Raw genomic sequence first — 55,118 nt, forward strand, 5'->3', positions numbered from 1 at the left:
TCCCCCGACCCCTCCCGCAAGCGGGAGGGGAGGAAGAAGGGCGCGATACTGAAGTCTGGTTACAGCTTGACGACGTTCGAGGCGACCTCTTGGAACGTCTCGACGTACAGCGAAACCATCGGCTCGTCGGTGACGATCACCGTCTCGTCCGATCCGAACCCGTTGAACGCGGTCCGCATCGCCGAGCCATAGGCGCCGAGCATGCCGATCTCGATATAGTCGCCAGCCTGAATGTCGGCGGGCAGCAGGAACGGGCCGACCATGTAATCCATGTCGTCGCACGTCGGCCCGTAGAAGCTGAACTCCATGTCCTTCGCACGGCTGTCCGGCTCGCGGAGCAGCTCGACCGGGAAGCGCCAGCCGATATGCGCCGCATCGAACAGCGCGCCATACGCGCCGTCGTTGATGTACAGCTCGGTCCCGCGGCGCTTTTCGACGCGCACGATGATCGACGAATATTCCGCGCACAGCGCCCGGCCCGGCTCGCACCACAGCTCGGACGAATAGCTGACGGGCAGCGATTCGAACGCACGGTGGATCGTCTCGAAGAAATGCTCGAGCGGCGGGGGCTCCATGCCCGGATAGGACGACGGGAAGCCGCCGCCGACGTCGATCACGTCGACCGTGACCGCCGCCTCGACGATCGCCGCACGCACGCGCTCCATCGCGTTCGAATAGGCTTCCGGAGTCATCGCCTGCGATCCGACATGGAAGCAGATGCCCAGCGCGTCCGCCGCCTGGCGGGCCGCGAACAGCAGCTCCTTCGATTCGCCGGGGGCGACACCGAACTTCGATGCGAGCGACAGCTTCGAATGCTCCGACGACACGCGCAGCCGGACGCACAGCGTCAGGTCGGCGGCTTCGTTGGTGGCACGAACGACCTTGTCCAGCTCTTCCAGGCTGTCGAGGCTGAAGGTCCGTACGCCATGCGTGAAATACGCCTCGCGGATAGCTTCCTCGGCCTTAACCGGGTGCATGAAGCACAGGGTCGCCTGGGGCAGCGTACGGGCGACCAGGCGCACCTCCGCGATCGACGCCACGTCATAATGCGTGATGCCATTGTCCCACAGGATCAGCAGGAGTTCGGGGCTCGGGTTCGCCTTCACCGCGTACATCGAGCGGCCCGGAAACTTCTCTGCGAAGAATCGGGCGGCGCGCGCAGCGGCGTGCGGTCGAACGAGCGTGACCGGATCAACCGGGCGCCCCTTAGCGATGTCGATGCCGCGCCCCTGATTGGCGGAGACGGCGGTCGAATGGGCTTTCGCTAGCCCCAGCGCGTTATGATGCTTGTGCAATTCAAGGGACCTCCAATGTCCTGAGACAAATTACGAAAACACTGCCTTGCGGTTGGAAGTCCCATGGGGCAGCGGAAGGGCGATTTAGGGTCGCTTGCCCCCCATGTAAATAGGGTTGGCTGCAGAGGAGCCAGTGTGTGACGATTTTGCGACAGCCGACACGGGCGGGGGTCCGCGACGCGGCGGAGAAGATCGCGCGGATCCTCCCGCCGACGCCGCTATTCGTCTGCGAAATCAAGGGTGTACCGGTCGCTTTCAAGGCTGAATCGTTGCAACCAATCGGCGCGTTCAAGATTCGCGGCGCCTGGCATCGGCTGACCGCGCTCGACGAGGGGACGCGGAAAAAAGGCGTCGTTGCGTTTTCCTCGGGCAATCACGCGCAAGGCGTCGCCTGGGCGGCGAAGCGGCTGGGGATCGCGGCGACGATCGTGATGCCCTCGGACGCGCCGCGCCTGAAGCGCGAGTCGACCCTGGCGCTCGGCGCGGAGGTCGTGACCTACGACCGCGCGACCGAAAGCCGCGAGGCGATCGCCGCGCAGCTCGCGGAAGCGCGGGGGGCGACGTTGGTACCAAGCTTCGACGACCCGTGGATCATCGAGGGGCAGGGGAGCACCGGGATCGAAGCGGCCGCGCAGATGGCGGCATTCGGACTGGGCGCACCGACTCGCGTGATCGTTCCGTGCGGCGGCGGCGGTCTGTCGGCGGGTATCGCGCTGGCGTTGAAGGAAAGCGCGATCACCGTCGTCGAACCCGAGGGCTGGGACGACATGCGGCGGTCGCTCGAGGCGTCGTGGATCGAGCCCGTCGGTCCCAACCCGCCGCCGACCGCGTGCGATTCGCTCCAGACGTTGCGCGTCTCGCCGCTGACCTTCGACGTCCTCTCCCGCCGCGATGCGACCGGCGTCGCGGTCAGCGAATCAGAGATCGCCGCGGCGCAGCGCTGGGCGGCGGAAAAGTTGCGGCTGGTGATCGAACCCGGCGGCGCGGTCGGGTTGGCTGCCGTGCTCGCGGGCAAGGTGACGCTCGAACCGGGGCTGCTGGTGATCCTGTCGGGCGGCAACGTCGATCTTGCCGACTATGCAAAGGCGATGGCGGGCTGACTAGGCGGGCGGCAGCGTCTTGGTCGCGGGTTTCGCGCAGGCATAGGCGTGCTTGTACGGCCGGTTCCAGCATGCGACGAAGCCGTCGAGGATGTTGAGGTTCATAGGCCAGGCATAGGCACGCGGCTTCCCGTCTGCCCCGATCGGCGCATACCCCGCCGGGCGTGGCAGCGCGGCAAGCTTGGCCCGCGCGGTGTCGAGCCCGACAAGGTCGCGACGCAGGAACGCGACGCTGCCATCGACGTAGAGGTTCCAGCCAAACCCCGCATCCTCTTCCGCCGGCTTGCGCGCAGCCTCGAACAACATGATCGCCCGCGCCGTCTGCCCGGCGTTCGCGCGCAACTGCCCTTCGTGCCACTGCAAGAGCCCGGCGGTGCGCGGGTTGGCGGGATGGTTCGACCGCCAGTCCGCGATCAGGTCGGCCGCCTGCGCATCGCACCCGGCATCGGCGAGCGTCCGCCACCCGCCTGACATCGTCTGATCAAAGCCGCGTTCGTCGAGCGCCATCATCGCGGACGTGTCATGGCGACACTCGTTCTGGGGGGGAGCCTGCGCGGCGATCAGGGTAAGAATGGCCAGCATCAAGCCTCCGTCTGTTCCAGTACGGCGCCAAGCTATTGTCGCGCGTGGCACTAAGTCAACGCGCTTCAATCCGGGGCCGCACTGGCGTATCGAACGGCATGAACGCCGCCCTCACCAGCATCGCCGCCGCCGCGCCCGCCATCGCCATGCTCGGCATGTTCGCCTGCCTGATCGGCGGACTGATGCTCATCGTGAAGAGGCGTGACACGAAAAAGGGGGTGCTGATGCTGGTGATGGCCGCAGTGCTGCTGGCCAACGTCGCGATCTGGACTCTCTAACCCTCGCCCCTTGGGAGGGTGGGGGGCGTTGGGGAGGCCTGAGGTATCCCACAACGCCCCCTCATCCGGCGCTGCCGCGGCACCTTCTCCCCGAGGGGAGAAGGACAGAGTCACCGGATCGGCGAGTTCGGGTCCAGCCGCATATCCAGATACTTGTCCACGCTCCCCATCAGCTCGGGCATCTCGTGCTCGAAGAAGTGGTTCGCCTTCGGGATCGTGTCGTGATGGATCGTGATGTGCTTCTGCGTGCGCAGCTTGTCGACCAGCTTCTGCGTGGCCCCCGGCGTCGCGACCTCGTCGGCCTCGCCCTGGATGATGATCCCGCTCGACGGGCACGGCGCCAGGAAGGTGAAGTCGTACAGGTTCGCCGGCGGCGCGATCGAGATGAACCCGCGGATCTCGGGGCGACGCATCAGCAGCTGCATGCCGATCCAGGCGCCGAAGCTGACGCCCGCGATCCAGGTCGTCTGCGCCTCGGGATGGAAGCTCTGCACCCAGTCGAGCGCGCTCGCCGCGTCGGACAGCTCGCCGACGCCGTTGTCGAACACGCCCTGGCTCTTGCCGACGCCACGGAAATTGAACCGGAGCGTCGCGAAGCCGCGGCGCTGGAACGTCTTGTACAGCTGCTGCACGATCGCGTTGTTCATCGTGCCGCCTGCGGACGGATGCGGGTGCAGGATCATCGCAACGGGCGCGCGCGGGCGCGGACCCGGCGCAAAACGACCTTCGAGACGGCCTTCGGGACCGGGGAAAATGACTTCGGGCATGGACACTCGCGAGCTGGGATACGCACTCGGGTGGAGTGCGGGACTATGCGCGCTATATAGGCCAAACACCCATTCTCGCAATTGGAACCGATCCTGTCCCGCAACACGTCCCGCATCTATCTCGATCACGCCGCCACGACGCCGATGCGTCCGGAGGCCGTCGCGGCGGTGATGGAGGGCATGACGCGCTGGGCGAACCCGTCTTCGCCGCATGCCGAGGGGCGCGCGGCCCGCGCCGCGCTGGAGGACGCGCGGAACCGTATCGCCAAGGCGCTGGACTGGCCGCACCACGTGATCCTGACCAGCGGCGCGAGCGAGTCCGCGGCGCTGGCACTACGCGGTAGGCCGGGAGTCGGCGTTGCGTCTGTGGAGCACGACGCGATCCTGCGCGCTGCCGAAAGTCCGGTTATGCTGCCGGTCGACTACGATGGGCGCATCGGCACGGCAAACCTCCCCGCCGTCATTGCGGTCCAATCCGCGAACAGCGAAACCGGCGTCCTCCCTGGTATGCCGGAGCGCACGGCGACCGACGTATGGATCGCCGATTGCGCGCAGACCGCCGGCAAGCTTGCGCTCCCCAACGCGGACCTCGTGATCGTCTCGGCGCACAAGCTGGGTGGGCCGCCCGGCATCGGTGCATTGCTGGTCCGTGATCTGGGCCTCCTCGACCCGACCGGCGGACAGGAGCGCGGCTATCGCGGTGGGACGGAAAATCTTCCGGCCGCGCTCGGTTTCGCCGCCGCGCTGGAGGCACCCCGCGACTGGTTCGCCGCCATGGCAGACCTCCGCGCCACGCTCGATACCGCCATCCTCGCGGGCGGCGGCGAGATCGTCGCGCACCACGCGCCCCGAATCTCGACGATCGCCTCCTATCGCATGCCTGGCATAAGCTCCGCGGCGCAGCTGATCCGCCTCGACATGGCCGGCTTCGCGGTCTCCGCGGGTAGCGCCTGTTCGTCGGGCAGCATGCGCCCCAGCCACGTGCTCGCCGCGATGGGCTATACCCCCGACGTCGCCGCCGAGGTCGTCCGCGTCAGCTTCGGCTGGACGACCACCCCGGACGACGTGGCGCGGTTCGCCGAGGCATGGACCCGGATCGCACGCGACGTAAAGCGAGCCGCATGACCTATCTCGATTACCAGGCGACCACCCCGCTCGCGTCCGAAGCGCTCGCCGCGATGCTGCCGTGGCTCGAATCGCAGCACGCCAACCCACATTCCCCGCACCGCGAAGGCCGCCGCGCGAAAGCCGCGGTCGAGGTCGCGCGCGATCAGGTGGCCGCGTTGCTGCCCCCCGGTGGCCGAATCGCCTTCACCAGCGGCGCGACCGAGGCGCTCAACTGGGCGATCAAGGGCACGACCGGCTCTCTCGTCACGCTGGCGACCGAACACGCTGCCGTCCTCGATACGGTTGCAGCCGAGGCGGCGAGGGGGCGCCAGGTCACGGTCCTCCCGCTCGGCCCCGACGGCGTGGTCGATCTCGACGTGGCCCGCGCCGCAATTCTCCCCGGCATCGGCCTCGTCGCCGCGATGCTCGTCAACAACGAGATCGGTGTGATCCAGCCGATCGCGGCGCTCGTCGATCTTGCGCATTCAGCCGGCGCGTTGATGCTCTGCGACGCGGTTCAGGGTTATGGCCGCGTGCCGATCCCCGACACCGTCGACCTGATCGCGATCTCTGCGCACAAGATCCACGGTCCCAAGGGCATAGGCGCGCTATGGATCCGCGACGGCGTCGACCTCGCCCCGCTGTTGCATGGCGGCGGGCAGGAAGCACCCGGTCGATCGGGCACGCTCTCGCCGGCGCTGTGCGCAGGCTTCGGTGTCGCGGCAAAGCTGATGGCTGCACGGAGCACCGAGGACGCCGCGCATGTCGACCGCCTCAAGTCGCTCGCGCTCGACCGTCTCGGCCCCGACTGGATCGTCAACGGCTCGATCGAACACCGCTATAACGGCAACCTGAACGTCCGCCGCGACGGCCTCGACGTGAACCGGCTGATGTCGGACCTGCGCGACATCGCCTTCTCCGCAGGGTCAGCCTGTGCGAGCGGTTCGGGCCGGTCCAGCCACGTCCTCCGCGCGATCGGCCTCGCCGAGGCGCAGGCGCGCGCCAGCATTCGTCTCGGCTTCGGCCGCTACACCACCGAAACCGAACTGTGCGGTGCGATCGAGGCGATCATTGCCGCTGCCGAGGGACAATGGCCATGATCGTCCGCTTCATCGCCCGCGATGGCACTGCCACGATGGCTGCCGCCAGCCCGGGCGATCGGCTGCTTGATGCCGCGCAGGCGCATGGCCAGCCGCTCGAGGGCACCTGCGAAGGCCAGCTGTCCTGCGCGACCTGCCATGTCGTCGTCGATCCCGCCGACTTCGCGCGCCTCCCGCCGGCGACCGAGGATGAGGAGGACATGCTCGATCTCGCGCAGAACGCCACGCGGACGAGCCGGCTCGCCTGCCAGATCCGCCTCACCGACACGCTCGACGGACTGACGGTTCGAATTCCAGGTTAGGTCAGCAAAGCTTACAGGAAGACAACGGACGGTTCAGGGAACGTCCACGCGCTTAAGCGGATTATCCTCTCATCGCCTCAATGTACGAGGTCTTGAGAGGAGTACCGGACATGAAGATCATCGCAATGTTCGCCGCTGGCGCCTTGGCCGCGGGAACGCTGTTTGCTTCCGCCCCCGCCGATGCACAGCGCCATGGCTGGGACGGTCCACGCGGCCACCACGACTGGCGTGGGCCTCGCGGCGACCGGGGTTGGCATGGCCGCCGAGGCTGGGACGGCCCGCGTCACGGATATGGCGGTTATCGCGGCGGCTATCGTGGCGGTGGTTACGGGTATCGCGGCCCGCGTGGCTATGGCCGCTCGCGCGTCGTCTGCCGGATCGAGCGTGGCTATTACGGCCCGGTCCGTCGCTGCTTCCGGCGCTGATACGGAACCGTAACGACACCCGCTTTGTTTAACATAGGTTGCCAGTCCGTCAGGGCTCGCGTCACGTAGGAGACCCCCATGAAGTTCTTTACCATCGCCGCTGCAGGTCTCGTCGCGCTTACCGGTCTCGCGCCCGTCGGGATCGCTGCAGAGGCCTCCGCACAGCGCACCGTCGTCCATGAGCGTACGGTCGTCCGCCACACGGATCGCCGCCCCGGCTATCGTCGCCATGTCGTCCGCACGCGCCAGGTATGCCGCAACGTGTACCGCAACCATCATCGCCAGCGCGTCTGCCGCACGGTGCGCATCAACCGCTGATCGCGGCATTGATCTGGCCGCTGATGGCGAAGCAGCAAGCTAAGGCTTGATCATCCCGCCCGACCCCGCCATATGCGCCGCGGGAGTCGGGCGGACGTGGTCGTCGCCAACTTGGTCAGATCCGGAAGGAAGCAGCCACAACGATTTCGCCACGGGTCGTCCCGGCTCCCACCGCGAATGTTTGCAGGCAAACATGAGCGCGGCCAGCGGCGCAAAGCGCCGACTGACGATGCGGCTAAGCCGCAGCGCCCTTCCTAAACTTCTTCGTCCACCCACAGACACCGGCCCGGTGTGTGATGGCCTAGAGCGTTCCCGAAACGTTCCGAATCATTGTCCTACAGCGTCACACTGTGGCAAACCCGGTCCATGCCCCACACCCATCCCAAAGCCGGCCCGGCACGCTGCCCCGGCAACGCAAGTACAGACGCTTCGCAGCGTGTGAACTTTGTGAACTTCACTCCCCTTCGACAGCGCGCGTCACACCCGCTATGACGCCGGCAATGTCAGATTCCTTCGACCTGGGCGAACCCCCGCAGCCGGCCAAGACGCCAGCCCAAGCCGGGGATGTCGCCTACCGCGTGCTCGCGCGCAAATACCGTCCGCAGACCTTTTCCGAACTCATCGGGCAGGATGCGATGGTGCAGACGCTGGGCAACGCGATCAAGCGCGACCGGCTCGCGCACGCCTTCCTGATGACCGGCGTCCGCGGGGTCGGCAAGACGTCGACCGCGCGGCTGATCGCCAAGGCGCTCAACTGCATCGGTCCCGACGGGCAGGGCGGCCCGACGATCGACCCGTGCGGCGTCTGCGAACCCTGCCGCGCGATCGCCGAGGGCCGCCATATCGACGTGATCGAGATGGATGCCGCCAGCCACACCGGCGTCGACGACGTCCGCGAGATCATCGACGCGTCGCGCTATTCGGCGGTCACCGCGCGGTTCAAGATCTACATCATCGACGAAGTCCACATGCTGTCGAAGAACGCGTTCAACGCGTTGCTCAAGACGCTCGAGGAGCCGCCGCCGCATGTGAAGTTCCTGTTCGCGACCACGGAAGTGAACAAGGTGCCGGTGACGGTCCTGTCGCGCTGCCAGCGGTTCGACCTTCGCCGCATCTCCGCCGAACAGCTCGCCAAACATTTCGCCTGGGTCTCGACCGAAGAACGCGTCGTCGCGGACCCCGAGGCGCTGATGCTGATCGCGCGCGCCGCGGAAGGCTCGGCGCGCGACGGGCTGTCGATTCTCGACCAGGCGATCGCGCATGCCGGGCTCGAAGGCGGCGGCGTGACGGCGGAGGCGGTCCGCCAGATGCTCGGCCTGTCCGATCGCGGTGCGGTGCGCGATCTGCTCACGCTGATCCTCGCGGGCGACGGGGCAGGGGCGCTCGCCGCGATGCGCCGCCAATATGACTACGGCGTCGACCCTTTGTCGGTGCTCCGCTCGCTGCTCGAAACCGTCCACGGCATCACGCTGACCAAGGTCGGCACGCCGCCCGACGCCGCGCAGCCGGCCGAGGAACGCGCGGCGCGTGAAGAATGGGCGGCATCGCTCGGTTACCCCGCGCTGCACCGGTTGTGGCAGCTGTTCCTCAAGGGGCATGACGAGGTCGCCAAGGCTGCGCTGCCGATCGAGGCGGCGGAGATGGCGCTGTTGCGCGCGATCTACGCGTCGACTTTGCCCGATCCCGGCGAACTAGCCCGCCAGATCGCCAGCGGGGCAGCCCCCGCCGCCACACCGTCGCTGCCGACTCCGGCCAGCCAGCCAGCCCCCGTTGCGAAGGCACCTGAACCGATCGGCCCGATCCTGCCGCCGACGTTCGAGGCGCTGGTCGACCTGCTCGACGAGCAAGGCGGTCTCGCGATCGCCGCGCGGCTGCGACACGGCGCGCGGATCGTCAGCTATGCGCCGCCCGAACTCATCCTCAGCGGCAGCCGCCCGGTGTCGGCGGACACGCTGGCCGAACTCAACACGCTGTTGAAGACGGTGACGCGGACTGCGTGGAAAGTGTCGATCGTCGACGCGCCCGGCGAGCCGACGTTGAAGGAACAGGCCGACTCTGCTGAAGAGGCAAACCGTTTGAAATATTGGGACTCGCCATTGGTCCGGGCAGCGCGCGAAGCGTTCCCGGATACCAGAATGGAAAATTGGCCCGGCCAAAGGAGCAACGCATGAAGAATATCGATGAAATCCTCGCCATGGCGCAGAACGTCCAGAGCGAGCTCGAGAAGGCGCAGGCCAATCTCGACACGATCGAGGTCGAGGGCGTGTCGGGCGGCGGGCTCGTCAAGGTGAAGGCGTCGGCCAAGGGCCGGATCATCGGCATCGCGATCGACGATTCGCTGATCCAGGTGAGCGAGAAGCAGATGCTCGAGGACCTGCTGACCGCGGCGTTCAACGACGCGCGCGCGAAGGCGGACGCGGTATCGGGCACCGAGATGTCGAAGATGACGAGCGGCCTTCAGCTGCCCCCGGGCTTTAAGCTGCCATTCTAACGACTTTGGGTTCGTTTCGGGACGGGAACATTCGGTCTTCGGCTAGCGTTGCGCCTCTCAGTTATCAGGGAGAGTAACATGGCCGAAGAGCGTATCGTCGAGACCCCGACCACCCACACCACCGTCATCGAACGTCGCGGCGGCGGCGGCGCGATGATCGCGGTCGTCCTGCTGATCGCCGTGCTGATCGGCGGCTTCTATCTGTTCAGCCGCCAGGGCGCGCAGAACAACAAGGACGCAGCGATTACTTCGGCGGCCAAGAGCGTCGGCGGCGCTGCCGACAAGGCTGGCGACGCGGTCGAGAAGTCGACGCAGTAATCTAGGCTGCACCGCCCCGGCCAAGACCGGGGCGGCGGTTTCGCGGCGGGGACCGCCTCACCGCAGGCAGCTGTCCAGCCCGTCATTCCTCACCACCGAAACCCGCCGCGACAGCGTGTTTCCATGTTGGCGCACGAACCCATGCGGACTGATCGCCGCACGCTTCTTGGGCAGCGGCAGTACCGCCGCAATCCGCCCCGCCTCGGTCGGCGACAGCTTCGACGCATCATGGTTGAAATAGCGGATCGCGCCGGCATTGGCGCCGTACGTCCCGATCCCGGTCTCGGCGATATTGAGATATACCTCCATGATCCGCCGCTTCGGCCACAGCGCCTCGATCAGCACCGTAAAATACGCCTCGAACGCCTTGCGGACATAGCCGCCGCCCTGAAACAGAAACGCGTTCTTCGCGGTCTGCTGGCTGATCGTTGAGCCACCGCGGATCCGCCCGCCCTGCGCATTGCGCGCCGCCGCCCCCGCGATTGCCTTGAAATCAAAGCCATGATGCGAACAGAAGCGCGAATCCTCGCCCGCGATCGCCGCGCGCGCCATGTCCGGATCCATCTCCGATAACGGCATCCAGTCCTTCGTCACGCCATGGCCGTTGAGCACGTCGCCCATCATCGTCCAGGTGAACGGTACCGGCACGAACCGATAGATGCCGACCCACGCGACCGTGATCAGGATGAACCCGAAGACGATCTTGGCGATGATGCGAAAGAAGACCATCGCCGCTCCTTATGCGATCGGCGCGGCATCGCCAATGATCGCGCGCGCCGCCGCGATGCCCGTCTCATACGCGCCATGCGCGGTCGAGAAATCAAACGCATGGCAGGCCTCGCCGGCGAAGTGGATCCGACCATCGACCGGCGCCGCCAGGACGGTGCGTTGTGCAGCCTTGCCCACGAGCGCGTGGCTGTAGCTGCCGCCAATATAAGGTTCGTGGCGCCAGCGCGTGGCGGCGAGCGGAGTAAATCTGTCGCGCCAGCCGGTGCCGAGCAGCCCCACGAGCTCGTCGATCGCGAACTGCGCGGCGTCGCGGTCCTCGAGCATCTCCGCACAGTCGCCACCAAAGAAGCTCTCGACGATCGGCCAGCCAAAAGGCGACAGGCGATGGCTTGCGGTGCAGGCGCTGTACGGGTTGCCGATCAGATGCGCGTCGCTGGGCCATTCGGGGCGATCGACGTGGAGGAACACCTTGTCGGCGAGGCCGAGCGGCAGGTCTGCGGCGGCGGCATGCTTGTCAGCGAGGGGCGGGTCGAACACGATCTGCGCGGTGGCGAGGACCGTCGTGGGAACGCAGACGATGACGTGGTCCGCCTCGATCGTTCCCGCGGGGGTGTTAAGTTTGAGGCAATGGCCGGTGTGATCAATGCGTGTGACGGGCGTCGAGAGGCGGACGGCCACACCCGCAGCGTGGCTGGTAACGAGCGTGCCGTAGCCCTCCTTCACCGTCCAGTTGTCGTCGGACGCGGCATCTTCGTAGGCCGCCCAGTCGTGCAACGATACTTGGCCGAGGTTCGCGCCGTTTGCGTAACCAGACATCGCGTCGATCTTGGGACGCCATTTATCGTCTGCGTCGATAAAGTCGGATAGAGGGCGGTCCGGACCATTTTGTGCGGCCAGCGCCCGCGCGATCCAGGACTGGTATGCCTCCGAAGAAGCGTCCTGTTCTTCAGGCGGGAAGCCTAGGTCGCGCCATTGTATGCGCCAGTTCGCCTCGGAGCGATCAAGGGAAAAACCCGTCGCCGCCGCGATCGCAGTCCACGGATTGCGCTGCGCTGAGTGAAGCCAACCACAACCGGCGTCGACATGGTATCGCGACAAGGCGGAAGGCGGGCCATGCGTTAGACCTTGATGGGCGAGCAAATCGGCCAGGAGAAGGCTTCGGGCTCTGCCGCCCAGGCGATCGCTAGCCTCGACCACCATTACCTCGCGACCCGCATCATGCAGTGTTCGGGCTGCGGCAATGCCGGCTGCACCGCCGCCGATGACGACGGTGCGTGGCACGTTATGCCGCCAGCAGGCGTTTCTCGCCGGCGATCCGCATCATCGCCTTTTGCAGTTTCTCGAAGGCACGAACCTCAATCTGCCGCACGCGTTCGCGCGAGACGTTGTAGACCTGCGACAGCTCCTCGAGCGTCTTGGGATCGTCGGTCAGGCGCCGCTCGGTCAAGATATGCTGCTCGCGTTCGTTGAGGTCGTCCATTGCCGATACCAGCATCGAGTGGCGGACATCAGCTTCCTGCGCGTCGGCCACGATCTTGTCCTGCAACGGCGCATCGTCCTGCAGCCAATCCTGCCATTGCCCGTCGCCATCTTCGCGCATCGGGACATTGAGCGACGTGTCGCCGCCCATCGCCATGCGGCGGTTCATGCTGACGACGTCGGTTTCCGCGACGCCCAGATCGGTCGCGATCTTGGTAACATGCTCGGGGCGCAGATCGCCATCCTCGAACGCGTCGAGCCGGCTCTTCATCCGCCGCAGGTTGAAGAACAGCTTCTTCTGTGCCGCGGTGGTGCCCATTTTTACCAGGCTCCACGAGCGCAGGATATATTCCTGGATTGACGCGCGGATCCACCACATGGCGTAAGTGGCCAAACGGAAGCCGCGCTCGGGCTCGAACTTCTTCACACCCTGCATCAAGCCGATATTGCCCTCGGAAATGAGTTCCGACGTCGGCAGGCCATAACCGCGATAGCCCATCGCGATCTTCGCCACGAGACGGAGGTGCGAGGTCACGAGCTGCGCCGCCGCCTCGGTATCGCCATGCTCTTGGAAGCGCTTGGCGAGCATATATTCCTGCTCGGGTTTCAGCAGCGGAAATTTCTTGATCTCGGCGAGATAGCGATTGAGACCCGCCTCGCTGCCGAGCGCAGGAATCGTCGCTGGAACGTTGGAGCGGGCTGCCATGGTCGTAATCCCTTTCTGCTGACCCCGATTGCCGCACTGCGGCATGGTGTCGATTATCTATACGTCAAGCTGGGTGAACAGTTCCTGCATGTCTGCGGGCATTTCGCTTTCGAACGCCAAAGCGATGCTTTTCACCGGATGGATGAACCCAAGATGGGCCGCGTGCAACGCCTGGCGACGGAACCCGAGCGTATCGAGCAACGACTTCTGAGCTTGCTTTGTTCTACCATAGACCGGGTCGCCCAACAAGGCATGGCCGATCGACGCCATGTGCACTCGCACCTGGTGCGTGCGACCGGTTTCGAGCCGACATTCGATCAACGCTGCAGCGCGTAAGCTCTTTATAGTCGAAAAGTGCGTAACCGCGCGTTTGCCGCCCTCGACGATCGCGATCTTCTTGCGGTTCTGCGGACTGCGCGCGAGCGGCGCGTTGACGGTGCCGCTTGACGGGCGAGGAATGCCCCCGACGATGGCCTTGTAGCGGCGATCGATGCTGTGATCATGGAACTGCTTGGCTAGGCCCTCGTGCGCGCGGTCGGTTTTTGCCGCGATCATCAGCCCCGACGTGTCCTTGTCGATGCGGTGGACAATACCGGGCCGCGCGACGCCGCCGATCCCAGACAAATTGCCTGCGCAATGGTGGAGCAGCGCGTTGACGAGCGTCCCGTCGAAATTGCCAGCCGCCGGATGAACGACGAGCCCGGCCGGCTTGTCGATCACGATCAGGTCGTCGTCTTCATAGGCGATGACGAGCGGGATATCCTGCGCTTCGTTGTGCAGCGGGGTTGGCGGCGGGATCGCAATCGCGAACGTCTGGCAGGTCGCAACCTTCTTCGCCGAATCGCGCCATTCGCGGCCGTTGAGCGTCACCTGCCCTGCGGCGATCAGTGTCTTCAACCGCTCCCGAGACATGTCGGGTAGCAGTTCGGCGAGCGCGCGATCGAGCCTCCAGCCATCCGTGGCCGGCGTGATCGATGCTTCGACGATGGAAACCCCCCGGTCCATGTCGTAGCGATGTGGCGATGAGTGTGACGATTTCAAGCGAAGTGCTGCGGCGAATGTTGGCGCAGGCGGCCGCATCGCTCGAGGCTGAGATCTGTGGGCTGTTACTGGGGGCCGGAGATCGGATCGAGGCCGCGGAGCCGTGCGCGAACGTCGCGACGGATCCAGCGCGGGCGTTCGAGATCGATCCGACGGCTTTGTTCGCGGCGCATCGGCGGGCAAGGGCTGGTGGCGCCGCGGTTATTGGCCACTATCACTCGCACCCGTCTGGCTTGCCGATCCCTTCGCCGCGCGACGCCGTCCAGGCGATGGGGGATGGGGCCGTCTGGGTGATCCTGGGCGGAAACGTCGCCCGGGCCTGGCGCTCGGTTGAGCCGGGCGTTTTCGTCGCGGAGGCGATCTACGAGGCGTGACTGCCACCCGATTTTGCCATCCCGCGCTTTGTCCGCGACGCCCCAGCGGCGTATGCAAATGCCCACCCTTGCGTCGCCGCATCACGACCGTCAGAAGACGCCTCTAACTAGGGGATTTTCATGACGGTCAGCCCGGTCGATTTCGCGAGCCTGCTCTGTTCGCGCCTGTGTCACGACCTGCTGTCGCCGGTCGGCGCGCTCAACAACGGACTCGAGCTGCTGGCCGATGAAACCGATCCGGCGATGCGCGAGCGAGTCATGCAGTTGCTTGCCGACAGCGCACGCGCCTCCGCTAGCAAGCTAAAATTCTTCCGTCTCGCCTTTGGGGCCGCGGGCGGGTTCGGCGAACTGGTCGACACGCACGAGGCCCGGAACGCGATCGAGGGATTGGTCGCGGAGAACAAGCGGATCACGTTTGTCTGGGCGGTCGAAGCTTCGGCGATGCCCAAGTCTGCGATCAAGGTGCTGCTCAACCTCGTCCTGATCGCCACCGAGTCATTGGTGCGCGGTGGGACGATGGAAGTCGGCGGCGAGGACAATGAGGGGCAGCTCGAGATCGTTGTGAAGATCGAGGGGGCGCGGATCGTGCTGGATCCCGAAATTCGGCGGACGCTGGTTGAAGGGGATGGCCAGCATACCGTGACGCCGCGGGCGGCTGCGGCATACATGATCAACACGCTGGTCACCGAGGCGGGTGGGGCGGTGATCGTCTCCGAGCCTGCAGAGGGTATCATGATTTTCGGTGCGGTATTTGACGCACGGTAAGGGGGGGCGGCTTTGTAAGCCTCCCCCTCGCGGGGACGGATTGCGGGGACGGCGTCTTACCAAAGATAACGCGCCCTTAACCTCCGCCATGCATGACAGGCCTCGAACGCGGGGCTCGCATGGACGATTTGCTACAGGAATTCATTGCCGAGACGCGCGAAACGCTGGAGGCGATCTCCGGCGAGATCGTCGCTTGGGAAGCCGCGCCCGCGGATGACGGGCGTCTCGATGCGATCTTCCGCTTCGTCCACACCGTCAAGGGGAGCTGCGGGTTTCTCGACCTGCCCCGGCTCGCCCGACTCAGTCACGCCGCGGAAGACGTGCTAGCCGCGGTCCGCGACGGCAAGCGCACGCCCAACACCGCGCTCGTCAATGCGGTGCTGGGCATCGTCGACCGGATCGGCGCGATCGTCGAGGCGATCGACTCCGGCGCGCCGATCGACAACTCGGACGAGGATCTGCTGATCGAGGCACTCCAGCCCGACGCCCGACCGCGCGCGCAGGCGCCGACCGCGCTGCAGAACCGCGCCGCCAGCCGCAGCGTCCGCCTCAATGTCGAGCTGCTCGATCACATGATGAGCGGCATGTCGGAGATGGTGCTCGCGCGAAATGAACTTGCCCGACGGTTGCGCGACAGCGATGTCGATCCACAGGTCGAGGCGGCGCTGGAGCGGCTTTCGCTGACCGTCGCCGACATGCGCGACACCGTCACCCGCACCCGCATGCAGAAGGTCGACGCGCTGTTCTCGGCGCTGCCCCGGATGGTACGCGATACCAGCGCTGAACTCGGCAAGAGCGTCGATCTCGTCATCGAGGGCGCCGACGTCGAACTCGACCGCGAGATGATCGAGATGATGCGCGATCCGCTCGTCCACATCATCCGCAATTCGATCGATCACGGCATCGAGGCACCGACCGAACGGCGCCTGTTGGGCAAGCCGATGACCGGTCGTCTGATAGTGTCTGCGCGGCAGTCTGGTAACAAGATCCTCATCGAGATAGCCGACGACGGCAAGGGCATCGACGTCGCGCGCATCGTTGCCAAGGCGTCGGAGAAGGGCCTCTACAGCGTTACCGAACTCGCCGCGATGACCGACGCGGCCAAGCTCGACCTGATTTTCGCCGCCGGGTTGTCGAGCCGCGACGTGGTGACCGCAATCTCGGGGCGCGGCGTCGGCATGGACGTGGTGCGCGCCAATATCGAGCAGATCGGCGGGCGGATTGTGCTTACCAACGATCCGGGGCGTGGGTTGCGGATCGTCATCCATGTGCCGCTGACGCTGTCGATCCTGTCGACGATCATCGTCGGCATCGGCACGCAGCGGTTCGCGCTGCCCCGCCAGGCGATCGAGGAAATCGTCATGGTCCGCGGCGATGCGGTGCGGATCGACACGATCGGCGATGCAGCGGCGGTCACGGTGCGCGGACGACGGATGCCGCTGGTGTCGCTCGCCAAGCTGTTCCGCCTGGGTACCGATGCACCGCCGACGCTGGTGATCGTGGCGACTCGCGAGGGCGATTATGCGCTCGGCGTCGATGCCGTGCTCGATGCCGAGGAACTGGTCGTAAAGCCCGCTTCGCCCGCGGTGATGGCGACGGGCGTCTATGCGGGCAAGACGCTGCCCGATAACGGCCTGCCGATGCTGTTGCTCGATGCGTCGGGTATCGCTGCAGTCGCGGGGCTGCGCTTCACGCCCGTCGTCGCCGCGGCCTCGGCGATCGACGAGGCCATACCCGGGGTGCCCGCGTTGCTGTTTGACGATCTCGATGGCCAACGCCGCGCGATCGCGCTGGCAGTGATCGACCGGGTCGAGCCGGTGCCCACCGACGCGATCCGCTGGTCGGGGGGCGCGATGCGGCTGTCGGTCGGCGATGCGATCATCCCACTTCACGCGGTCGCGGACCTCGGCCCGCGCGCCGAAGTCGCGGTGCTGCGCCTGACCGATGGCGAAAGCGAGATGGCCTATGCGATCGCCGAAGCGATCGAGATTGTCACCTTGCCCGCCGAGATGGCACCTGCACGCGGTGGCGGACCGATCGCGGGCGTGGTTTCGATCGGGGGAGAGCAGATCGAGCTGGTCGATCCGCATGCGCTGTTCGCTGGGCAACCGGTGACGCTGACCTCGCTCCCGGTGTGCCTGCTGCAGGTCGATGGGTCGGGCTGGATGGAGACGTTCCTGAAACCCGCCCTCGAAGCTTCGGGCTATCGCTGCGTCACCGCGCTGGAAGCGGGCGAGACCGCGGCGGTGGCACTGGCGATGGACGATGCACCGGTTCCTAAGACGATCGCGCCGGTGGTGACGCTGCGCCGTGGCCGCACTGCGAAGCGCGACGATGATGCAAGCATCTATCGGTATGACCGGCCCGCGCTGATCGCGGCGCTGGCAGCACGGAGAGCGATGTGAGCGAATTGTTTTTGGTGGCGCATATCGCGGGACGCGGCGTCGCGATCGCTGCTGATCAGGTCGATTCGGTGGTCGATATCGGCGAGGTGATTGCCGTGCCGCGCGCGGAGGCGTTCGTGCGCGGATTGGCGGCGTTGCGCAGCCGCGTGGTCACGGTGATCGATACCGGCACCGCGCTCGGCTTCGCCCCGACCGAACACGACGTACGCCGCGCGGTGATCACGATCGTCGAGGGGCATCATTACGCGATCCTGGTCGATTCGGTCGAGGATGTCGCCTCGTTCGCGAGATTGCCGCTGTCGTCGGGCTTGGCGCTGCACCGGGGCTGGGCGGCGGCGGGGACGGGGATCGTCGAGCGCCATGGCGAGCCGTTACTGATACTCGACCTTGCCGCGATAATTCCCGCTGACTCGCTGGCCGCGTAACATTTTCATACGCTTAACCCGGTACTCACGCTTTGGCGCATAGACCGGCTCCACGATTTTCTCCGGAAGGCTTTCCATGAAGACCTGTCTCGTCGTCGATGATTCCAAAGTGATCCGCAAGGTCGCGCGGCATATCCTCGAGACGCTCGATTTCACCGTCACCGAGGCATGCGACGGCCGCGAGGCGCTCGCGTCGTGCATGGCGTCGATCCCGGACGTGATCCTGCTGGATTGGAACATGCCGGTGATGAGCGGCATGGATTTTTTGCGCGCGTTGCGCGAGGCTGATGTGCCGCGCCGCCCGAAAGTGGTGTTTTGCACGACCGAGAACGGCATGGCGTATATTCGTGCCGCGATCGAAGCCGGTGCCGACGAGTATGTCATGAAGCCGTTCGACCGCGATACGCTGGAATCGAAGCTCCAGATCGTCGGCATGGCCTGATCCGGCGCGAACGATGGCCAGTCGGTCTCCTCCTGCGACACGCTACGGCGAGCATCATGCGGCCGCGGCGTCGCGCGTCCTGATCGTCGACGATTCGGTCGTCGCGCGTGCGGTGATCGCGCGTCTAGTCGATGCGAGCGACCAGTTCTCGGTGGTTGGGGCGGTCGGCACCGCCAAGGCTGCGCTCGAATTCCTGGCCCGCGCAAAGGTCGAGTTCATCCTGCTCGATATCGAGATGCCAGGAGTGGACGGGCTGACGGCGCTGCCCGACCTGATCGCCGCGGGGCAGGGGGCCAGGGTGCTGATCGTTTCGTCCTCGACTGATGAGGGCGGCGCAGCGACCGTTCAGGCCCTTGCGCTCGGTGCTGCCGAGACGCTGGTCAAGCCGTCCGCGGGCGCATTGTCGGGGCGGTTCGGCGCGGCGCTCGTCGCCAAGCTGGAGCGGTTGTGCGAGCATCCCAAGCAGTTACCCCCGGCGGTCGCGGTCAATGCGGCGCGCGCGCCGTCTGCGCTGCCGCGGCCTGCGTCCCGCGCGCCATCGCCTGCGATCGCGCAGAGCGACGACTATGATATCGTCGCGATCGGCGCGTCGACCGGCGGCATTCATGCATTGAGCCACGTCTTCTTCGAGCTGCCTGCCGGGTTTCGCCTGCCGATCGTCATCACGCAGCATCTGCCGACGTCGTTCATGCCGTATTTTGCGGCACAGGTTGCGTTGCTCGCCGGGCGCCCGTGCGAGGTCGCGACCGACTGCGTGCGGATCAGGCCTGGGCGTATCGTGATTGCACCTGGCGATGCGCATCTGAGATGCGTTGCGTTGGGCGATGGCGGGGCGGCGTTCCGCCTCACGCATGATCCGGCCGCGAGCGGCTGCATGCCGTCGGTCGATCCGATGCTCGCCTCGATCGCCGAGGTCTATGGCGCAAGGATGCTCGCGATCATTCTTAGCGGCATGGGGCGTGACGGTGCGGAGGGCGCTCGGCGTGTCCGGGAACTTGGCGGCAGCGTCGTTGCGCAGGATCAGGCGAGCTCGGTCGTTTGGGGCATGCCGGGCGCGGTGGCAGCAGCGGGGGTGGCCGATGCCGTCCTGCCGCCCGACGCGATCGGTCGCCTTATCGCGACACGACGGCGACCATGACCGCCGCATCCTTATCGCCGCCGATCGCCTCGCAGACCGCGATCAACGTGCTGACTGCGTTGCTTGAAGCGCGCACCGGCCAGCAGATCGCCGCCTATCGCTCGTGGCGGCTCGACACCGCGCTCAAACCGCTGCTGCGCGATCGCAAACTCGAAACGCTCGATCAGCTCGTGACGCAGCTGCTCGAAGGCAGCGACCGGCTGATCGGCGACCGGATCGTCGATGCCCTCGTCAACCAGGAAACGTCGTTCTTCCGCGACGCGCCGGTGTTTGACACGCTGGTCGAGGCAGTCGCCGAGGCGGAGGCCGAGCGGCGCCGGGTTCGCATCTGGTGTGCGGGCTGTTCGACCGGGCAGGAGCCGCTGTCGCTGGCGATGCTGTTCGCCGAACGCAAGGAGACGAACGGGGCTGCGGTGCCCGAGATCGTCGCTACGGACGTCTCCGAAGCGGCGCTAGCGCGGGCCCGTGCGGGGCGCTTCTCGCAGTTTGAGATCCAGCGCGGATTGCCCGTCCGCCGGATGATCCGCTGGTTCGATACTACCGGTAGCGACTGGGTGGCGAAGCCCGAACTCGTCAAACTGATCGCGTTCCGGCGGATGAACCTCGTATCGGATCAGCCGCCGCTCGGCCGGTTCGACATCGTCCTGTGCCGCAACGTTCTGCTGTATCTTTCGACTGATACCAAGGGGCCGGTGTTCGCGAAGATCGCGGCGGCGCTCAATCCCGGCGGCAAGCTCGTGCTGGGCGCGGGCGAGACGGTGATCGGCCAGACCGGTGCGTTTGAGCCGAGCAAGCGATTCCGCGGTCTGTATCAGTCAATTGGCAGCGCCGCGCACGCGCCGCTCTGACGGGCAAGCGCGGTTTACTTCGCAGCGACGTAACGGCAAGTGATGCAGATGCCTGCCGCCACTGCTCCGCGAGAACCGCACCGCTTCGGGCTGCGCGACTTCACGGTCGTCATCGTGATGAACGTACTATGGGGGCTCAACATCATCGCCGTGAAAATGGCGGTGACCGACATCGCGCCGATGACCGCCGGCTTCCTCCGCCAAGCGATCGTGTTTCTGGTCTGCGCAACGTGGCTGCGCGTGATCCCTGGGCGCACCGCGACGCTCGCCTTGCTCGGGCTGCTGTCGGGCGGCGTGTTTTACCTGATCATCAACCTGTCGCTGGCGGTGTCTACCAATATCGGCGCGCTGGCGATCGCCGGACAGCTCGGCGTACCGTTCTCGCTTTTGCTGGCGATCGTCGTGTTTCGCGAACGGATCCATTGGCCGCGGATGCTCGGGATCGGATTGTCGATCCTCGGTGTACTGTTGCTGGTGTTCGATCCGTCCGCCGCACGGGAGGGCGCCGGGCTTGCGTTGACCGCACTCGCCAGCTTGGTATGGGCGATCACGTCGTTGATCCAGCGGCGGCTCGTCGGCGTCCCAGTGCTGACGATTTACGCCTGGGTCGGATTGATGGGGAGCCTCGTCATGGCGGCGGTCGCCGGGATCACCGAACCCGCGGCGATGCGCGCTATTCCCGACCTGCCGCTGCACACGATCGGCTGGGTCGCGTTCTCGGCGATCGGCTCGACCGTAATCGGGCAAGGCTCGATGTCATGGTTGCTTCAGCGCCATTCTGTCAGCATCGTCACGCCGATGACGCTCGCCGCGCCGATCATCTCGGTGTTCGCAGCGGCCTATTACTTCCACAACCCGTTGACGCTATTGATGCTGGCGGGTGGAGGCCTGGCGATGCTCGGTGTCGCGATCGTCACCATCCGCACCGCGCGTGTAGAACGGCTCGAAGGGAAGCTGGCTTGAAGTTCATCGAGACGCCGTCACCCAATTTCGACGATCGATCGCTGCCCATTACGATGATCGTGCTGCACTATACCGGCATGCAGGACGGTGCGTCGGCGATCGCACGATTGCGCGATCCCGCGGCGAAGGTCTCGTCGCATTACCTCGTCGAGGAGGACGGCACCGTGCTCCGGATGGTCGCCGAGGGCAAACGCGCCTGGCATGCTGGCAAGTCGCACTGGCGTGGGGTGGACGACGTCAACTCGGCGAGCATCGGCATCGAGATCGTCAATCCCGGTCACGAATTCGGCTATCGTCCGTTCCCGGGCGAGCAGATCGCCGCGGTCGTCGGGCTGGTCGCCGAGATCAAGGACCGGCACGAGATAACGCGCGGCAACATCGTCGGCCATTCGGACATCGCCCCGATGCGCAAACGCGATCCAGGCGAGCTGTTCCCGTGGCATGAACTGGCGCGGCGGCGGCTGGCGTTGCCGCGACCGACCAAAAATCTGATGGACCCCGGCTGGACCGAGGGCGGCTTCTGCCTCGCGCTCGACCGCTTCGGCTATGACGTCGAAAACCGGATGGCGGCGACGATGGCGTTCCAGCGGCGCTTTCGCCCGGAGCTCGTCGACGGCGAGGTCGATGCGGAATGCCGCTGCATCTTGTTGGCGTTGCTGCTCCCCAAGCCGACGGGGGACGACTGACCAATTCTCTGCCAGGCGAGGGGGAGGATTGAGCGCGTACGCGAAAAACGGTGGTGCATCGCCCGTCCGCGCGCTAGGGCCACGCCTGCCAGAGGGTCGGGCGGCCGCGGGTGTTTCAGGACACGCGAGGAAAGTCCGGGCTCCGCGAAACGACGGTGCCGGGTAACGCCCGGCGAGGGTGACCTTAGGGAAAGTGCCACAGAGAGCAGACGGCCAACCCTCGGCGCAAGCCGGGGCGGTCAGAGTGAAAGGGTGCGGTAAGAGCGCACCGCGCGCCTGGTAACAGGGGCGGCACGGCAAACCCCACCGGGAGCAAGATCGAATAGGGGTGGCACATGGGCTTCGTTTCAGCTCGTCACCCGGGTTGATTGCTTGAGGCGGCGGGCAACCGTCGTCCTAGAGGAATGGTCGCCTAACTTTCGACCGAAGGGTCGGAAATGGACAGAACCCGGCTTACAGACCCTCTGGCATCCTCCCCCCAACCATTGCAGACTGCCGCGAACTGACGTCGGGGGAAGTGATGCGTTTCGGAAAAATCGGCATGTTGAGTGTTGGGCTTATGGCGATGTCCGCCGCGGCGGCGCAGACCGGCGCGCCCGTCACGGCGACGACCTTGCAACAGGATTTCGATGCCGCCGCGGCCCTTGATACGAAGGGCGATAGGGCTAGTGCGCTCGCTGCCTGGCAAAGGCTCGAAGCGCGCACCAAGCCCGGCTCGCGCAGCCGCGGCGTTGCGCAGATCCGCAAGAGCGCCGCGCTGTTCAAGCTCGATCGTTCGGATGACGCCGTAACAGCGGCGCGCGCTGGGCTCGCGCTGCTGCCTGCAAGCGATGCAACGCTCGCCGAGGATCGCTGGCACGCCTATTATAACCTTGGCTCCATCGCGGAGAACGCACTCGACTACGCAGGCGCGAGCGATTCCTATGCCAGCGCCGAAATGGCCGCGGATGCGCCCGACTTAAAAGCCGCGTCGATGCTCGCATTGGCCAACACGAAGACGTTCACCGACCCCGCCGCCGCGGAGACCGCGCTTGCGCGCGCCGATGCGCTGCTGATGCCGCTCAAGGCGGACGGCAAGCTGAAGGCGCTGGTCGCGCGCCGCCACGCGATCCTACTGCTCAACCGAAGCGCGTACGAACCGGCACGGGTCTATGCAGTCGAGGCAGTCAAGCAACTCGGCGGCCTGACCTCGCAGACCACTATCAGCGATGTTTCAGCGCGATCGGATGCGGCGATCGCTTCGTTGCTGGCGGGGAAACCCGACGACGCGCGCCGCTATATGGCGATGACCGGCGCAGGGCGCTTGAGCAAGGGCGAGTTCGATCCGGCGGTGCAGATGGACGTACCGCCCTGTGGCGGTGAGGCCGATCTGCGCCCCGCCGATATGGCAGTGGTCGAGTTCTCGATCGGCGACGACGGCGTCGTGAGTGCGGTCGCGCCCATCTATGCCGCGGGTGGCGGCGCGGTTGCGCTCGAATTCGCGCGCGCGGTTCGCGACTGGTCTTGGACTCCGGAGCAGGTCAAGGCTTTTCCTGCATTCTTCCGGTACAATGTGCGGATCGAGATGCGTTGCTCGACCGCGTTCGAGCGTCCGTCGATCACCAAGTTCCTCGACGCCGACATGGCGACTTGGCTGGAGTCAAAGGGCCTGGCGTTGCGAACCGAGGAACGTGGGGCGGATGCGGTCGCAATCGTGCGCCAGCGCGCGGCGCTTGCCGCGGCGGAGGCGAAGTCCGGGGCCACGTCGCTCGCGGCGCTACCACCGCTCTTCCAACTCGCGAATAATGCGGTGGTTGGTCGCGAGGAGAGCAACGTCCTAGCGCGTCGTGCGCTCGCGATTGCCGAGGCGCAGGGCGCGCCGCCGACCGCGCGCCTTCCGCTCGACGTCATTGTTCGGCAGACCAGCAGTGCGGACAACTGGAGGGACGAGGTCTACGCACGCGACATCACGCCGCTGCTGTCGATGCCGGTCTATGCGAACGATGCCACCGCGCGGTCGGCGATCACGCTGCTCATTGCCGACCGCACCAATTCGCGCAGCCGCCGTGGCGCGCTGTTGCAGCAGGTCGCTGACGACAAAGCGCTTGCCGCGAACGACCCGCTGCGGGTCGGCGCGCTGATCCGGCTCGCGTCTCTTCAGCAGCAGGCGGGCGACACCGCGACCGCCCGCGCGACGTTCGAACGGTCGGGTCTAGCCGCAAACCAATGCGCGATCCTTGATGCGCCGCCGCATTTTCTTTCGGCGGGCGGCGTATTCCCCGACGAGGCGCGGATGTGGGGTTTCGAGGGCTGGACGAAAACGCAATTCGACGTCGATGCCGATGGCCGGGTGCTGCACCAGCGGGCGGTGCTGAGCTATCCGCCGTTTGTATTCACCAAGGCGGGCGTGCAAACGGTCGCGGGCGCACGGTGGAGCAAGACCTTTCGCCCCGATGGCGGCGTTGGCTGCGGCGGCCTCTCTCAGCAAGTGCGGTTCAAGATGCCGGGATGAGCGGGCGCGGGTAGCGTGGCAAAGCGCTTCCTGATCTCAAGGGTTCTGAGGGAAAGGCGGGAGCCCCGGTCGGGTCCCGCCCATGATCGCAACCTTAGCGATCTCGCCGCTTACATCAGTACCTTCTCCGGCCGGCCCACCTCGTCCAGCACGGTGGTCGCGTCGATTTCCATCATCGGTTTGATGAGTCCGTCGCGAATGTCGTAAACCCACCCGTGGAGCAGCACTTCCTGCCCACGGGCAAACGCACCCTGGATCGTCGCGGTCCGCGCGAGCCGGATGAGCTGGTCACGGACGTTGACTTCGACCAGCCGATTGACCTTCTGTTCGCGGTCAGGCTGTGCGGCGATCTCGTCGGCATGGTCGTGCAGCACGCAGCGCGCGGTACCGAGCCAGGCGTCGACCGGTCCCGTGGTGCCACCGTCGAGCGTCGCGCGGATTCCGCCGCACGCATAATGACCGCAGATGATGATGTGCCGCACGCCGAGCACGTCGACCGCATATTGCAGCACAGACATCAGGTTCATGTCGTCGTCGTTGACAAGATTGGCGATGTTGCGGTGGATGAACATGTTGCCCGGTGGCGTCATGGTCATCTGTTCCGGACCGACCCGGCTGTCCGAACAGCCGATCCACAGGAATTCCGGATTCTGTCCGACCAGCTGGCGTTGGAAGAAGTCGGCGCTTTCCTCGATGATCTCGGCCGACCATGCCTTGTTGGCGAGCAAGAGCTGTTTGTACTGCCTCATGCGAAACGGACCTCGGTCTGGGGGGCGTTGATCAGCTTTACCGTGCGGAGTGCTAGGTCACCGCGGATCAGGACGGTGATGCCGCGATACGCAGCGCCCTTGATGAAGGCGTTGATGATGTCGACGTTGTCGAGATCGACATAGCTGGTCGACGACAGATCGATCAGCAGGTTGGCGTTATCCGGCACCTTGGCGAGCGCCTTTTGCAGTTCATATTTGTGGATGAAATACAGGTTGCGACGGGCACGGACGAGGCAGTCGTCATCGTCGCAGGCGAAGGTGATTGCAGTTCGGAAGTTGCGGGCGACGACGAACACGAAGCCAACCGCGAGCCCGATGACGATGCCCTCAAGCAGGTCGGTGAACAGGATGGCTGCGACGGTCACGACGAACGGGATGAACTGGGTCCAGCCCTGCTTGTAGCGTTCCTGGAACAGCTTGGGCTTGGTCAACTTGTAGCCGGTGGCGATCAGGACGGCGGCGAGCGCGGACAGCGGGATCAGGTTCAGCACCGCGGGGATCAGCGCGACGCTGACCAGCAGCCAGAAGCCGTGCAACATCGTCGACAGCTTGCTCTCCGCCTTCGAATCGACGTTCGCGGACGAGCGCACGATCACCGACGTGACAGGCAGGCCCCCGATCAGGCCTGACAGGATGTTGCCGCCGCCCTGCGCCATCAACTCCCAGTTCTTATCGGTCGAGCGGCGGCGCGGATCGATCTCGTCGACCGCCTTAACGCTCAGCAGCGATTCGAGGCTGGCGACGATCGCCAGCGTCACGGCGCTGGTCCACACGACCCCCATCGTGATCCCCGAAAAATCGGGAAAGGTGAACAGCGACGGGAACTGCGACAGCGTCTGCGTGACCGGAACCTGCACGAGGTGCGTTGCCTTGAGCTGCCATTCGGGCTTTACGACGCCGAGCAGCATGTTGCCGACGATGCCGATCAACACGACGACCAGCGGGCCGGGGACAAACCGCAACGGGCCGTCCTTCGGCTTGGCGCCGTCCCACCAGAACAGGAAGATAAGGCTGATCGACGCGATCAGGATCGCGCCGGGCGTTACCGCGGCGCTCAGACTATCGAAGATCCGCGAGAAGGTGTTGATGCCGTTGGCGGTCGTGAATTCAAAAATTCCTTCCGCCTCGCGGTCGAAGCCGACCGCATGCGGGATCTGTTTCAGGATCAGGATCAGGCCGATCGCCGCAAGCATCCCGGTGATGACCGACGACGGCACGAATTCGCTCAGAATACCGGCGCGCGTTAGCGAGAAGCAGATCTGCAGCACGCCGGCGAGCACGACCGCCATCAGGAACATCTGGTAGCTCGGCATGCTCTCGATCGCGGTCAGCACGATCACCGTCAGACCGGCGGCGGGGCCGCTGACCGACAGCGGAGATTTCGAGAACAGCCCGACGGCGATACCGCCGACGATCCCGGAGATGATACCGGCGAACAACGGCGCACCCGATGCCAGCGCGACGCCGAGACAAAGAGGAAGCGCGACGAGCGCGACGACGATGGAGGCGGGAAGATCCGCGCGCCATGTGGTAAGCTTTGGAATTAGAGTCGGCACCAGGGCTCCTGTCGCTGAGGTGTCGGCTGGGAATACGTCCGACCCGGACGCATCTATCCATGCCACATGACAAATAGTTCATGTTTATTAATCGATGAATGGTAGCTGACTCAAGGCGCAATGTTGCGGCGCGGAAGGTTAAATGGATTGCAGGAGCGGTGCGCGCGGTGGTCGCCCGCGGTTGCGTTGTGGGCGCGAACGCTTATCTCGGGCCGCTATGGCGAGAAGCACGACACGATCTTCCGACTGGGGTTTTCCACGCTGGCGTGCATACGGGGCGAGCACCGAGGCGGTGACGGTGCGGTTGTGCGACCGGCATGGCTGCAACGAACCTGGCAATTGCCCCGCGCCCAAGTCCCCAAACAGCCCAGACCGGTGGTATTTCTGCATGAACCATGCCGGCGAATATAACCGCGGCTGGAATTACTTCGAAGGCTTGAGCGCGGAAGAAGCTGCGGAACGGGAGGCGGCGGAGACCCGGACTGCTGACGGTTATACGGACCCGAAGCATTATGCCTGGGCAGGCTCGGGCGACGGCAGCCGATCGCGCGACGAAATGCGCGCGCTGGAGGTATTGCAACTCGAGCCTGACGCGTCGTTCGACGACGTACGCGCGGCATGGCGCCGGATGGCAAAGGCGAACCACCCTGACGTGCGCCCCGGCGACAAGGATGCCGCGACGCGGTTTCAAGGCGTGCAGGCGGCGTATGAAGTCCTGAAGGCCGCCGAAGAGCAGCGGACATGGAAGCCGGCGTGATCCGCGTACTTGCCAGCCGCTGGCAGGGAAGCGTGCTGGTTTGTGGCAAATGCTCTAGGAAGCTTGACGGCGGGTTCGGTGTTAAGGGACGCACCTCACTCGCCAAGCTGCTGCGCGCGGGGCTTGGGGTGAAGAAGGGCCGCAAGGCGGAGCGCGGGGTGGTCGAGGTGAAGTGCCTCGGCATTTGCCCTAAGAACGCCGTCGTGATGGTCGACGGCGCTCGGCCCGATCGTTGGCTGCTGGTGCCGGCTGGCGCGGATACGAGCGAGGTGCTCGCAACGCTGTCCGACGCCTGACGTGTCCTGACTCCCGCGCGGCTGCCGATCGGGAGCGGGCAGGGGCATCACCGCTATCTTACGCGGCGTAGCGCTCCGCAGTTTCCCGGATGAGTGCGATCATGTTCGGGATGCCTTGCGTCCGGTTCGAACTCAACTGCTTGCCCAGATCGAACGGTTCGAGTTCCGCCTTTATGTCGATTGCCACGATCGCGCCAGGCGACTGGTCCTGCACGGGCAGCAACACCAGCGCGATGATCCCCTTGGTGATTGCTGCATTCGAATCCGCGAGGAAATGCAGCCGGCCGTCGTCGGTGGTGGTCGGATACACCCACACCGACGCCGAACATCCGCGCACCAGCGTTGCATCGGTCTTGAGTGCATCGGGCATCGGTTCAAGCTCGCGGCCGAGATCGATCAAAAGGCGATAGCGATCGTCGGGTTCGAGGAAGTCATATTCCTCGCGGATGTCGGTGAGCGTGGCCATGTCGCGGATCGGTAGCGGGTCGAGGGTCGCGCTTCAACAAGATGTTCCCGCGCGCATGCGGGGCCCCAGACTGGACTCCCGTCTTCGCGGAGCACCATTCCTCTGGCGTCGCCGGGAAGGGGCTTCAGAGATCCACCCCGGCCGCAATCGCCTCGAGCTTTTTGATGCGCTCCTTCAGATCGGCGATCTCGATCCGCGATCCGGTCGACACCGCGACCGGCATGCGGCCGTCCTGCGCATGGTCCAATTCCAGCCGCCGCAATGAAAGCCACCCGCGCCAACCAGTCAATCCGGCGGCGACGATCATCGCGAGGCCCGCAAGTCCCGCCAGTGCGAGCGTGATGTAGAAGTTCGGGTCGATCATATCCGCCTCCTAGCGGTCGCGAAGCCGCTCGATCTCTCGGTCGAGATCGACGCTTTTGTGGTTGTCGGTAATCACGCGTTCGAGCACCTGGATGCGTTCCTTCATCTGCCGGACCTCGTCGCGCAGTCGCGCCGCCTCGGGATCGCTCATCAGCGAGACGTCTTCTGCATGTCGCGCGCTTTTGAGGCGCGACTTGAAGATGCCGGTGATCATCACGATCAGGACGATCATCACGACCATCACCTGTCCACCATTCATGATCTTATCTCCTGTATCGTCTTGGTTGTGTTATGCGGGCGGTCGTCGAGAAGCTGGTCGATCTGGTCCGAGAGTTCGACGCCGCGGTCGGTGACGATCCGTTCAAGCACACGTACGCGCTGTTCAAGTCGGTCGGTATGTGCCGCATATTGTGCTGACTTTTCCGCGATCATCTGCGCGTCGAGTTCCATCCGGCGATGCTTGTAGGCGAACCAGGGTCTGACCACGACGCCGCCGAAGATCGCGAGCAGTCCGCAGCAGATGGCGAGGATGGGAATGAGTAGCGGGTTGATCATCGTCCTCGTCCCTTTTCAGCGGTTGCGGAGCGCTTCGATTTCGCGTGCGGTCCGCTCGGCGGGATCGGTGGCGATGCGCTCGAGGACCGCGATCCGCTCCTCGAGTCGGGAGACCTGGCCGATCAGCCGCTCGTTCTCGCTGCTTAGAAGCGCGACCTTGCGCTCTCCGTCGGCGGTCTGTTTTTGTGATCCGCCCCAGTTCATCGTGTTGCCCCAGTCGTCGCTCGGCGGATAACCGTGCTTCGTCCGGATCCAGTTGTTTGCGATCCAGCCGATCGTCGTCATCGCGATGATTGCGAGCACGAACCCAGGTCCACCCCAATTCATCGTCATTCTCCCTGTTGACGCCGCGTCTCAGCGCAGGCTGTCGATCTCTGCCGCGAGGCTGTTGCTTGAGCGGCTGGTGTAGTGCGTCTCGATGTCAGCGAGGCGGCGGTCGATGTCGCGGAACTTGCTGCGGACCTCGGCGGTCGAGCGCTTCGGGTTCGAGCGGACACCTTGCCAGAATTTTGCGTCGTCAGGCGTATCATACAGGCCAGTCGGTTTTTTCGGCGCCAACCATGCGGTCGCGAAATAGCCGAGAATGACCCATCCGCTGGTGGCGAAGGCCAACACAACCATGGCAACTCGGACGAGCGTGATATCAACGCCTGTATAATCGGCGATCCCGGAGCAAACGCCCTTGAACTTGGCGTTCTGTTTGTCGAGGTAAAACTGCGTGCGACTGCCGGACATTTCAGTTCCTCCGTTCGAAAGGGCGGTCGGCCTGGCGATTGCTGTCGCGATCGAGCCGATAGGGTGCGTCCGACTGGGTGTTGCCAAGGCCTGGCTTCCAGTCGGGATTGTCGGCGGCGATGATCCGTTCGACGGTCATCACCCGGTCTTCGAGCCGACGGGCAAGCATCTGCATCTCGTCGAGCAGCTTCTCGTCCTCATCCGTGATCTTGGGTGCGGTCTTCCACTTGGTAACGTAGTGAAGGATCACCCAGGGCAAACCGACGAAGATGGTGGCACATACGAGTACGGTGTCCATCTCAATCGTCCTTCTTCATGCGCGCCTTGAGCGCGGCGAGCTGGGCGTCGACCTTGTCGTTGCTGCGCAGCTCGGCAATTTCCTCTTCGAGCGTCTTGACCACCCCGAGCCCCATCGCGTCCGCGCGGCCCTCGGCCTCGTCGACTCGGCGGTCGAGAATGTCGAAACGGCTGAACGCCTCGTGCGTCTTCGGGCCGTTGTACATCTCGCGCAGGCGGGTGCGGTTGTTCGCGCTTTCGAGGCGGGTCTGCACCGCGTTCTGCTTGGTACGCGCCTCGCGCAGCTTGGTCTGCAGCTTGGCGATGTCCTCCTCGGAAGCCCGAAGCGCGTCGTCGAGTACGCCGACCTCGGCTTTGAGCTGCTCGGCCATGTCGAACGCCTTCTGACGTTCCACGAGCGCAGCCTTGGCGAGGTCCTCGCGGTCCTTGCTCAGCGCCAATTCGGCCTTTTCAGTCCAGTTGTCCTGGAGCTGCTCGAGCTTCGAGATATGCCGGCGCATCTCCTTCTGGTCGGCGATGGTGCGCGCGGCGGAGGCACGAACCTCGACGAGCGTCTCCTCCATCTCGAGGATGATCATGCGGATCATCTTCGACGGGTCCTCGGCCTTCTCGATGAGATCGGCGAAGTTGGCGGCGACGATGTCGCGGGTGCGGGAAAAGATGCCCATGTAATTCCTACTCCAGGGGTCGGCCCAAGGCTCTCAGCGAGTCCGTCGGGCTCTTATGCCACAATCGCGGTGTGTACCGCGACAGGCGCTGCGGTGGTTGCCGTGGCCGGGCCGACTGCGCCGAGCACGCAGGTGGTGCTGAAGACGATGGTGCAGAGAACGGCGGCGACGGTGCGAGCGATGTCGGTCTTGATCATGGTGGGTCCCCTTTAAAGATGGTCGTTTCCGCGGTTTGGCGGGTTGCCTGAAGCATTGCATCTAGCGTGCCAGTTTTGAAAACGGCGCAATTGCAAGGCTTTGCGCAAAAGTTGCGCCGTGCGTTTCGCCCGAAGCTTGCCAAGAGTTGGGAATTCGCGCCACATCTTCGCCATGGAGCGAACCACACAGGTCATCGGCGAGTCCGGCACGTTCATGGCGGCGCTCGAACGCGCGTCGCGCGCAGCGGCGCTGGACCGCCCGGTGCTGGTGATCGGCGAGCGTGGCACGGGCAAGGAACTGGTTGCTGAACGTCTCCACCGGTTGTCGCCGCGGTGGGATCAGCCTTTGGTCATCATGAACTGCGCCGCGCTGCCCGAGACTCTCATCGAGGCCGAATTGTTCGGGCACGAAGCGGGCGCGTTCACCGGCGCGACCAAGGCCCGGACGGGCCGATTCGAGGAAGCCGATGGCGGTACGCTGTTCCTCGACGAGCTCGGCACGCTGTCGATGGCGGCGCAGGACCGGCTGCTGCGCGCGGTCGAATATGGCGAGATCACGCGGATTGGCTCGTCGCGGCCGATGCGCGTCGACGTCCGGATCGTCGCGGCGACCAACGAGCATCTGCCCGACAAGGTGGACCGGCACGAGTTTCGCGCCGATCTGCTCGACCGGCTCTCGTTCGAGGTGGTGACGTTGCCGCCGCTCAGGGCACGGGCCGGCGACGTCGTGGTGCTCGCCGAGCATTTCGGGCGGCGGATGGCGTCCGAACTCGGGCGTGAGCGCTGGGAAGGGTTCGGCCCTGCGGCGATGGATGCACTGGTCGCGTATCGCTGGCCGGGCAACGTCCGGGAATTGCGCAACGTCGTCGAGCGCGCAGTGTATCGCTGGGAACAGGCGGGTCCGATCGACGCGATCGAGATCGACCCGTTCCAGTCGCCGCACCGGCCCGGGGCGGCGACTGGACCTAGGCCACCGGCAGTGGTGGCGCCGCGACCGGCCGAGACGGATGACGGCGAAGATCCGGTAGTGGCGTGCGAGGAAGGCCCCTCAGACTTCAAGTCGCGCGTATCACGGTTCGAACGCGAGCTGCTGGCGAGGGCGCTGGCGGAGCATCGGTTCAACCAGCGCGCCACCGCGGATGCGCTAGGCCTGAGCTACGACCAGCTCCGCCACGCGCTCAAACGACACGACCTGCTCAACGCGGGAGGTTGAAGTGATCCCCCCCCGGCAGGGGGAGGTGGCGCCGATTGCGACGGAGGGGGAGGGCACGGCGCCAATGTTTCGCATGCCGCCCCCTCCCACCTCCGTCATCCTGACGAAAGTCAGGACCCAGAGCCAAGCAGGGCGGCGTTCGTAACCCTGGGTCCTGACTTTCGTCAGGGCGACGATGGGGGGTGAGCGTCAGCCGCTCTTCCGCACCAGCCCCGCCAATTTCTTCAACTTCGGCGCGACCATCGGCACTGTCAGCATCGTGCTTGCCAGCGCCATCAGCAGCAGCGCGGTGAACGTCTCGTTCGTGACGATCTTCTTATCCAGCAGGATGTTGACGAAGATGATCATGATGAGCGCCTTGGTTTGGAGCAGCCAGCCGATCACCGACGCCTCGCCCGGCCGCCACTTCAGGATCCGTCCGGCGGCATGAACCCCCGCGAGCTTGCCGCCGACCGATGCGAGCAGCAGCAGCGCCGCCGCGCCGAAGACTGCGACCCCGCCGACCGCCCATTGCGTCTTCAGCCCGGTCGACAGGAAGAACACCGGCATCACCGCGAGCAGCACGAAGTGGCGGAACTGGTCCATCCGCGCCGTCGTGAACCATTTCGCATCGAGCACCGCGCCTGACAGGAACGCGCCGACCATGAAATGCAGCCCAGCCCAGTCCGCCGCGAACCCGCAGCCCGCGAGCCAGATCAGGCTGACATACCAGCGGTCGCGTTCCTCGATCTTCGCCATGAGCTTTCGCACCAGCAGCGTCGCGATCGCGAACCCGACAAGGAATCCGCCCTGTCGGCCTACGCGCTCCCAATCGAGCATGATCAGCGCAAGCACGCCCCAGATCGCGATGTCGTCGAGGCTGGCATAGCGCAGGATGCGCTGCCCGATCGGCTCGCGCAGGATGTCGAGCTTTTCGAGGAACAGCACGAGGATCGGCAGCGCCGTCACCGCGCAGGCCATGCCGATGCCGAGCACAACCTGCCACGTCGCGCCGTCCGGCCCGCGCCAGCCGGGGTGGCGCAGCATCAGCACCGCGGCGATGCTGCCGGTGACGAGCGGTACCGCGAGCGCGAGTCCTGCGGTGACACCGGTCTCGCCGCGCCGCTTCCACGCTTCGCCGAGATCGAGCTCGATGCCCGCGACCCAGACGAACATCATCACCGCCCACCAAGCGATCCCGTTTAGCGACCCCAGCGTCGCGGGCGTGAAGATCGTCGCGTAATAGGCGGGATAGGCCGCGCCGAGCACCCCCGGCCCGAGCAGGATGCCGCCGAAGATCTGCACCACCACCAGCGGCGCCCAGTAATCGGTCCGCCCGAGCCGCCACACGAGATAGGGCACGGTAAAGATGATGAGTATCGCGAGGAGGAAAACCTCCGTCGGCGTCATGGCGTGCATCTGATACCCCCCGGCGCCGATCGGTTCTCCCCCGCCGGCTTTCTTTCGGTCGCGGTGGTATTGCGTGGAAGCAACGGGAGCAAGCCACGCACCTATGATAGCCCTGCCGCCGGTCGGCAGCCCGATGCGCCAAATCGGGACAAGAGCGTGAATACGCTCTGGATCGTCTGGCCGCCCCGCGGCATTCCATGCGACGGGAAGGCTGACGCTGCGATCTCGTCGTCAGCGGGACAGACGGAGGATCTCGGATGAAACGATCGTTGCTGGCATTTGCGGTTCTTGCCGTTCCTGCGTTCGCGCAGGCCGCCGCGCCGTTCACGGTGGCGGGGCGCGGCTTCGCGACGTTGCAGGAGGCGGTGTCGTCGATCGGGTCGGGGACCGCGGTGATCCTGATCGCGCCCGGCACCTATCGCCAATGTGCGGTCCAGTCCGGCGGTCACATCACCTTCAAGGCGGTCCAGCCCGGCACCGCGATCTTCGACAGCGTGACGTGCGAGGACAAGGCGGCGCTGGTGCTGCGCGGCCAGGGCTCGGTCGTCGAAGGCCTGGTGTTCCGCGGCTATCGCGTCAGGGACGGCAACGGTGCCGGTATCCGGAGCGAGACGGGCGACCTGCGAGTTACCGATGCGATGTTTCTAAACAGTCAGGAGGGCATTCTCGGTGGCGAGTCCTCTGGTCAGATGATCACGATCGACCATTCGACCTTCTCCGGGCTCGGCCAATGCGACGAGGCGCCGAACTGCGCGCATGGCATTTATCTCGCCAATCAGGGCAGCGTGACCGTTACCAACTCGCGGTTCGAGCGCGGCACGGGGGGTCATTACGTCAAGGTGCGCAGCCCCCGCGTGTCGATCACCGACAACAGCTTCGATGACACCGCGGGGCGCAAGACCAACTACATGATCGACCTGCCCGACGGCGCAACCGGCGTGATCGCGCGCAACACCTTCGTGCAGGGCAAGAACAAGGAGAACGGCTCGGCGCTGATCGTCGTGGCGGCGGAGGCGAAGACGTATCCTTCGACCGGGTTGCGGGTCGAGGACAACGACGCGCGACTGACTCCGGGGGACAATAAGAGCCCGGCGTTCGTGGTGGATTTCAGTCACGATCGGCTGGCGCTGGGTGCGAACCGGCTCGGGACTGGGGTGAAGCCGTTCGAGACGCGGTAAGGCGAAGCGCGCGCAGCGAGAGAAACTTCGAGCCAATATGATGCGCGCGATGCCCATTTTGTCAGAATGACCGGTGGGGGAGCGAAACGTGGCTAACGATCGCAATGAAGCACCACGCGCGTCAAAAAGACCGTTCTTCAGCGAACGCGCGAGCCCAGACTGGACTCCGCCTTTATGGGAGAACAGTCCGGGCGAGCGAGGCGCGCCTCAAATTGCGCAGGTGCTTGCAGCCCCCGGATCGAGATCGAGGCAGCGCCCGTCCAACCCGGACACAGGCAACCCGATCGTCGCGGCCAAGGTCGGCACGATGTCGACCGTTTCGACCGATAGCGGCTGTTCGAACCCGGTCATCCCCTTGCGCCAGAACAGGATCGGCACGCGGCGATCATAATCCCAGGGCGACCCGTGCGTTTCGACATAGCCCCCCGCGGGCGACACGATCGTCGTCACGCGCGGCTTGAGCAACACCACCATCTGCCCCGAGCGCCCCGGATAGAAGGACGCGCGCGCGCGCTCGAGCAGCGTCCATGTCTCGGGCGGAGTCTTCGCCATCGGCGTTGCCATGATCTCGGCGGCCGAATACGCCGCCGCGATCTGCGGCAGCGCACGGTAGCGGCGCAGCGCCTCGGCGAGCACCTTGGCCTGCGTCTTAGCCGGCAGCGTATCGTCGATATAGACGTCGCCCTCGGTGCCGAGCAGCACGCTGCCCTTGAGCCCCATGTCCCCGGCGATGACGGTGCCGACCTGCTTGGCCAGCACGTTCTCGTCCATATGCGCCTCCATCGGCATCGCGCGCTGCTGCTGGCGCTCGGTCGCATCGTGCGCGCCGTGATCCGCGGTCAGCACGACCTCGTAATCGACGCCGGTCTCATCCATTACGGCGAAGAAATCACCGAGCGTTTTGTCGAGCTGCGCCATCTGGATGCACATCTCCGACCCCTGCGTGCCATAGGTATGGCCGATGTAATCGGTCGCCGATGCGCCGATATCGATGATGTCGGTCTGCGGTCCCTTGCCCAGCTTCATGTCCTGCACCAGCGCGGCCGCCATCGCGAACACGGCTGCATCGGACGCCGGCGACACGCGGAAGCCCTTGGCGTCGCCCGCCTCGCGCTCGAACCGGCCCTGGCCGTACGTCTTGCCCGCGATCACGATCGGATGGTTCACCGCCGCGCAGTAGCCGGGCAGCGGCAGTGCCACCTGCGGCTTGGAGATCAGCGCGGCGACCGCATCGCGCGTGCGCTGCACCGCGGGCGGCACCGCGCGGCCGGCGTAGGAGACATAGGTCTTGCCGTCCCACCACCAGAGTTCGTCGACCTTGTGGCCGCCCATCATCACCGCCGCGCGATCCTTGCCCGCGACCGAGACCGAACGCGTCCGCGGATCGCGCGCCTTCATCATCTCGCCGAGCGTCGGCACCTTCAGGTGCATGTCGGACACGGTGTAGCTGTCGTGCGTGCTGCCGGTGACGCGCTCGTCCTCCGAGCAATAGACGACCTTATCGGGCCGCCCCGCGCGCTGGTCGACCCAGTTGTTGGCGATGATCCCGGTATGCGCGGGCCGCATGCCGGTCAGGATCGTCGAATGGCCGGGGCACGTCTCGGTCGCGGCGTGGCTCTGATAGCCGCTCGGGAATACCGCACCGTTCAGCAGCCGCGTGAAGCCGCCGGTATAATGATTGCGATATTGCTGGAACAGGTCCGCGGCGAACTGATCGACTGAAATCGCGACGATCAGCTTCGGCGGTGTCGTCGATGTCGCGGCGGGCGCAGCCGCTGGGGCCGGAGGCGCCGTCTGGGCGGAGGCCGAAGCGGCCGAAGTCAGCAGCAGCGCGGCGATAAGTGCTTTCACGAGCAGTCCTTTACCAAGCTGACGCCAGCGATCCGGCGCGTCGCTTTGAAGTGCAATACGACAAGGTCACCGCTATGGCTTTGCGCGATGAACGAAACAAGGATGGCCATGCGCAGTTTACGTTGCGTCCTGATGACGGTCTTGCTGGCCATGTGCGGCCTCGCGAGCGGCCCTGTGCTTGCGGAATCGCTCAACGGATCGAGCCAGCACCTGATGATGACACTGGTCGCCGAAAGCGATCACCCGAAGGCTGGTGCACCGCTGACGATCGCACTCGCGACCACGCCCGAAAAGGGCTGGCATGGCTATTGGCGCAACCCCGGCGATGCGGGCTTTCCGGCGACGTTCGACTGGACCTTGCCGGCGGGCGCGAAGGCGGGCGACGCCGAATGGCCGGTGCCGACGACGCTGCTGATCGCGGGGCTGATGAACTATGTCTACGAGGCGCCCTACGCGCCGCTCGTGACGATCCAGGTTCCAGCCGGGCTGGCGGCAGGCACCAAATTCCCGATCCGTCTGAAGACGGGCTACCTCGTCTGCTCGGCGACGATCTGCGTGCCCGAGGAAAAGGCGTTGTCGCTCGACCTGACGATCGGTGATGGCGCGCCGTCGCAGGCGGCAGCGTTCGCAGGCTGGCGGCAGGCGATCCCCAAGCCGCTCGACGCGGGTGCGACCTATGCGGCGAGCAACGGGACGATGCGCATCGCCATCCCGTTCCCTGCCAGCGCGAAGGCCGACAAGGCGTATTTCTTCCCCGTCACCACAGGTGCGATCGAGAATGGCGCCGCGCAGACGGTCACGCGCGATGGCGACCGGCTGACGATCAGCACGAAGGTCGCGGCGAACGCCAAGCTTGGCGGACCGATCGAAGGCGTGCTGCGGATCGGCGACGGCCAGGGCCTGAGCGTCAAGGCGACGTCCGGCGTGGTTGCCGAGGTTGCCGGGACCGACGCCGCGACCAGCGCGAATGGCGAAAGCCTCTGGCTGACCGCGCTGGTCGCGTTTGCGGGCGCGGTGCTCGGCGGACTGATCCTCAACATCATGCCGTGCGTCTTCCCGATCCTCAGCCTCAAGGCGCTCAGCCTCGCGCGCGGCGGTGCGAGCGAGAAGGACGCGCGCGGCGAGGCGCTGGCCTATACCGCAGGCGTCGTGCTGGTCTGCCTCGGGCTCGGCGCCGCGATCCTGGCGCTGCGTGCGGGCGGCTCGGCGGTCGGCTGGGCGTTCCAGTTGCAGCATCCCGCGGCCATCGTCGTGCTGCTGCTGTTGAGCGCGGCGATCGCGTTCAACCTCGCCGGACTGTTCGAGGTGCCGACGCCGCGCTTTGCTGGCGAAAGCGGTGCGAGCGGTGCGTTCGCGACGGGCGCGCTCGCGGCATTCATCGCCACGCCGTGCACCGGCCCGTTCATGGGCGCGGCGCTCGGTGCGGCGCTTGTCCTGCCATGGCCGGCGGCGCTCGCGGTGTTCGGCGGGCTCGGGATCGGGTTGTCGCTGCCGTTCCTCGCGATCGGGTTTATTCCGTCGTGGCGGCGTTGGTTGCCCAAGCCCGGCGTCTGGATGGAGACGTTCCGCCATATCCTGTCGGTGCCGATGTTCCTGACTGCGATTGCGCTCGGCTGGGTGCTGGGGCGGCAGACCGGCGTGGACACGCTGACGCTCGCGCTGATCGCGGTGCTGGCGGTGGGCGTGGTGCTCTGGATCGGCGGCACGCGCCAGCGCAAGGGCAAGGCGTTCGGCGTCGTCGCGCAGGCCCTATTGCTGGCGGTGTTCGTCGGCAGCGCGGTGCTGATCGCGCGCGCGCCGCCGGTGTCCGCCAAGGTCGCGACCTCGGGCGATGAGGCGTTCACCGAGGCGAGGCTCGCTTCGCTACGCGCCGAGAAGCGCCCGGTGTTCGTGTACTTCACTGCCGATTGGTGCCTGACGTGCAAGGTCAATGAGAAGGCGGCGATCGACACCGCCGGGGTGCGCGACGCGTTCGCGAAGAACAAAGTCGCCGCGCTCATCGGTGACTGGACCGATGGCAATCCGGTGATGGGCCGCTTCATCCAGGCGCATAACCGCGCGGGGGTGCCGCTGTACCTCTACTATGCGCCCGGTGCCGCTGAGCCGACCGTCCTGCCACAGGTCCTGACGCCGGCCCTGTTGGAAGGGCTGGGCGCCTGAGTCCGAGCGCTCCCTAATCTCGACTTTCGTCACGGTGAGGGCAATTGCAGGATGACGGACCGTAATCTAGCCTTGTGCGGCGCAGCATTGCGTTGCAGCATGGAACCGCAACGCTTGCTGGGGAATTGACCGTTTCGATGGGGAAACAAGCGTTCGACGAGATCATGGGCACGCCGGGCGATACGACCGCGCGACCCGAACTGGCGGCCCTCGGCACATGGATCGAGGAAACGCCCGATGCCGAGTTGCGTCGCCGGCAAGAGGCCGCGGAGACGACGTTCCGTCAGCTTGGTATCACCTTCGCCGTCTACGGCGAAAACGAAGCGGCCGAGCGGATAATCCCGTTTGACATCGTCCCGCGCGTATTCCTGCATGAAGAGTGGACACGGCTCTCCGAAGGGCTGGTTCAGCGCGTCGAAGCGATCAATGCGTTCCTCGATGATATTTACGGAGAGCGCCGTATCCTGAAGGAAGGGATTCTTCCCGAAGACCTTGTGCTCGGCAACGCGCAGTTCCGCCCCGAAATTGCCGGCATCCGCCCGCCGCACGGGGTATGGGCGCATATCTGCGGGATTGATCTGGTCCGCACAGGCCCGGACAATTTCTTCGTGCTCGAAGACAATGCCCGCACGCCGTCCGGCGTCAGCTATATGCTGGAGAACCGCGAGGCGATGCTGCGGCTGTGCCCCGAGCTGTTTCGCGAGTTCCGCGTGGCGGCCGTCGATAGCTATCCCGACCTGTTGCTCGAGACTATGAAATCGGTCGCGCCGCACGGTACCGGGGCGAATCCCACCTGCGTGCTGCTGACTCCTGGGCACTATAACTCGGCCTATTACGAGCACAGCTTCCTCGCCGATTCGATGGGAATCGAACTTGTCGAAGCCGCCGATCTTGTCGTGGACGACGATATCGTCTGGATGCGGACGATCGCGGGGCGGGTAAAGGTCGACGTGATCTATCGCCGGATCGACGACGATTATCTCGACCCGCTCGTGTTCCGGCCAGATTCCGCGCTGGGCGTCCCCGGGCTGATCGCGGCCTATGCGGCCGGCAACGTCGCGATCATGAACGCGCCGGGCAACGGCATCGCCGACGACAAGGCGATCTACAGCTACATGCCCGACATCGTGAAATTCTACTCGGGCGGCGAGTGCAAGCTGCGCAACGTCGAAACCTGGCGCTGCCGCGAGCCGCAGGCGCTGAAGTACGTGCTCGACAATCTCGAGGACGTCGTCGTGAAGCTTGTCGATGGTTCGGGTGGCTACGGGATGCTCGTCGGCCCGACTGCGTCGAAGCAGGAAATCGAGAATTTCCGGGCTGCGCTGATCGCCGAACCGCATCGCTACATCGCGCAGCCGACGCTCGCGCTTTCGACCGTACCGACGATGGCGGACGGCGGCCTCAGCCCGCGCCACGTCGATTTCCGTCCGTTCGTGCTGAGTGGGTCAAAGGGTGTTCAGGTCGTGCCGGGCGGACTTACGCGCGTCGCGCTCAAGGAGGGGTCGCTGGTGGTCAATTCCAGCCAAGGCGGCGGCACGAAGGACAGCTTCGTGCTGATGGCGGATCAAACGCAACGCATGAGGCCGGGCGGCATGACGCAAACGATGGGTGGTATGTCGCAGACGCTTGGCGCGATGCTGCCGCCGTCGGGAGCGGAGTCCTGATGCTCTCGCGTACCGCATCGTCGCTCTATTGGCTGGGCCGCTATTTCGAGCGCGCGGATTTTATCGCGCGGCTGGTCGAAGCCACCGTCCGCCTCGACGTGTTGTCCTCGCAACCCGCGGGCGAGGCGGCGTGGGCGTCTGCGCTCGCCGTTACCGAAACCGAGGAGCCGTTCGCGACGCTCGGCGGCAATCTCAGCCAGACCGAGGTCGTGCGTTTCCTGACGCTCGATTCGAGCCACCCCGGCTCGATCGTGCGCTGCGTCGACATGGCGCGCAACAATGCCAAGGCGGTCCGCACCGCGCTGACCCGCGAGGCGTGGACTGCGATCAACCGTGCGTGGCTGTTGTTCGAGAACCGGTCGACGCCGCGCAGCACGACCGAGCAGATGAACTTGGTCGAAGCTGTGAAGACCGAGACGCGCGGGTTCGAGGGCGCGATCCACCGGATGCTGCGCAACCAGACGACATGGTTCATCCGGCTCGGGCAGGCGGTTGAGCGCGCGGACAACACCGCGCGGCTGCTCGACGTGAAATACCACATACTGCTCCCTGAGGGGCAGAAGATCGGTGGTGCGATCGACCGCGATCAGTGGACGACGATCCTTCAGACCGTGTCTGCGGTGACTGCCTATCGCTGGCTCTATAGCGATGGTTTGCGGCCTGCCGACGTCATCGATCTGCTCATCGCCCGCGCCGAACTGCCACGCAGTCTGGCCGCCTCGGTCGAGGAGACTGTCGACGTGCTCAACCTGCTGGCGAAACGCACGGGCAATCACGGGGAGGCGGACAGGATGGCGCGAATGCGGGCAAGCCGGATGAGCAAGACGCGGTCGGGCGAGGTCATCGCCTCCGGCCTGCATCAGTATCTGCAGGCGTTCATCGCCGAGAACGCCTTGCTCCACGGCGCGATCGGCCGCCAGTTCAAGTTTCATTGATGCGGCTGTCGATCGATCATCACACGATCTACCGCTTCACCCAGCCGCAGGGCCGGCTGGTGCAGATGCTCCGGCTGACTCCGGAGAACACGCATGATCAGACGGTCGCGTCGTGGCGGATCGACGTCGATTGCGACGCGCGGTTGCGCCCCGGCCGCGATGGTTTCGGCAACGCGGTGACGATGCTCTACGCCGAAGGGCCGGTCGACGGGATCGAGATCACCGTGAAGGGCGAGGTGCTGACCAGTCACTCCGACGGCGTCCTGCACGGCGTCCACGAGACGTTGCCGCCCGCATTGTTCCTGCGGTCGACCGAGGCGACGGCGCATGACCCCGCAATCGCCGCGTTCGCGGCGGACGCGGTGGTCGGCGCGCGCGACCGTGTCGGCGCGCTGCACCGGCTCAACCGCGCGCTGCACGCGCGGTTCGTGTTCGATACCGGGCGGCCTGAGCCGGGGCTCACTGCCGGCGCGGCGTTTCGCAAGGACAGCGCCACGCCGCGCGACATGGCACAGATCTTCGCGGTCGCGGCGCGCTCGCTCGGCGCGCCGTCGCGCTATGTCTCGGGCTATCATCACAATGATTTCGAAGTGGTGCATCTGCCCACACCACATGGCTGGGCGGAGGCATATGTCGACGGGCTCGGCTGGGTCGGGTTCGATCCCTGCACGGGGATGTCGCCCGAAGAGCATTATGTTCGCGTCGCGATGGCGCTCGATGCCGCCGGCGCGGCGCCGGTGGCTGGTTCGCGGCTGGGCGAGGGCGGTGAAGAACTCGATGTCGACGTGGTGGTACAGCGCGAGGACTGAAGACTATTGCCCCGCAAAGGCGGGGATCCGCCATGTTCGCGCTAGAGAATGATCTCGATTAGGGAACCGCCGCAACAGCTGTGGTCTGCGTCACAAGGTCGGCATCCTCCAGCCGCCGCCATCCCGCCGGCCCAAGCACCTCGAGCGGCCGATAGCGCGTCTTGTACTCCATCCGCGGCGAACCCTTCACCCAATAGCCGAGGTACACATATGGCAGCCCCGCCTCGCGTGCGCGGGTCAAGTGGTCCATGATGATGAAGTTGCCAAACCCCGGTCGGCTGTCTTCGTCGGCCGCGAAGAAGCTGTAGACCATCGACAGCCCGTCCGCCTGGCGATCGGTCAGACATGCGCCGACCAACCGCCCGCGAGCGCTGCCGACCGAAGGCTCACGATATTCGACGATCACCGAATTGACCGGCGAATGCTCGATCATGTCGGCGTAATCGTCTTCGTCCATGCCCGCCATGCCGCCGCCGGGGTGGCGCGTCCCGAGATAGCGGCGGAGCAACTGGAACTGCTCGTCGGTCGCCCACGCCTTGCACGCGGTCACTTCGATATCGCCGTGACGCCTGAGCAATTTACGCTGCGTCGCATTGGGCGTGAACGCATTCGTCACCACGCGGACGGAGACGCACGCGGTACACCCGGCGCATGACGGTCGATAGGCGACCCCCTGGCTGCGACGAAACCCGATCCGCCCGAGCGCATCGTTGAGTTCGCTGGCATGCGGCCCGGTCAACTCGGTGAACACCTTGCGCTCCTGCCGGCCCGGCAGATACGGGCACGGCGACGGGCTGGTGACGAAGAAGCGCGGGAAACGAAAAGGCGCAGTCACCGAACCGGATGTCCTTCAGGAAAGCGCGAAAGATCGCGTTCCGCCGTATATGGTCGCGTCATGCAATCCTGAAAAGCGCGTTTACCACGATTATGGGTTAACACTCTAAATAGCGGGATCACCGTGATAATTATGCTAGCTCGACGGTCGATGTCTCGTACCCGCTGGCGCGCAATGCACCCACCAGCCGATCGAGATGCGCACGGTCGCGCGTTTCGCATTCGATGTCGGTGATCAGCCCCTTTGCCGGCAATGTCGTGAAGACGCGCTGGTGATAGATTTCAATGATGTTGACGCGTTCCTGATCGAAGATCCGCGCCACGTGGAACAGCGCACCGGGCTTGTCCTGCAACCGAATACGAAGCCGCGCGAGCCGACCCGAGCGCGCCAGATCGCGCAACAACACGTTGGCGAGCAGCCGCGTATCAATATTGCCGCCGCACAGCACGATACCGACGGTGCGCCCCGCGAACCGTCCGGGATGCGACAGCAAGGCGGCGAGGCCCGCGGCGCCGGCACCCTCGACGACGGTCTTTTCGATCTGGAGCAGCAGGCTGACCGATTCTTCCAGGCTGCGTTCGCTGACCAGCAGGATGTCGTCGACCAGTTCGGCAACAATCTTCGAGGTGATCGCGCCCGGTTCCTTGACCGCGATGCCCTCGGCCAGCGTATCGCCTGCGCAGGGCATATCGGTCCCGTTGATCCGGTTGAACATCGACGGGAACAGCTCGGCCTGCACGCCGACAACCTCGATCGGATGACCGCCAGGCTGCTGGCTCGCCACGCGCGCGACAGTCGACATGCCCGAGATAAGCCCCCCGCCGCCGATCGGGATGACCAGCGTGTCGATCTGCGGCACGTCCTCCAGCATCTCGACCGCCACGGTGCCCTGGCCGGCGATGACGCGCGGATCGTCGAACGGATGGACGAAGGTAAAGCCGCACTCGCCCTCGAGGATGCGGGCGTGCGCATAGGCCGCGTCGAACGTCTCGCCGTGGAGCACGACATTGGCCCCGTGGCCCTCGGTCTGCATCACCTTCACGGTCGGCGTATTGACCGGCATCACGATCGTCGCCGGGATGCCGAGCCGGTTGGCATGATAGGCGAGACCCTGCGCATGGTTGCCCGCGGACGCGGCGATCACGCCCTTTGCGCAGGCCTCCGGCGACAGCTGCAACAGCGTGTTGAGCGCGCCGCGCTCCTTGTACGCCGCGGTGAACTGAAGATTCTCGAACTTCAGATACACCGTCGCGCCGGTCATCTGGCTCAGCGTCTTGCTGATCAGCGTCGGCGTGCGGACGATCGAGGCGCGGATCCGGTCGTGCGCGACACGGACATCGTCGATCGAGACGGGGAGGGTGGGTGCCGCTACGGCAGCGTGGGTAGCCATGTCCGACCCGCTAGACCATCTGGCGCAAGGGGGGAACACCGCTTATGCGCGGGACCAATGGCAAAATCGGTTTTCGGCACAGCGCGCGTACAGCACACCTTGCGGGGGACGTCGTCGGCACGGGCCGCGCGTTCCCCGTGCGTATCGTGGGGCGCGAATGCCAAGGCTTTGGTATCGGGCGTAAAGTCCCGAGAACACTGCCGGCCGACCAGTGATCATGCGTGGAGAGTGACGAAGTGATGCGTTTTCTTGTATCTGCGGCGGTCGTCGCGCTCGCCACGTCCCCGGCCATGGCCGACGGCATCGTCGATAACGTCAACGGTATCACGGTCGCCGACGGCGGCCGGGTGATCCATTTCAAGGCGATCCTGATCGACAAGGACGGCCGGGTCACGCGACTTGTTCCCCCGGGCGAAGAGGCGCCGAAGCTCAGCCGCAAGGAACTGAAGAAAAACGCGGGCAAGCCGCTCTACGACTGGCATGTCGACATGAGTGGCAAGACCGTGCTGCCCGGATTCGTCGATGCGCACGGGCATGTGATCGAGATGGGCTTCGGCGCCTTGTCGCTCGATCTGTCGATGACCAAGTCGCTCGACGAGGCCAAGTCGCGCATCGCCGCCTACATCGCCGGCAATCCCGATCGCAAATGGGTGATCGGGCGCGGCTGGAACCAGGAGGCGTGGGGGCTGGGTCGTTTCCCGACCGCGGCGGATCTCGATTCGGTCTCGGGCGGGCACCCGATCTGGCTGTCGCGCGCCGATGGTCATGCCGGCTGGGCGAACCGCGAGGCGATGCGCGAGGCGGGGGTCACCGCGTCGACCGTTTCGCCGGCGGGCGGACGGATCGAGAAGACCGGCGGCGCGCCCGCAGGCGTGTTCATCGATGGCGCGCAGGCGTTGATCGAGAAGGTCGTGCCGCAGCCGCTGCCCAAGGAGCGCGATGCCGCGTTCCTGACCGCCCAGAGCATCCTGCTACGCTACGGCGTCACCGCGGTCGCCGATATGGGCACGACGCTCGACGACTGGCTCACCTATCGGCGGATGGCGGATATCGGCGGGCTTCGCGTCCGCATCATGAGCTATGCGCTGGGCGTCGAGACCGCGAGCCGGATCGGTGGCAAGGGGCCGACGCCCTGGCTCTATAACGATCGCCTGCGGATGGGGGGCGTGAAGCTCTATGCCGACGGTGCGCTCGGCTCGCGGGGCGCGTGGCTTCTCAAGCCCTATGCCGACGCACCCGGCCAGTCGGGTCTCGGCTTCCTCACCGACGACCAGCTCCAGAACCAGATGAGCCGGGCGGCGATGGATGGCTATCAGGTCGCGGTCCACGCGATCGGCGACAAGGCCAACCAGATGGTGCTCGACGCGATCCAGGTCGAGAGCGAGACCTATACCGGCGATCGGCGCTGGCGGATCGAGCATGCGCAGGTGGTCGATCCGACCGACCTGCCGCGATTCGGCAAATTCGGCACGATCGCGTCGATGCAGCCGACGCACGCGACCAGCGACCGGACGATGGCGGAGGCCAGGCTCGGCCCGAACCGGCTGGCAGGCGCCTATGCGTGGAAATCGATGCTGACCAATGGCGCCAAGCTCGCATTCGGCACCGACTTCCCGGTCGAAAAGCCCGATCCGTTCGCGACCTGGGCCGCGGCGTTCACGCGCGCGGATGCCGATGGCCAGCCACAGGGCGGGTGGCAACCGCAGGAAATCGTCACGCGCGAACAGGCGTGGTGGGCGATGACGGGGGCTGCGGCCTATGCCGGGTTTGCCGAGAAGCAGTTCGGCGCGCTTGCCCCCGGCCAGCGCGCGGATTTCATCATCGTCGACCGCGATCCGACGACCGCCTCGCCGACCGACCTGCGCGCGACAATGGTGCAGGAAACGTGGATCGGTGGCGAGAAGGTCTGGGTGCGCAAGTAACCGCGATCCCGCGGGGGGGTTACTGGCGCATCCGGATCAGGCCCTCCTGCGCGACGCTGGCGACGAGGCGGCCGTCTCTTGCGTAGATCTTGCCGCGGTTGAAGCCGCGCGCATGGCCCGACCACGGGCTGTCGCAGGCGTAGAGCAGCCAGTCGTCGGCGCGGAAATCCTCGTGCAGCCATAGCGAATGATCGAGGCTGGCGGTCTGCAGCCCCGGCGTAATCCAGTTCTTGCCGTGCGGCAGCAGCGCGGTGCCGAGCAGCGCCATGTCGGACGCGTATGCCAGGATCGCGCGGTGCATCGCCGGATCGTCGCCGATTGGCGCGCAGAGCCGGAACCAGTTGGCGTAGTGCGGATCCTGCGGCGCCGGATCGATCCAGCTGCGCGGGTTGACCGGACGGACCTCGATCGGCCGCCACCGCAGCATGTGCGCGCGAAACTTCTCGGGGATGCCGTCGATAGTCTCGAGCCGCAGGTCGCGGTCGGAGCGCAAGGTTTCGGGCGCGGGCACGTCGGGCATCGCGTGCTGATGGTGCAGGCCCTCTTCGGGCATCTGGAACGATGCCGCCATGTTGAGGATCGGCTGCCCCTTCTGCATCGCGATCACGCGCCGCGTCGCGAAGCTGCGGCCCTCGAAATCGCGGACGACGCGGAAGACGATGGGATAGTCCTCGTTGCCCGGCCGCATGAAATAGGCGTGCAGCGAGTGGGCGGCCTTGGGGACTTCGGTCGAGCGTTGCGCGGCTTGCAGCGCCTGCGCGATGACTTGGCCCCCGAACACGCGCCCGACGCCACCGGGCTGCCGCTTGCCGACATAGAGGTCGGTGTCGACCTCCTCGATCTCGAGCAGGTCGACGAGACCCTGGGCGAGCGCTTCGGGGGACGTATCGGTAGTATCCAAGCTCATCTGACCTCCATGTTCTCCCGCGAAGGCGGGAGGCCAGTCTGGGCCCCGCCTTCGCGGGGGCACAAGTTCTGGTCAATAGCCGGCAGCGAGCGCCAAACGATCGGCGTGGAAGTTGGCGTCGCCGAACATCTCGGCGAGCACCCGCGCGCGCTTCATGTAGAAGCCGATGTCATATTCGTCGGTCATCCCGATCCCGCCGTGCATCTGCACGCCCTCCTGGACACTGAGCGTGGTCGCCAGCGCGGTCATCGCCTTGGCCACCGACACCGCCTCGTCCGCGCGGTCGCTGCCCTGGTCGAGCAGTTGCTGCGCCTTGAGGACGGCGGCACGCGCGACCTCCATCTCCGAATAGAGATGCGCGGCGCGGTGCTGGAGCGCCTGGAAGCTGCCGATCAGCGTCCCGAACTGCTTGCGCTGCTTCATGTAGCCGACCGTCATATCCATCGCTCCGCCGCCGACGCCGAGCAGCTCGGCCGACGCGGCGGTACGCCCCGCGCGGAGCAGGCGATCGAGCGGCGTGCGGCCGGCATCGACTTCACCGATCACCGCATCCGCGTTGACCTCCACGCCGTCGAACTCGAGGCGCGCGGCAAGGCTGGCGTCGGCGAGGCGCTCGGCATGTGCGGACAGCCCGGCGGCGTCCTTCGGGACGGCGAACAGGGTGATGCCGTCTTTGTCGTCGTCCGATCCTGCGGTGCGGGCGGCGACGATGATCAGGTCGGCGGTGTGGCCGTGCGTGACGAACCTTTTCTCACCGGTCAGCCGGAACCCGTTGCCCGACCGTTCGGCCTTCATCGCGACGGTATCGCGGTGCTTGGCGCGCTCGTCGATCGCGAGCGCGGCGACGGTCTCGCCGGCGATGATCCCGGGGAACCAGCGTTCGGCTTGGCCCGTGCCCTTGAGCGCCTCGACCGCCGCGACCGCGGTGGAAAGGAACGGGGAAGGCGACAGGTTGCGCCCGATCTCCTCCAGCACCACGCCCGCCTCGACATGGCCGAGCCCGAGGCCGCCCTGATCCTCGCCGATCAGGATGCCGGTAAAGCCCATCTCCGCGAACTGCTTCCACAGGTCGCGCGAGAAGCCGGTTGTGTCGTCGGCGTCACGCAAAGCCCGCATATGGCTAACCGGCGCATGCTCCGCGACGAAATCGCGAATGGTGTCCTGCAGGGCGGTCTGGTCGTCGTCTAGATAGAGTGGCATTCTGGTTCCCCCGCGGAGGCGGGGGCCCAGGAGCCCCACGCGCAGCGTTCATGATTCTGGGCTCCCGCCTTCGCGGGAGAACGGTCAAAGGTCAGGCGGGCAGTTCGAGGATCCGCTTAGCGATGATGTTGAGCTGGATCTCGCTCGTTCCGCCCTCGATCGAGTTCGCCTTGGTGCGCAGCCATGACCGGGGGACAGCCCCGCCGCGCGATCGGTCGCTGTCCCATTCGAGCGCGTCCGAACCGCCCGCCGCCATCATCAGCTCGTACCGCGACTTGTTCAGCTCGGTGCCGTAATATTTCATCATGCTCGGCTGCGCTGGGTGCGCCTTGCCCGCCTTCAGTTCGTCGATGAACCGCTCGGACATCGCCCCGAACGCCTTCGCCCGCACCTCGAACACCGCGATCGACGCGCGCAGCAACGGATCCGCGAGCCGGCCGTTATGCCCGAGCCCGACGGTGGCGATCGCACCGTCGATCAGCGGATTGCCGCCGCCCGACGCCAGCCCCATGCCGGAAATCATCTCGCGCTCATGCCCGAGCAGATATTTCGCGACGTCCCAGCCCTTGTTCTCCTCGTAGACCCGGTTGATCTTGGGCACCTCGACATTGTCGAAGAACGTCTCGCAGAACGGCGAATTGCCGCTGATCAGCAGGATCGGCTTGGTCGACACGCCGGGCGAGGCCATGTCGAACAGCACGAAGCTGATTCCGCCCTGCTTGCTCGTCTTGTCGGTGCGGACGAGACAGAAGATCCAGTCGGCCTTGTCGGCGTAGGAGGTCCACACCTTCTGCCCGTTGACGAGATAATGGTCGCCCTTGTCCTCTGCCGATGTCGCGAGCCCGGCGAGGTCGGAGCCCGCATTCGGCTCGGAATAGCCCTGGCACCAGCGGATCTCGCCGCGCGCGATCTTGGTCAGGTGATCGAGCTTCTGCTCCTCGGTGCCATATTTCAGCAGCGCCGGCCCGAGCATCGAGATACCGAACGAGTTGAGCGGGTTGCGCGCCTTTATTGCCGCCATCTCTTCGCGCAAAATCTTGGTCTCGGCCGGCGACAGCCCGCCGCCGCCATAGGCCTTGGGCCAGTCAGGGACGGTCCAGCCCTTGGCGGCCATCTTGTCGAGCCACTCCTTTTGCGCCGGGCTCGACGGCTTGAACTGGCGCCCGCCCCAGCAGACATCGTCCTCCGAGCGCACAGGTTTGCGCATCTCGGGCGGGCAGTTTTCCGCGAGCCAGGCGCGGGTTTCGGACCGGAAAGTGTCGAGGTTGGACATCGGATCAGCTCCTGCTTAATCGGTGGGCGAGCGCGGCGACGGCGATCGCGTCGTGGTCGCGGTAACGGTTGGTGATGACCTGCACGCCGATCGGCAGGCCGCGCGGGTCGATCCCGACGGGCACGCTGGTCGCGGGCAGATTGGGGAAGGTGGCGAGACCCGCCCAGGCGAACTGGACGCCGAACGGGGTGTCCTCGCCGTCGATCGACAGCGTGCGTCGCGCGACATTGCGCTCGGCGATGTGCGCGAAGGCGCTCACGCCGCTGGCGGGCGCGATCACCGCGTCGAACTCTTCGAACAGCGCGCCCCATGCGCGCTGCAGCCGCGCCTGCGAATCGAGCAGGTCGAACCAGTGCGACAGCGTCGCGACCTTGCCGTCACGCGCCGGGCCGCCGCGCGTCATCGCGATGCCGAGCATCCGCATGTAATCCGCATGCTGCGCCGCCAGGTCGATCGCCGGCGCGGCGTGCGACACGATGGCAGCTGCGCGGCCCAGCACCTCCCCGACATGCTCGATCGCCGACACAATCGACGAATCCACGCGCGCCGCGGGATGCGCGGTCAGCAGCAGGATCCGCGGCCGGGCGAGGTCGACGCTCGGGCGGGGCAGCGGGAGGTCGGCAAGGATGTCGAGCGCGACGGCCAGATCCTCGGAATCGCGCGCGAGCGGGCCGATCACGCCCAGGACGGCGCTTGCCCCGTCGGTGCCGGGAACGCGGTGGCCGATGTCGGACAGCACGCCATAGGTCGGCTTGTGCCCCCAGACACCACAGAACGCGGCGGGTACGCGGATCGAGCCGCCGATATCGGAGCCGAGTTCGAGCGGCACCATGCCCGAGGCGAGCGCAGCCGCGCCGCCGCCCGACGATCCGCCGGGGGTGAGGGTGGTGTCGAGCGGATGGTTGGTGCGGCCATAGATCTGATTGTCGGTTTGCCAGTCGCTCAACCGCACTGGCACGTTGGTCTTGCCCAGGATCACCGCGCCCGCCGCTTTCAGCCGGGCGACCGCCACCGCATCCCGGTCGACGATGTTGTCGCGGTGGACCCCGACGCCCCAGCTGGTCGGCAGGCCGGCGACGTCGAACGATTCCTTCACGGTCATCGGCACGCCGAACAGCGGGCGTTCGTCCGGACCTTCCGCGTCGAGCGCGCGTGCGGCCTCCCGCGCCCGGGCGAAATCGCGGACGACGACGGCGTTGATCGCACCGTCGCGCGCCTCGATCCGCGCGATTGCCGCATCGCACTCGGCGAGCGCGGTCGTCTCACCCGCACGGATCGCCGCCGCGGTCTGGAGCGCGGAGCGGCCCATCAGCGTGGGATCGCCCGGACGAGGCGGCGGCGCGCGATCACTTCAGGCGACCACCCGAGCTCGCTGCGTCCTTCAGCGACTTCGCCACCGGGAAGCCGTATTTCTCGAGCCCCGCGACGACCTTCGCCAGCCCCTCGGACTGCGCCCAGAACATCGGGCCGCCGCGATAGACCGGCCAGCCATATCCGTAGATCCAGACCACATCGACGTCGGACGCGCGCTGGGCCTTGCCCTCCTCGAGGATCAGCGCGCCCTCGTTGACCATCGTGTAGAGCGTGCGGACGACGATCTCCTCGTCGCTGATCTCGCGCGGGGTGACGCCCGACTTGGCGCGGAAATCGTCGATGATTTCCGTCACGCGGGGGGAATTCGACGGCGTGCGCTTCTCGTCATAATCGTAGAAGCCCGCCTTGGTCTTCTGCCCCCAGCGGTTTTCGGCAGCGAGTGCGTCGCGAATGTTCTCGATCCGGCTCGGGTCGCGGTGCCATCCGATGTCGACGCCGGCGAGGTCGCTCATCTGGAACGGGCCCATCGGCATGCCGAACGCGACGTGGACCTTGTCGATCTGCTCGGGGCTCGCGCCTTCGAGCAACAGTTTGGTCGCCTCGACCTGGCGCGGCATGAGCATGCGGTTGCCGATGAAGCCGTAGGTGACGCCCGCGACGACCGCGACCTTCTTGATCTTCTTGGCGAGCGCCATGACCGTCGCGAGCACGTCGTCCGCGGTCTTGTCGCCGCGCACCACTTCGAGCAATTTCATCACGTTGGCGGGCGAGAAGAAGTGCATCCCGACGACGTCCTCGGGACGCTTCGTGCAGGCCGCGATCGCGTCGATGTCGAGATAGGAGGTGTTCGAGGCGAGGATTGCGCCGGGCTTGGCGATCGCGTCGAGCTTGGTGAAGATGTCCTTCTTCACCTCCATCGTCTCATACACCGCCTCGATGATCAGGTCGCACTCGGCGAGATCGGCGAAGTCGAGCGTCGGCTTCAGGGCGCCCATCGCCTGTTCGACCTGTTCGGGCTTCATCCGGCCCTTGGCGGCGGTCGCCTCGTAATTCTTGCGGACGACACCGGTGCCGCGATCGAGCGCGTCCTGCTGCATCTCGACGATCGTGACGGGGATGCCCGCGGACAGGAAGTTCATCGAGATGCCGCCGCCCATCGTGCCCGCGCCGATCACGCCGACGCGCTTGATCTCGCGTAGTTTGGTGTCGGCGGGGACGTCGTCGATCTTGGCGGCCTGGCGTTCGGCGAAGAAGATGTGGCGTTGCGCGGCGGACTGGACGCCCATCATCAGCGCCATGAACTGTTCGCGTTCGAACGCGATACCCTCGGCGAAGCTGGAGCCGTCCGCGGCCTTCTCGACGCAGGCGATGTTGGCGGCGGGCGCGTCGAAGTTGCGGAAGCGGCGCGCGTTTTCCGTCTTGAACGCGGCGACCGCGTCGGGATCGGCCTGCGCGGTCTTTTCGGACGCGCGGGGCAGGGGACGCTTGGTCGCGATCTCGCGCGCGAACGCAATGGCGTCGGCTGCAAGCGAGTCCTCGCCGACGATCTTGTCGATCAGGCCGGCGTCGAGCGCCTTCTTCGCCGAGATCGGATCGCCCTTCGCGGTCATCTCGAGCGCGAGCCTCACGCCGGCGATGCGCGGGATACGCTGCGTGCCGCCGGCGCCGGGGAGCAGGCCGAGCTTCACCTCGGGCGTGCCGATCTTGGCCGAGGGGACGGCGACGCGGTAATGGCAGCCGAGCGTGACCTCGCACCCGCCGCCAAGCGCGGTGCCGTGGATCGCGGCGACGACCGGCTTCGACGAGGCCTCGATCATGTCGACGACGGTCGGAAGGCCGGGCTCGATCATCGGCTTGCCGAATTCGGTGATGTCGGCGCCGGCGAAGAAGGTGCGGCCGTCGCAGCGGATGACCATCGCGGTGATGCTGTCGTCGCCGACGCCTTCGTTGATCGCCGCTTCGAGACCCTGGCGGACCGCGGCGCCGAGCGCGTTTACCGGCGGGTTGTTCGAGATGATCACGAGGACGTCGTCATGGCGTTCGGTGCGGATCGGGCTGGTCATCATTCTCTCCTGGTGCTGGCCCCGTCATCCCGGCGAACGCCGGGACCCAGAGCCAAAATCGGTGTGCGTGCGGCCCTGGGTCCCGGCGTTCGCCGGGATGACGGCCGTGTCTGGATCAGGTCATCGCGGCGTAGATCATCGTCTTCAGCTCGCGGCGGATCGGATAGAGGCTGCTGGGCGAGAGCTGCGTCATGAACACCATCGAGACGCGCTCGATCGGGTCGACGAAGAACGCGGTCGAGAACATCCCGCCCCAATAATATTCGCCCTGCGACCCCGGCACCATCGTCTTGGCGACGTCGTCGGTGATCGCGAAGCCGAGACCGAACCCGGTGCCCGCGTTCGATGCCTCGCTGAACAGCGACTTCGACATCGTCGCGAGATCGGATTTTCCGGGCAGGTGGTTCTGCGTCATCAGGGCGAGCGTCTTGCGCCCGAGGATTCGCGCGCCGTCGAGTTCGCCGCCGTTCAGCAGCATGGTGTTGAACCGGTGGTAATCGAGCGCGGTCGACACGAGTCCGCCGCCGCCGGAGACGAGCTTCGGCATCCGGCTCCACCCGCTGTCCGCGCCGCGATCGTACATCACGCGGCCCTTGCCGGGCACAAGCGTGTAGCAATCCGTAAGGCGGTCGATCTTGCCCTTGGGGACCTGGAAAAACGTGTCCTTCATCTTGAGCGGTGCGAAGATGCGCGTCTTGAAGAACTGGTCGAGCGGCAGCCCCGACACGCGCTGTACGACCGCGCCGAGTACGTCGGTCGCGACCGAATAATTCCAGGCGGTGCCCGGCGAGAATTCGAGCGGGATCTGCGCCAGCGCGGCGACGAAGCCGTCGAGATCATGGCCGCCATGCCAGTTCTCGATCTTGGCTTCGCGATAGGCGGCGTCGATGTTCGAACGATTCTGGAAGCTGTAGGTGAGCCCGGCGGTGTGGCGGAGAAGGTCGATCATCCGCATCGGCTCGGCGGTCGGCTTGGTCACGAACGGCGCGCCCCCCGCGCCACTACCGCCGCCGCCGTCATAGACGCCGATATCCTTGAATTCGGGCAACACGTGATGGACCGGCGTATCGACCGCGACGAGGCCTTGCTCGACGAGCATCATGAAGGCGACCGAGGTGATCGGCTTGGTCATCGACGCGATCCGGAACAGCGATCCTTCATCGACCGTCTTGCCGTCTTCGCGGGCGGCGCCGGCATGCGAGAAATGCACCACCTCGCCGTCGCGCGCGATCAGCAGCTGTGCGTTGGGGAGCTTGCCCGAATCGAGATAGCGGGTCTGGAGCAACGCATCGATCGCGGCCAGGCGGCTCGCGTCGAAGCCATGGGCCGAGGGCTTGGCGATTTTCATGTTTCGATCGTCCCCGTCACGGCCCGCTCCATACCCCTAGTTCGAACTTAATGCCTCTATTGCCTTGAGCGAAGCAGGAATCAACTATAACCTGTCTTCGAACAGGCGATAAGCCAAACCCGAAATTCAACTCTGGAGTCAACCGGTCTTGGCAAGCGAACCGATCATCGCACGCGATTCCTCCTGGCCGGCGATGTCACTCGCCGATGCCGAGCGACTGCTGACCGCACCCGGCGCGAAGTTCGAGATGGCGACACTGGCGATCGACGGCATCGAGACGCGAATCTGGAAGAACGCGCCGCCGTCTCTGCGCTGGCTCGCCGAGGCGGCGCGGGCGCATGGCGAGCGGGTGTTCACGGCCTATGAGGACGAGCGCGTCACGTACGAGGCGAATTTTCGCGCGATCGCGGTGCTGGCGCACCGGTTGCGCGA

The 55,118-nt window shown here is 65.8% G+C and carries 58 protein-coding genes, 2 other RNA genes and 1 pseudogene (1 of these 61 only partly in view); 32 read left to right on the plus strand and 29 right to left on the minus strand.

Annotated elements, in window-relative coordinates:
- Positions 1-59: 59 nt before the first annotated feature.
- Entirely contained in the window at positions 60-1,295 is a 1,236-nt protein-coding gene (locus tag ASE88_RS14305; RefSeq protein WP_056478760.1) for a type III PLP-dependent enzyme, read from the minus strand.
- Between the two features lie 137 nt (positions 1,296-1,432).
- On the opposite strand from ASE88_RS14305, the gene ASE88_RS14310 reads away from it, so the two are divergent.
- Positions 1,433-2,395: a threonine/serine dehydratase gene (locus ASE88_RS14310; RefSeq protein WP_056478763.1), complete on the plus strand. Its 963-nt coding sequence runs from the start codon at positions 1,433-1,435 to the stop codon at positions 2,393-2,395.
- Here the strand turns inward: ASE88_RS14310 and ASE88_RS14315 are convergent, their stop codons facing one another.
- Positions 2,396-2,977 carry a hypothetical protein gene (locus ASE88_RS14315; protein ID WP_056478766.1) on the minus strand — a complete coding sequence of 194 codons (582 nt, stop codon included), beginning with the start codon at positions 2,975-2,977 and terminating at the stop codon, positions 2,396-2,398.
- A 98-nt stretch (positions 2,978-3,075) separates the two neighbouring features.
- On the opposite strand from ASE88_RS14315, the gene ASE88_RS14320 reads away from it, so the two are divergent.
- Positions 3,076-3,255, plus strand: a complete 180-nt coding sequence (locus ASE88_RS14320; protein WP_056478769.1) for a hypothetical protein — start codon at positions 3,076-3,078, stop codon at positions 3,253-3,255.
- A 110-nt stretch (positions 3,256-3,365) separates the two neighbouring features.
- On the opposite strand, the gene ASE88_RS14325 is transcribed toward ASE88_RS14320, so the two are convergent.
- Positions 3,366-4,022: an alpha/beta hydrolase gene (locus ASE88_RS14325; protein ID WP_055878070.1), complete on the minus strand. Its 657-nt coding sequence runs from the start codon at positions 4,020-4,022 to the stop codon at positions 3,366-3,368.
- A gap of 81 nt (positions 4,023-4,103) precedes the next feature.
- On the opposite strand from ASE88_RS14325, the gene ASE88_RS14330 reads away from it, so the two are divergent.
- From ASE88_RS14330 to ASE88_RS14365, 9 genes are all read left to right on the plus strand, one after another.
- Positions 4,104-5,147, plus strand: coding sequence for a cysteine desulfurase family protein (locus ASE88_RS14330; RefSeq protein WP_268795222.1), 1,044 nt, complete (start codon positions 4,104-4,106; stop codon positions 5,145-5,147).
- Positions 5,144-6,229 (plus strand): cysteine desulfurase family protein, encoded by a 1,086-nt coding sequence (locus ASE88_RS14335; protein ID WP_056478772.1) that lies wholly within the window; start codon positions 5,144-5,146, stop codon positions 6,227-6,229. Before ASE88_RS14330 ends, ASE88_RS14335 begins: the two co-directional genes overlap by 4 nt.
- On the plus strand, positions 6,226-6,531 hold the full coding sequence (locus ASE88_RS14340) for a 2Fe-2S iron-sulfur cluster-binding protein (protein WP_055878794.1): 306 nt from the start codon (positions 6,226-6,228) through the stop codon (positions 6,529-6,531). Before ASE88_RS14335 ends, ASE88_RS14340 begins: the two co-directional genes overlap by 4 nt.
- A gap of 110 nt (positions 6,532-6,641) precedes the next feature.
- Positions 6,642-6,956, plus strand: a complete 315-nt coding sequence (locus tag ASE88_RS14345) for a hypothetical protein (RefSeq protein ID WP_200910215.1) — start codon at positions 6,642-6,644, stop codon at positions 6,954-6,956.
- 78 nt (positions 6,957-7,034) lie between these two features.
- Positions 7,035-7,274: a hypothetical protein gene (locus ASE88_RS14350; RefSeq protein WP_055878063.1), complete on the plus strand. Its 240-nt coding sequence runs from the start codon at positions 7,035-7,037 to the stop codon at positions 7,272-7,274.
- 78 nt (positions 7,275-7,352) lie between these two features.
- Positions 7,353-7,450, plus strand: an RNA gene (gene ffs, locus ASE88_RS18465) — signal recognition particle sRNA small type.
- A 324-nt stretch (positions 7,451-7,774) separates the two neighbouring features.
- Positions 7,775-9,445 carry a DNA polymerase III subunit gamma/tau gene (locus ASE88_RS14355; protein ID WP_056479608.1) on the plus strand — a complete coding sequence of 557 codons (1,671 nt, stop codon included), beginning with the start codon at positions 7,775-7,777 and terminating at the stop codon, positions 9,443-9,445.
- Positions 9,442-9,765 (plus strand): YbaB/EbfC family nucleoid-associated protein, encoded by a 324-nt coding sequence (locus tag ASE88_RS14360; protein WP_056478777.1) that lies wholly within the window; start codon positions 9,442-9,444, stop codon positions 9,763-9,765. The genes ASE88_RS14355 and ASE88_RS14360 overlap by 4 nt, the downstream gene beginning before the upstream one ends.
- Before the next feature lie 78 nt (positions 9,766-9,843).
- A complete protein-coding gene (locus tag ASE88_RS14365; RefSeq protein WP_056478780.1) occupies positions 9,844-10,083 on the plus strand; it encodes a hypothetical protein in 240 nt (79 codons plus the stop codon).
- Between the two features lie 57 nt (positions 10,084-10,140).
- Here the strand turns inward: ASE88_RS14365 and mtgA are convergent, their stop codons facing one another.
- The 5 genes and pseudogenes from mtgA to ASE88_RS14385 all read right to left on the minus strand — a co-directional run bounded on the left by mtgA (position 10,141) and on the right by ASE88_RS14385 (position 14,002).
- Positions 10,141-10,812: a monofunctional biosynthetic peptidoglycan transglycosylase gene (gene mtgA / locus ASE88_RS14370; protein WP_056478782.1), complete on the minus strand. Its 672-nt coding sequence runs from the start codon at positions 10,810-10,812 to the stop codon at positions 10,141-10,143.
- A gap of 9 nt (positions 10,813-10,821) precedes the next feature.
- Complete coding sequence (locus ASE88_RS19900; protein ID WP_414893902.1) at positions 10,822-11,628, minus strand: flavin monoamine oxidase family protein; 807 nt, start codon at positions 11,626-11,628, stop codon at positions 10,822-10,824.
- 192 nt (positions 11,629-11,820) lie between these two features.
- Positions 11,821-12,093, minus strand: a pseudogene (locus ASE88_RS19905) (FAD-dependent oxidoreductase); the annotation flags it as partial.
- Position 12,094: 1 nt separating this feature from the next.
- Positions 12,095-12,997, minus strand: coding sequence for an RNA polymerase sigma factor RpoH (gene rpoH / locus ASE88_RS14380; RefSeq protein WP_055878049.1), 903 nt, complete (start codon positions 12,995-12,997; stop codon positions 12,095-12,097).
- A gap of 57 nt (positions 12,998-13,054) precedes the next feature.
- Positions 13,055-14,002, minus strand: a complete 948-nt coding sequence (locus ASE88_RS14385; RefSeq protein WP_055878045.1) for an RluA family pseudouridine synthase — start codon at positions 14,000-14,002, stop codon at positions 13,055-13,057.
- 17 nt (positions 14,003-14,019) lie between these two features.
- Between ASE88_RS14385 and ASE88_RS14390 the strand changes: the two genes are divergently transcribed.
- The 11 genes from ASE88_RS14390 (at position 14,020) to ASE88_RS14435 (ending at position 24,575) form a co-directional block, all read left to right on the plus strand.
- On the plus strand, positions 14,020-14,412 hold the full coding sequence (locus tag ASE88_RS14390) for a M67 family metallopeptidase (RefSeq protein ID WP_055878043.1): 393 nt from the start codon (positions 14,020-14,022) through the stop codon (positions 14,410-14,412).
- 120 nt (positions 14,413-14,532) lie between these two features.
- Positions 14,533-15,177, plus strand: a complete 645-nt coding sequence (locus ASE88_RS14395; protein WP_056478789.1) for a histidine phosphotransferase family protein — start codon at positions 14,533-14,535, stop codon at positions 15,175-15,177.
- 119 nt (positions 15,178-15,296) lie between these two features.
- On the plus strand, positions 15,297-17,582 hold the full coding sequence (locus tag ASE88_RS14400) for a chemotaxis protein CheA (RefSeq protein ID WP_056478792.1): 2,286 nt from the start codon (positions 15,297-15,299) through the stop codon (positions 17,580-17,582).
- Positions 17,579-18,007 carry a chemotaxis protein CheW gene (locus ASE88_RS14405; RefSeq protein WP_055878035.1) on the plus strand — a complete coding sequence of 143 codons (429 nt, stop codon included), beginning with the start codon at positions 17,579-17,581 and terminating at the stop codon, positions 18,005-18,007. The genes ASE88_RS14400 and ASE88_RS14405 overlap by 4 nt, the downstream gene beginning before the upstream one ends.
- 76 nt (positions 18,008-18,083) lie before the next feature.
- Positions 18,084-18,449 (plus strand): response regulator, encoded by a 366-nt coding sequence (locus ASE88_RS14410; protein WP_055878033.1) that lies wholly within the window; start codon positions 18,084-18,086, stop codon positions 18,447-18,449.
- Between the two features lie 13 nt (positions 18,450-18,462).
- Complete coding sequence (gene cheB / locus ASE88_RS14415) at positions 18,463-19,587, plus strand: chemotaxis-specific protein-glutamate methyltransferase CheB (RefSeq protein WP_082466556.1); 1,125 nt, start codon at positions 18,463-18,465, stop codon at positions 19,585-19,587.
- Positions 19,584-20,435 (plus strand): CheR family methyltransferase, encoded by an 852-nt coding sequence (locus tag ASE88_RS14420; RefSeq protein ID WP_082466557.1) that lies wholly within the window; start codon positions 19,584-19,586, stop codon positions 20,433-20,435. The genes cheB and ASE88_RS14420 overlap by 4 nt, the downstream gene beginning before the upstream one ends.
- A gap of 42 nt (positions 20,436-20,477) precedes the next feature.
- On the plus strand, positions 20,478-21,398 hold the full coding sequence (locus ASE88_RS14425) for a DMT family transporter (protein WP_235527955.1): 921 nt from the start codon (positions 20,478-20,480) through the stop codon (positions 21,396-21,398).
- A 53-nt stretch (positions 21,399-21,451) separates the two neighbouring features.
- Positions 21,452-22,084: an N-acetylmuramoyl-L-alanine amidase gene (locus ASE88_RS14430; protein ID WP_082466594.1), complete on the plus strand. Its 633-nt coding sequence runs from the start codon at positions 21,452-21,454 to the stop codon at positions 22,082-22,084.
- Positions 22,085-22,172: 88 nt separating this feature from the next.
- Positions 22,173-22,556: RNase P RNA component class A (gene rnpB, locus ASE88_RS15525), an RNA gene on the plus strand.
- Positions 22,557-22,604: 48 nt separating this feature from the next.
- On the plus strand, positions 22,605-24,575 hold the full coding sequence (locus ASE88_RS14435) for an energy transducer TonB (protein ID WP_156357034.1): 1,971 nt from the start codon (positions 22,605-22,607) through the stop codon (positions 24,573-24,575).
- A gap of 110 nt (positions 24,576-24,685) precedes the next feature.
- Here ASE88_RS14435 and ASE88_RS14440 read toward each other — a convergent pair whose 3' ends face one another.
- On the minus strand, positions 24,686-25,324 hold the full coding sequence (locus tag ASE88_RS14440) for a carbonic anhydrase (RefSeq protein WP_055878026.1): 639 nt from the start codon (positions 25,322-25,324) through the stop codon (positions 24,686-24,688).
- Positions 25,321-26,901, minus strand: a complete 1,581-nt coding sequence (locus ASE88_RS14445; RefSeq protein WP_082466558.1) for a SulP family inorganic anion transporter — start codon at positions 26,899-26,901, stop codon at positions 25,321-25,323. The genes ASE88_RS14440 and ASE88_RS14445 overlap by 4 nt, the downstream gene beginning before the upstream one ends.
- Positions 26,902-27,118: 217 nt before the next feature.
- Between ASE88_RS14445 and ASE88_RS14450 the strand changes: the two genes are divergently transcribed.
- Both ASE88_RS14450 and ASE88_RS14455 read left to right on the plus strand, forming a co-directional pair.
- Entirely contained in the window at positions 27,119-27,658 is a 540-nt protein-coding gene (locus ASE88_RS14450; RefSeq protein WP_055878024.1) for a J domain-containing protein, read from the plus strand.
- Positions 27,643-27,954, plus strand: a complete 312-nt coding sequence (locus tag ASE88_RS14455) for a hypothetical protein (RefSeq protein ID WP_082466559.1) — start codon at positions 27,643-27,645, stop codon at positions 27,952-27,954. Before ASE88_RS14450 ends, ASE88_RS14455 begins: the two co-directional genes overlap by 16 nt.
- Before the next feature lie 58 nt (positions 27,955-28,012).
- On the opposite strand, the gene ASE88_RS14460 is transcribed toward ASE88_RS14455, so the two are convergent.
- The 9 genes from ASE88_RS14460 to ASE88_RS19255 all read right to left on the minus strand — a co-directional run bounded on the left by ASE88_RS14460 (position 28,013) and on the right by ASE88_RS19255 (position 31,235).
- A complete protein-coding gene (locus ASE88_RS14460) occupies positions 28,013-28,420 on the minus strand; it encodes a SufE family protein (RefSeq protein ID WP_055878022.1) in 408 nt (135 codons plus the stop codon).
- Between the two features lie 124 nt (positions 28,421-28,544).
- Positions 28,545-28,784 carry a hypothetical protein gene (locus ASE88_RS14465; RefSeq protein WP_056478801.1) on the minus strand — a complete coding sequence of 80 codons (240 nt, stop codon included), beginning with the start codon at positions 28,782-28,784 and terminating at the stop codon, positions 28,545-28,547.
- Between the two features lie 9 nt (positions 28,785-28,793).
- Entirely contained in the window at positions 28,794-29,042 is a 249-nt protein-coding gene (locus tag ASE88_RS14470) for a hypothetical protein (RefSeq protein WP_055878018.1), read from the minus strand.
- On the minus strand, positions 29,039-29,338 hold the full coding sequence (locus ASE88_RS14475; protein WP_055878016.1) for a hypothetical protein: 300 nt from the start codon (positions 29,336-29,338) through the stop codon (positions 29,039-29,041). Before ASE88_RS14475 ends, ASE88_RS14470 begins: the two co-directional genes overlap by 4 nt.
- 15 nt (positions 29,339-29,353) lie before the next feature.
- A complete protein-coding gene (locus ASE88_RS14480; RefSeq protein WP_055878770.1) occupies positions 29,354-29,665 on the minus strand; it encodes a hypothetical protein in 312 nt (103 codons plus the stop codon).
- A 27-nt stretch (positions 29,666-29,692) separates the two neighbouring features.
- The gene (gene pspC / locus ASE88_RS14485) at positions 29,693-30,073 is read right to left on the minus strand and encodes an envelope stress response membrane protein PspC (RefSeq protein WP_055878014.1); all 381 of its coding nucleotides are present in this window, start codon (positions 30,071-30,073) and stop codon (positions 29,693-29,695) included.
- Position 30,074: 1 nt separating this feature from the next.
- Positions 30,075-30,371, minus strand: a complete 297-nt coding sequence (gene pspB / locus ASE88_RS14490) for an envelope stress response membrane protein PspB (RefSeq protein WP_055878012.1) — start codon at positions 30,369-30,371, stop codon at positions 30,075-30,077.
- A 1-nt stretch (position 30,372) separates the two neighbouring features.
- Positions 30,373-31,038, minus strand: coding sequence for a phage shock protein PspA (gene pspA, locus ASE88_RS14495; RefSeq protein WP_055878009.1), 666 nt, complete (start codon positions 31,036-31,038; stop codon positions 30,373-30,375).
- Positions 31,039-31,091: 53 nt separating this feature from the next.
- Positions 31,092-31,235, minus strand: a complete 144-nt coding sequence (locus ASE88_RS19255) for a hypothetical protein (protein ID WP_165391738.1) — start codon at positions 31,233-31,235, stop codon at positions 31,092-31,094.
- Positions 31,236-31,407: 172 nt separating this feature from the next.
- Here ASE88_RS19255 and pspF point away from each other — a divergent pair, with 172 nt between their 5' ends.
- Positions 31,408-32,448 (plus strand): phage shock protein operon transcriptional activator, encoded by a 1,041-nt coding sequence (pspF, locus tag ASE88_RS14500; RefSeq protein ID WP_055878008.1) that lies wholly within the window; start codon positions 31,408-31,410, stop codon positions 32,446-32,448.
- A gap of 189 nt (positions 32,449-32,637) precedes the next feature.
- On the opposite strand, the gene ASE88_RS14505 is transcribed toward pspF, so the two are convergent.
- Positions 32,638-33,846, minus strand: a complete 1,209-nt coding sequence (locus tag ASE88_RS14505; protein ID WP_056478804.1) for a cation:proton antiporter — start codon at positions 33,844-33,846, stop codon at positions 32,638-32,640.
- 248 nt (positions 33,847-34,094) lie between these two features.
- On the opposite strand from ASE88_RS14505, the gene ASE88_RS14510 reads away from it, so the two are divergent.
- Positions 34,095-35,015, plus strand: a complete 921-nt coding sequence (locus ASE88_RS14510) for a right-handed parallel beta-helix repeat-containing protein (RefSeq protein ID WP_056478807.1) — start codon at positions 34,095-34,097, stop codon at positions 35,013-35,015.
- 207 nt (positions 35,016-35,222) lie between these two features.
- On the opposite strand, the gene ASE88_RS14515 is transcribed toward ASE88_RS14510, so the two are convergent.
- Entirely contained in the window at positions 35,223-36,866 is a 1,644-nt protein-coding gene (locus ASE88_RS14515) for an alkaline phosphatase family protein (RefSeq protein ID WP_056478810.1), read from the minus strand.
- A gap of 108 nt (positions 36,867-36,974) precedes the next feature.
- Here ASE88_RS14515 and ASE88_RS14520 point away from each other — a divergent pair, with 108 nt between their 5' ends.
- The 4 genes from ASE88_RS14520 to ASE88_RS14535 all read left to right on the plus strand — a co-directional run bounded on the left by ASE88_RS14520 (position 36,975) and on the right by ASE88_RS14535 (position 42,434).
- Positions 36,975-39,026, plus strand: a complete 2,052-nt coding sequence (locus ASE88_RS14520) for a protein-disulfide reductase DsbD family protein (protein ID WP_200910216.1) — start codon at positions 36,975-36,977, stop codon at positions 39,024-39,026.
- Positions 39,027-39,163: 137 nt separating this feature from the next.
- Positions 39,164-40,690, plus strand: a complete 1,527-nt coding sequence (locus ASE88_RS14525) for a circularly permuted type 2 ATP-grasp protein (RefSeq protein ID WP_056479627.1) — start codon at positions 39,164-39,166, stop codon at positions 40,688-40,690.
- Entirely contained in the window at positions 40,690-41,625 is a 936-nt protein-coding gene (locus ASE88_RS14530) for an alpha-E domain-containing protein (protein WP_056478816.1), read from the plus strand. The genes ASE88_RS14525 and ASE88_RS14530 overlap by 1 nt, the downstream gene beginning before the upstream one ends.
- Complete coding sequence (locus tag ASE88_RS14535) at positions 41,625-42,434, plus strand: transglutaminase family protein (RefSeq protein ID WP_055877993.1); 810 nt, start codon at positions 41,625-41,627, stop codon at positions 42,432-42,434. The genes ASE88_RS14530 and ASE88_RS14535 overlap by 1 nt, the downstream gene beginning before the upstream one ends.
- A 58-nt stretch (positions 42,435-42,492) precedes the next feature.
- On the opposite strand, the gene ASE88_RS14540 is transcribed toward ASE88_RS14535, so the two are convergent.
- Both ASE88_RS14540 and ASE88_RS14545 read right to left on the minus strand, forming a co-directional pair.
- Positions 42,493-43,269 (minus strand): arginyltransferase, encoded by a 777-nt coding sequence (locus ASE88_RS14540; RefSeq protein ID WP_056478819.1) that lies wholly within the window; start codon positions 43,267-43,269, stop codon positions 42,493-42,495.
- Positions 43,270-43,399: 130 nt separating this feature from the next.
- Positions 43,400-44,659, minus strand: coding sequence for a threonine ammonia-lyase (locus ASE88_RS14545; RefSeq protein ID WP_055877988.1), 1,260 nt, complete (start codon positions 44,657-44,659; stop codon positions 43,400-43,402).
- 239 nt (positions 44,660-44,898) lie between these two features.
- Between ASE88_RS14545 and ASE88_RS14550 the strand changes: the two genes are divergently transcribed.
- On the plus strand, positions 44,899-46,581 hold the full coding sequence (locus tag ASE88_RS14550) for an amidohydrolase (RefSeq protein WP_056478822.1): 1,683 nt from the start codon (positions 44,899-44,901) through the stop codon (positions 46,579-46,581).
- Positions 46,582-46,600: 19 nt separating this feature from the next.
- Here ASE88_RS14550 and ASE88_RS14555 read toward each other — a convergent pair whose 3' ends face one another.
- The 6 genes from ASE88_RS14555 to ASE88_RS14580 all read right to left on the minus strand — a co-directional run bounded on the left by ASE88_RS14555 (position 46,601) and on the right by ASE88_RS14580 (position 54,686).
- Positions 46,601-47,488: an acyl-CoA thioesterase gene (locus tag ASE88_RS14555; protein ID WP_056478825.1), complete on the minus strand. Its 888-nt coding sequence runs from the start codon at positions 47,486-47,488 to the stop codon at positions 46,601-46,603.
- A gap of 72 nt (positions 47,489-47,560) precedes the next feature.
- Positions 47,561-48,688, minus strand: coding sequence for an acyl-CoA dehydrogenase family protein (locus ASE88_RS14560; RefSeq protein WP_056478828.1), 1,128 nt, complete (start codon positions 48,686-48,688; stop codon positions 47,561-47,563).
- 91 nt (positions 48,689-48,779) lie between these two features.
- Positions 48,780-49,961, minus strand: a complete 1,182-nt coding sequence (locus ASE88_RS14565) for an acyl-CoA dehydrogenase family protein (RefSeq protein WP_056478832.1) — start codon at positions 49,959-49,961, stop codon at positions 48,780-48,782.
- A 4-nt stretch (positions 49,962-49,965) separates the two neighbouring features.
- Positions 49,966-51,270, minus strand: a complete 1,305-nt coding sequence (locus ASE88_RS14570) for an amidase family protein (protein WP_056478835.1) — start codon at positions 51,268-51,270, stop codon at positions 49,966-49,968.
- 37 nt (positions 51,271-51,307) lie between these two features.
- Entirely contained in the window at positions 51,308-53,338 is a 2,031-nt protein-coding gene (locus ASE88_RS14575) for a 3-hydroxyacyl-CoA dehydrogenase NAD-binding domain-containing protein (RefSeq protein ID WP_056479629.1), read from the minus strand.
- Positions 53,339-53,453: 115 nt separating this feature from the next.
- Positions 53,454-54,686: a serine hydrolase domain-containing protein gene (locus ASE88_RS14580; protein ID WP_056478838.1), complete on the minus strand. Its 1,233-nt coding sequence runs from the start codon at positions 54,684-54,686 to the stop codon at positions 53,454-53,456.
- Between the two features lie 193 nt (positions 54,687-54,879).
- Between ASE88_RS14580 and ASE88_RS14585 the strand changes: the two genes are divergently transcribed.
- Positions 54,880-55,118, plus strand: the 5' portion of a protein-coding gene (locus tag ASE88_RS14585; protein ID WP_056479632.1) for a class I adenylate-forming enzyme family protein. The gene runs 1,459 nt beyond the window's last position; 239 of the gene's 1,698 nt are visible here — the first part of the coding sequence; it begins with the start codon at positions 54,880-54,882; the stop codon falls past the right edge of the window.

The sequence above is a fragment of the Sphingomonas sp. Leaf38 genome, from assembly GCF_001421825.1.
GTDB lineage: Bacteria > Pseudomonadota > Alphaproteobacteria > Sphingomonadales > Sphingomonadaceae > Sphingomonas.

What these genes read in the sequence shown, in the direction of transcription:
- ASE88_RS14315 (WP_056478766.1), bottom strand. Translation starts at nt 2,977, where the DNA reads ATGCTGGCCATTCTTACCCTGATCGCCGCGCAGGCTCCCCCCCAGAAC.
- ASE88_RS14390 (WP_055878043.1), top strand. Translation starts at nt 14,020, where the DNA reads ATGAGTGTGACGATTTCAAGCGAAGTGCTGCGGCGAATGTTGGCGCAG.
- ASE88_RS14470 (WP_055878018.1), bottom strand. Translation starts at nt 29,042, where the DNA reads ATGAATGGTGGACAGGTGATGGTCGTGATGATCGTCCTGATCGTGATG.
- ASE88_RS14420 (WP_082466557.1), top strand. Translation starts at nt 19,584, where the DNA reads ATGACCGCCGCATCCTTATCGCCGCCGATCGCCTCGCAGACCGCGATC.
- ASE88_RS14475 (WP_055878016.1), bottom strand. Translation starts at nt 29,338, where the DNA reads ATGATCAACCCGCTACTCATTCCCATCCTCGCCATCTGCTGCGGACTG.
- ASE88_RS14325 (WP_055878070.1), bottom strand. Translation starts at nt 4,022, where the DNA reads ATGCCCGAAGTCATTTTCCCCGGTCCCGAAGGCCGTCTCGAAGGTCGT.
- ASE88_RS14560 (WP_056478828.1), bottom strand. Translation starts at nt 48,688, where the DNA reads ATGCCACTCTATCTAGACGACGACCAGACCGCCCTGCAGGACACCATT.
- ASE88_RS14355 (WP_056479608.1), top strand. Translation starts at nt 7,775, where the DNA reads ATGTCAGATTCCTTCGACCTGGGCGAACCCCCGCAGCCGGCCAAGACG.
- ASE88_RS14565 (WP_056478832.1), bottom strand. Translation starts at nt 49,961, where the DNA reads ATGTCCAACCTCGACACTTTCCGGTCCGAAACCCGCGCCTGGCTCGCG.
- ASE88_RS14340 (WP_055878794.1), top strand. Translation starts at nt 6,226, where the DNA reads ATGATCGTCCGCTTCATCGCCCGCGATGGCACTGCCACGATGGCTGCC.
- ASE88_RS14320 (WP_056478769.1), top strand. Translation starts at nt 3,076, where the DNA reads ATGAACGCCGCCCTCACCAGCATCGCCGCCGCCGCGCCCGCCATCGCC.
- ASE88_RS14365 (WP_056478780.1), top strand. Translation starts at nt 9,844, where the DNA reads ATGGCCGAAGAGCGTATCGTCGAGACCCCGACCACCCACACCACCGTC.
- rpoH (WP_055878049.1), bottom strand. Translation starts at nt 12,997, where the DNA reads ATGGCAGCCCGCTCCAACGTTCCAGCGACGATTCCTGCGCTCGGCAGC.
- ASE88_RS19900 (WP_414893902.1), bottom strand. Translation starts at nt 11,628, where the DNA reads ATGTCTGGTTACGCAAACGGCGCGAACCTCGGCCAAGTATCGTTGCAC.
- ASE88_RS14430 (WP_082466594.1), top strand. Translation starts at nt 21,452, where the DNA reads ATGATCGTGCTGCACTATACCGGCATGCAGGACGGTGCGTCGGCGATC.
- ASE88_RS14335 (WP_056478772.1), top strand. Translation starts at nt 5,144, where the DNA reads ATGACCTATCTCGATTACCAGGCGACCACCCCGCTCGCGTCCGAAGCG.
- ASE88_RS14520 (WP_200910216.1), top strand. Translation starts at nt 36,975, where the DNA reads ATGCGCAGTTTACGTTGCGTCCTGATGACGGTCTTGCTGGCCATGTGC.
- pspF (WP_055878008.1), top strand. Translation starts at nt 31,408, where the DNA reads ATGGAGCGAACCACACAGGTCATCGGCGAGTCCGGCACGTTCATGGCG.
- pspB (WP_055878012.1), bottom strand. Translation starts at nt 30,371, where the DNA reads ATGGACACCGTACTCGTATGTGCCACCATCTTCGTCGGTTTGCCCTGG.
- ASE88_RS14535 (WP_055877993.1), top strand. Translation starts at nt 41,625, where the DNA reads ATGCGGCTGTCGATCGATCATCACACGATCTACCGCTTCACCCAGCCG.
- mtgA (WP_056478782.1), bottom strand. Translation starts at nt 10,812, where the DNA reads ATGGTCTTCTTTCGCATCATCGCCAAGATCGTCTTCGGGTTCATCCTG.
- cheB (WP_082466556.1), top strand. Translation starts at nt 18,463, where the DNA reads ATGGCCAGTCGGTCTCCTCCTGCGACACGCTACGGCGAGCATCATGCG.
- ASE88_RS14410 (WP_055878033.1), top strand. Translation starts at nt 18,084, where the DNA reads ATGAAGACCTGTCTCGTCGTCGATGATTCCAAAGTGATCCGCAAGGTC.
- ASE88_RS19255 (WP_165391738.1), bottom strand. Translation starts at nt 31,235, where the DNA reads ATGATCAAGACCGACATCGCTCGCACCGTCGCCGCCGTTCTCTGCACC.
- ASE88_RS14450 (WP_055878024.1), top strand. Translation starts at nt 27,119, where the DNA reads ATGGCGAGAAGCACGACACGATCTTCCGACTGGGGTTTTCCACGCTGG.
- pspC (WP_055878014.1), bottom strand. Translation starts at nt 30,073, where the DNA reads ATGTCCGGCAGTCGCACGCAGTTTTACCTCGACAAACAGAACGCCAAG.
- ASE88_RS14480 (WP_055878770.1), bottom strand. Translation starts at nt 29,665, where the DNA reads ATGAATTGGGGTGGACCTGGGTTCGTGCTCGCAATCATCGCGATGACG.
- ASE88_RS14555 (WP_056478825.1), bottom strand. Translation starts at nt 47,488, where the DNA reads ATGAGCTTGGATACTACCGATACGTCCCCCGAAGCGCTCGCCCAGGGT.
- ASE88_RS14395 (WP_056478789.1), top strand. Translation starts at nt 14,533, where the DNA reads ATGACGGTCAGCCCGGTCGATTTCGCGAGCCTGCTCTGTTCGCGCCTG.
- ASE88_RS14545 (WP_055877988.1), bottom strand. Translation starts at nt 44,659, where the DNA reads ATGGCTACCCACGCTGCCGTAGCGGCACCCACCCTCCCCGTCTCGATC.
- ASE88_RS14530 (WP_056478816.1), top strand. Translation starts at nt 40,690, where the DNA reads ATGCTCTCGCGTACCGCATCGTCGCTCTATTGGCTGGGCCGCTATTTC.
- ASE88_RS14525 (WP_056479627.1), top strand. Translation starts at nt 39,164, where the DNA reads ATGGGGAAACAAGCGTTCGACGAGATCATGGGCACGCCGGGCGATACG.
- ASE88_RS14550 (WP_056478822.1), top strand. Translation starts at nt 44,899, where the DNA reads ATGCGTTTTCTTGTATCTGCGGCGGTCGTCGCGCTCGCCACGTCCCCG.
- ASE88_RS14455 (WP_082466559.1), top strand. Translation starts at nt 27,643, where the DNA reads ATGGAAGCCGGCGTGATCCGCGTACTTGCCAGCCGCTGGCAGGGAAGC.
- ASE88_RS14435 (WP_156357034.1), top strand. Translation starts at nt 22,605, where the DNA reads ATGCGTTTCGGAAAAATCGGCATGTTGAGTGTTGGGCTTATGGCGATG.
- ASE88_RS14345 (WP_200910215.1), top strand. Translation starts at nt 6,642, where the DNA reads ATGAAGATCATCGCAATGTTCGCCGCTGGCGCCTTGGCCGCGGGAACG.
- ASE88_RS14460 (WP_055878022.1), bottom strand. Translation starts at nt 28,420, where the DNA reads ATGGCCACGCTCACCGACATCCGCGAGGAATATGACTTCCTCGAACCC.
- ASE88_RS14385 (WP_055878045.1), bottom strand. Translation starts at nt 14,002, where the DNA reads ATGGACCGGGGGGTTTCCATCGTCGAAGCATCGATCACGCCGGCCACG.
- ASE88_RS14570 (WP_056478835.1), bottom strand. Translation starts at nt 51,270, where the DNA reads ATGGGCCGCTCCGCGCTCCAGACCGCGGCGGCGATCCGTGCGGGTGAG.
- ASE88_RS14425 (WP_235527955.1), top strand. Translation starts at nt 20,478, where the DNA reads ATGCAGATGCCTGCCGCCACTGCTCCGCGAGAACCGCACCGCTTCGGG.
- ASE88_RS14360 (WP_056478777.1), top strand. Translation starts at nt 9,442, where the DNA reads ATGAAGAATATCGATGAAATCCTCGCCATGGCGCAGAACGTCCAGAGC.
- ASE88_RS14440 (WP_055878026.1), bottom strand. Translation starts at nt 25,324, where the DNA reads ATGAGGCAGTACAAACAGCTCTTGCTCGCCAACAAGGCATGGTCGGCC.
- ASE88_RS14465 (WP_056478801.1), bottom strand. Translation starts at nt 28,784, where the DNA reads ATGATCGACCCGAACTTCTACATCACGCTCGCACTGGCGGGACTTGCG.
- pspA (WP_055878009.1), bottom strand. Translation starts at nt 31,038, where the DNA reads ATGGGCATCTTTTCCCGCACCCGCGACATCGTCGCCGCCAACTTCGCC.
- ASE88_RS14350 (WP_055878063.1), top strand. Translation starts at nt 7,035, where the DNA reads ATGAAGTTCTTTACCATCGCCGCTGCAGGTCTCGTCGCGCTTACCGGT.
- ASE88_RS14510 (WP_056478807.1), top strand. Translation starts at nt 34,095, where the DNA reads ATGAAACGATCGTTGCTGGCATTTGCGGTTCTTGCCGTTCCTGCGTTC.
- ASE88_RS14400 (WP_056478792.1), top strand. Translation starts at nt 15,297, where the DNA reads ATGGACGATTTGCTACAGGAATTCATTGCCGAGACGCGCGAAACGCTG.
- ASE88_RS14575 (WP_056479629.1), bottom strand. Translation starts at nt 53,338, where the DNA reads ATGACCAGCCCGATCCGCACCGAACGCCATGACGACGTCCTCGTGATC.
- ASE88_RS14505 (WP_056478804.1), bottom strand. Translation starts at nt 33,846, where the DNA reads ATGCACGCCATGACGCCGACGGAGGTTTTCCTCCTCGCGATACTCATC.
- ASE88_RS14580 (WP_056478838.1), bottom strand. Translation starts at nt 54,686, where the DNA reads ATGAAAATCGCCAAGCCCTCGGCCCATGGCTTCGACGCGAGCCGCCTG.